Annotated in this window: 52 protein-coding genes (1 of these 52 running past the window's edge); 26 read left to right on the forward strand and 26 right to left on the reverse strand. The window is 59.8% G+C overall.

The annotated features are described in order from the left end of the window. Together EJD88_RS05065 and EJD88_RS05070 are read left to right on the forward strand one after the other, a co-directional pair. Window positions 1–352, forward strand: the 3' portion of a protein-coding gene (locus EJD88_RS05065) for a LuxR family transcriptional regulator (RefSeq protein ID WP_112194134.1). It extends 413 nt beyond the left edge of the window; the window shows 352 of its 765 coding nt (coding positions 414–765); its start codon lies beyond the left edge, outside the window; it ends in the stop codon at window positions 350–352. A gap of 93 nt (window positions 353–445) precedes the next feature. Beyond that, complete coding sequence (locus EJD88_RS05070; protein WP_158877052.1) at window positions 446–1,372, forward strand: proline iminopeptidase-family hydrolase; 927 nt, start codon at window positions 446–448, stop codon at window positions 1,370–1,372. 185 nt (window positions 1,373–1,557) lie between these two features. Here the strand turns inward: EJD88_RS05070 and EJD88_RS05075 are convergent, their stop codons facing one another. Continuing rightward, window positions 1,558–3,060, reverse strand: a complete 1,503-nt coding sequence (locus tag EJD88_RS05075; RefSeq protein ID WP_158877054.1) for a nucleobase:cation symporter-2 family protein — start codon at window positions 3,058–3,060, stop codon at window positions 1,558–1,560. A 157-nt stretch (window positions 3,061–3,217) separates the two neighbouring features. On the opposite strand from EJD88_RS05075, the gene EJD88_RS05080 reads away from it, so the two are divergent. Further along, a complete protein-coding gene (locus EJD88_RS05080; protein WP_112194128.1) occupies window positions 3,218–4,051 on the forward strand; it encodes a nucleoside-binding protein in 834 nt (277 codons plus the stop codon). Here EJD88_RS05080 and punC read toward each other — a convergent pair. Further along, a complete protein-coding gene (punC, locus tag EJD88_RS05085) occupies window positions 4,048–5,226 on the reverse strand; it encodes a purine nucleoside transporter PunC (RefSeq protein WP_158877056.1) in 1,179 nt (392 codons plus the stop codon). The two genes, EJD88_RS05080 and punC, sit on opposite strands and share 4 nt — an antisense overlap. A 122-nt stretch (window positions 5,227–5,348) precedes the next feature. On the opposite strand from punC, the gene punR reads away from it, so the two are divergent. Continuing rightward, complete coding sequence (gene punR / locus EJD88_RS05090) at window positions 5,349–6,272, forward strand: DNA-binding transcriptional activator PunR (RefSeq protein WP_158877058.1); 924 nt, start codon at window positions 5,349–5,351, stop codon at window positions 6,270–6,272. Here punR and EJD88_RS05095 read toward each other — a convergent pair. Then, on the reverse strand, window positions 6,244–7,422 hold the full coding sequence (locus tag EJD88_RS05095; RefSeq protein WP_158877059.1) for an acetylornithine transaminase: 1,179 nt from the start codon (window positions 7,420–7,422) through the stop codon (window positions 6,244–6,246). The two genes, punR and EJD88_RS05095, sit on opposite strands and share 29 nt — an antisense overlap. Window positions 7,423–7,518: 96 nt before the next feature. On the opposite strand from EJD88_RS05095, the gene EJD88_RS05100 reads away from it, so the two are divergent. Next, a complete protein-coding gene (locus EJD88_RS05100) occupies window positions 7,519–8,424 on the forward strand; it encodes a LysR family transcriptional regulator (RefSeq protein WP_158877061.1) in 906 nt (301 codons plus the stop codon). On the opposite strand, the gene EJD88_RS05105 is transcribed toward EJD88_RS05100, so the two are convergent. Continuing rightward, a complete protein-coding gene (locus EJD88_RS05105) occupies window positions 8,421–9,044 on the reverse strand; it encodes an HAD family phosphatase (protein ID WP_158877063.1) in 624 nt (207 codons plus the stop codon). The two genes, EJD88_RS05100 and EJD88_RS05105, sit on opposite strands and share 4 nt — an antisense overlap. A 154-nt stretch (window positions 9,045–9,198) precedes the next feature. Next, complete coding sequence (gene fabV / locus EJD88_RS05110; protein WP_112196924.1) at window positions 9,199–10,395, reverse strand: enoyl-ACP reductase FabV; 1,197 nt, start codon at window positions 10,393–10,395, stop codon at window positions 9,199–9,201. Window positions 10,396–10,705: 310 nt separating this feature from the next. Between fabV and EJD88_RS05115 the strand changes: the two genes are divergently transcribed. The 4 genes from EJD88_RS05115 to EJD88_RS05130 all read left to right on the forward strand — a co-directional run bounded on the left by EJD88_RS05115 (window position 10,706) and on the right by EJD88_RS05130 (window position 13,881). Then, on the forward strand, window positions 10,706–11,530 hold the full coding sequence (locus EJD88_RS05115) for an aspartyl/asparaginyl beta-hydroxylase domain-containing protein (RefSeq protein WP_099587359.1): 825 nt from the start codon (window positions 10,706–10,708) through the stop codon (window positions 11,528–11,530). A 148-nt stretch (window positions 11,531–11,678) separates the two neighbouring features. Next, window positions 11,679–13,052 (forward strand): nucleotide 5'-monophosphate nucleosidase PpnN, encoded by a 1,374-nt coding sequence (ppnN, locus tag EJD88_RS05120; protein WP_099587360.1) that lies wholly within the window; start codon window positions 11,679–11,681, stop codon window positions 13,050–13,052. Window positions 13,053–13,174: 122 nt separating this feature from the next. After that, window positions 13,175–13,489: an AbrB/MazE/SpoVT family DNA-binding domain-containing protein gene (locus EJD88_RS05125; protein ID WP_178117217.1), complete on the forward strand. Its 315-nt coding sequence runs from the start codon at window positions 13,175–13,177 to the stop codon at window positions 13,487–13,489. Then, entirely contained in the window at window positions 13,486–13,881 is a 396-nt protein-coding gene (locus EJD88_RS05130; RefSeq protein ID WP_158877065.1) for a PIN domain-containing protein, read from the forward strand. Before EJD88_RS05125 ends, EJD88_RS05130 begins: the two co-directional genes overlap by 4 nt. A 43-nt stretch (window positions 13,882–13,924) precedes the next feature. Here the strand turns inward: EJD88_RS05130 and EJD88_RS05135 are convergent, their stop codons facing one another. Then, a complete protein-coding gene (locus EJD88_RS05135; protein ID WP_099587362.1) occupies window positions 13,925–14,254 on the reverse strand; it encodes a YXWGXW repeat-containing protein in 330 nt (109 codons plus the stop codon). Window positions 14,255–14,697: 443 nt separating this feature from the next. Beyond that, complete coding sequence (gene mqo / locus EJD88_RS05140) at window positions 14,698–16,344, reverse strand: malate dehydrogenase (quinone) (protein WP_158877067.1); 1,647 nt, start codon at window positions 16,342–16,344, stop codon at window positions 14,698–14,700. A 480-nt stretch (window positions 16,345–16,824) separates the two neighbouring features. Between mqo and EJD88_RS05145 the strand changes: the two genes are divergently transcribed. Continuing rightward, complete coding sequence (locus EJD88_RS05145; protein WP_099587364.1) at window positions 16,825–18,012, forward strand: MFS transporter; 1,188 nt, start codon at window positions 16,825–16,827, stop codon at window positions 18,010–18,012. A 103-nt stretch (window positions 18,013–18,115) separates the two neighbouring features. On the opposite strand, the gene EJD88_RS27150 is transcribed toward EJD88_RS05145, so the two are convergent. Next, window positions 18,116–18,334: a hypothetical protein gene (locus tag EJD88_RS27150; protein ID WP_256673676.1), complete on the reverse strand. Its 219-nt coding sequence runs from the start codon at window positions 18,332–18,334 to the stop codon at window positions 18,116–18,118. A 198-nt stretch (window positions 18,335–18,532) separates the two neighbouring features. Between EJD88_RS27150 and EJD88_RS05150 the strand changes: the two genes are divergently transcribed. The 3 genes from EJD88_RS05150 (at window position 18,533) to tal (ending at window position 21,985) form a co-directional block, all read left to right on the forward strand. Next, entirely contained in the window at window positions 18,533–19,282 is a 750-nt protein-coding gene (locus EJD88_RS05150; protein ID WP_158877069.1) for a metallophosphoesterase, read from the forward strand. A gap of 503 nt (window positions 19,283–19,785) precedes the next feature. Then, window positions 19,786–20,772, forward strand: a complete 987-nt coding sequence (gene dusA / locus EJD88_RS05155; protein WP_158877071.1) for a tRNA dihydrouridine(20/20a) synthase DusA — start codon at window positions 19,786–19,788, stop codon at window positions 20,770–20,772. A 286-nt stretch (window positions 20,773–21,058) separates the two neighbouring features. After that, complete coding sequence (gene tal / locus EJD88_RS05160) at window positions 21,059–21,985, forward strand: transaldolase (protein ID WP_099587410.1); 927 nt, start codon at window positions 21,059–21,061, stop codon at window positions 21,983–21,985. A 191-nt stretch (window positions 21,986–22,176) separates the two neighbouring features. Here tal and rssC read toward each other — a convergent pair whose 3' ends face one another. Then, window positions 22,177–22,659, reverse strand: coding sequence for an anti-sigma factor antagonist RssC (rssC, locus tag EJD88_RS05165; protein WP_003172602.1), 483 nt, complete (start codon window positions 22,657–22,659; stop codon window positions 22,177–22,179). Further along, the gene (rssB, locus tag EJD88_RS05170; RefSeq protein WP_099587411.1) at window positions 22,659–23,840 is read right to left on the reverse strand and encodes a two-component system response regulator RssB; all 1,182 of its coding nucleotides are present in this window, start codon (window positions 23,838–23,840) and stop codon (window positions 22,659–22,661) included. Before rssB ends, rssC begins: the two co-directional genes overlap by 1 nt. A 277-nt stretch (window positions 23,841–24,117) precedes the next feature. Here rssB and EJD88_RS05175 point away from each other — a divergent pair, with 277 nt between their 5' ends. After that, entirely contained in the window at window positions 24,118–24,414 is a 297-nt protein-coding gene (locus EJD88_RS05175) for a PilZ domain-containing protein (protein WP_158877072.1), read from the forward strand. 64 nt (window positions 24,415–24,478) lie between these two features. Here EJD88_RS05175 and EJD88_RS05180 read toward each other — a convergent pair whose 3' ends face one another. Then, window positions 24,479–25,168 carry a VacJ family lipoprotein gene (locus EJD88_RS05180; protein ID WP_099587413.1) on the reverse strand — a complete coding sequence of 230 codons (690 nt, stop codon included), beginning with the start codon at window positions 25,166–25,168 and terminating at the stop codon, window positions 24,479–24,481. 195 nt (window positions 25,169–25,363) lie between these two features. Between EJD88_RS05180 and EJD88_RS05185 the strand changes: the two genes are divergently transcribed. Continuing rightward, the gene (locus EJD88_RS05185) at window positions 25,364–25,972 is read left to right on the forward strand and encodes an HAD family phosphatase (RefSeq protein WP_158877074.1); all 609 of its coding nucleotides are present in this window, start codon (window positions 25,364–25,366) and stop codon (window positions 25,970–25,972) included. A gap of 110 nt (window positions 25,973–26,082) precedes the next feature. Beyond that, window positions 26,083–26,349 (forward strand): DUF4404 family protein, encoded by a 267-nt coding sequence (locus EJD88_RS05190; RefSeq protein WP_158877076.1) that lies wholly within the window; start codon window positions 26,083–26,085, stop codon window positions 26,347–26,349. Window positions 26,350–26,408: 59 nt separating this feature from the next. Here EJD88_RS05190 and queF read toward each other — a convergent pair whose 3' ends face one another. Then, window positions 26,409–27,239, reverse strand: coding sequence for an NADPH-dependent 7-cyano-7-deazaguanine reductase QueF (gene queF, locus EJD88_RS05195; protein ID WP_158877078.1), 831 nt, complete (start codon window positions 27,237–27,239; stop codon window positions 26,409–26,411). Window positions 27,240–27,364: 125 nt separating this feature from the next. Continuing rightward, entirely contained in the window at window positions 27,365–27,877 is a 513-nt protein-coding gene (locus EJD88_RS05200) for a plastocyanin/azurin family copper-binding protein (RefSeq protein WP_099587417.1), read from the reverse strand. A 156-nt stretch (window positions 27,878–28,033) separates the two neighbouring features. Here EJD88_RS05200 and EJD88_RS05205 point away from each other — a divergent pair, with 156 nt between their 5' ends. Both EJD88_RS05205 and EJD88_RS05210 read left to right on the forward strand, forming a co-directional pair. Then, window positions 28,034–28,714, forward strand: coding sequence for a heavy metal response regulator transcription factor (locus EJD88_RS05205; protein WP_099587418.1), 681 nt, complete (start codon window positions 28,034–28,036; stop codon window positions 28,712–28,714). Then, the gene (locus tag EJD88_RS05210) at window positions 28,711–30,066 is read left to right on the forward strand and encodes a heavy metal sensor histidine kinase (protein ID WP_158877136.1); all 1,356 of its coding nucleotides are present in this window, start codon (window positions 28,711–28,713) and stop codon (window positions 30,064–30,066) included. The genes EJD88_RS05205 and EJD88_RS05210 overlap by 4 nt, the downstream gene beginning before the upstream one ends. Before the next feature lie 52 nt (window positions 30,067–30,118). On the opposite strand, the gene EJD88_RS05215 is transcribed toward EJD88_RS05210, so the two are convergent. Genes EJD88_RS05215 through EJD88_RS05225 form a run of 3 tightly spaced genes read right to left on the reverse strand, consistent with a single transcriptional unit; the run spans window position 30,119 to window position 33,365 of the window. Then, the gene (locus EJD88_RS05215; protein WP_099587419.1) at window positions 30,119–31,363 is read right to left on the reverse strand and encodes a lipoprotein-releasing ABC transporter permease subunit; all 1,245 of its coding nucleotides are present in this window, start codon (window positions 31,361–31,363) and stop codon (window positions 30,119–30,121) included. A gap of 60 nt (window positions 31,364–31,423) precedes the next feature. Then, window positions 31,424–32,107: a lipoprotein-releasing ABC transporter ATP-binding protein LolD gene (lolD, locus tag EJD88_RS05220; RefSeq protein WP_024074097.1), complete on the reverse strand. Its 684-nt coding sequence runs from the start codon at window positions 32,105–32,107 to the stop codon at window positions 31,424–31,426. 7 nt (window positions 32,108–32,114) lie between these two features. After that, on the reverse strand, window positions 32,115–33,365 hold the full coding sequence (locus EJD88_RS05225; protein ID WP_158877080.1) for a lipoprotein-releasing ABC transporter permease subunit: 1,251 nt from the start codon (window positions 33,363–33,365) through the stop codon (window positions 32,115–32,117). 94 nt (window positions 33,366–33,459) lie between these two features. On the opposite strand from EJD88_RS05225, the gene EJD88_RS05230 reads away from it, so the two are divergent. Further along, complete coding sequence (locus EJD88_RS05230) at window positions 33,460–34,038, forward strand: PilZ domain-containing protein (RefSeq protein WP_158877082.1); 579 nt, start codon at window positions 33,460–33,462, stop codon at window positions 34,036–34,038. A gap of 44 nt (window positions 34,039–34,082) precedes the next feature. After that, window positions 34,083–34,805 (forward strand): glycerophosphodiester phosphodiesterase family protein, encoded by a 723-nt coding sequence (locus tag EJD88_RS05235; RefSeq protein ID WP_099587422.1) that lies wholly within the window; start codon window positions 34,083–34,085, stop codon window positions 34,803–34,805. 42 nt (window positions 34,806–34,847) lie between these two features. Here the strand turns inward: EJD88_RS05235 and sthA are convergent, their stop codons facing one another. Then, window positions 34,848–36,242 (reverse strand): Si-specific NAD(P)(+) transhydrogenase, encoded by a 1,395-nt coding sequence (sthA, locus tag EJD88_RS05240; RefSeq protein WP_003189670.1) that lies wholly within the window; start codon window positions 36,240–36,242, stop codon window positions 34,848–34,850. A gap of 214 nt (window positions 36,243–36,456) precedes the next feature. Here sthA and EJD88_RS05245 point away from each other — a divergent pair, with 214 nt between their 5' ends. Beyond that, the gene (locus tag EJD88_RS05245) at window positions 36,457–36,990 is read left to right on the forward strand and encodes a chalcone isomerase family protein (RefSeq protein ID WP_158877084.1); all 534 of its coding nucleotides are present in this window, start codon (window positions 36,457–36,459) and stop codon (window positions 36,988–36,990) included. Window positions 36,991–37,164: 174 nt separating this feature from the next. Here the strand turns inward: EJD88_RS05245 and EJD88_RS05250 are convergent, their stop codons facing one another. Beyond that, entirely contained in the window at window positions 37,165–38,628 is a 1,464-nt protein-coding gene (locus EJD88_RS05250; RefSeq protein WP_099587424.1) for a glyceraldehyde-3-phosphate dehydrogenase, read from the reverse strand. 340 nt (window positions 38,629–38,968) lie between these two features. Here EJD88_RS05250 and mfd point away from each other — a divergent pair, with 340 nt between their 5' ends. Genes mfd through EJD88_RS05265 form a run of 3 tightly spaced genes read left to right on the forward strand, consistent with a single transcriptional unit; the run spans window position 38,969 to window position 45,696 of the window. After that, the gene (gene mfd, locus EJD88_RS05255) at window positions 38,969–42,418 is read left to right on the forward strand and encodes a transcription-repair coupling factor (RefSeq protein WP_158877086.1); all 3,450 of its coding nucleotides are present in this window, start codon (window positions 38,969–38,971) and stop codon (window positions 42,416–42,418) included. Window positions 42,419–42,429: 11 nt separating this feature from the next. Next, entirely contained in the window at window positions 42,430–42,996 is a 567-nt protein-coding gene (locus EJD88_RS05260; RefSeq protein ID WP_099587426.1) for a CsiV family protein, read from the forward strand. 9 nt (window positions 42,997–43,005) lie between these two features. Next, window positions 43,006–45,696 carry a DEAD/DEAH box helicase gene (locus tag EJD88_RS05265; protein ID WP_158877088.1) on the forward strand — a complete coding sequence of 897 codons (2,691 nt, stop codon included), beginning with the start codon at window positions 43,006–43,008 and terminating at the stop codon, window positions 45,694–45,696. A gap of 80 nt (window positions 45,697–45,776) precedes the next feature. Here EJD88_RS05265 and nagZ read toward each other — a convergent pair whose 3' ends face one another. After that, complete coding sequence (nagZ, locus tag EJD88_RS05270; protein ID WP_099587428.1) at window positions 45,777–46,787, reverse strand: beta-N-acetylhexosaminidase; 1,011 nt, start codon at window positions 46,785–46,787, stop codon at window positions 45,777–45,779. Window positions 46,788–46,931: 144 nt separating this feature from the next. Next, window positions 46,932–47,639: a TetR/AcrR family transcriptional regulator gene (locus EJD88_RS05275; RefSeq protein ID WP_099587429.1), complete on the reverse strand. Its 708-nt coding sequence runs from the start codon at window positions 47,637–47,639 to the stop codon at window positions 46,932–46,934. A gap of 263 nt (window positions 47,640–47,902) precedes the next feature. Here EJD88_RS05275 and lexA point away from each other — a divergent pair, with 263 nt between their 5' ends. Continuing rightward, window positions 47,903–48,511, forward strand: coding sequence for a transcriptional repressor LexA (lexA, locus tag EJD88_RS05280; RefSeq protein ID WP_003172575.1), 609 nt, complete (start codon window positions 47,903–47,905; stop codon window positions 48,509–48,511). 10 nt (window positions 48,512–48,521) lie between these two features. Continuing rightward, the gene (gene sulA / locus EJD88_RS05285; protein ID WP_099587430.1) at window positions 48,522–48,995 is read left to right on the forward strand and encodes an SOS-induced cell division inhibitor SulA; all 474 of its coding nucleotides are present in this window, start codon (window positions 48,522–48,524) and stop codon (window positions 48,993–48,995) included. A gap of 107 nt (window positions 48,996–49,102) precedes the next feature. Here sulA and EJD88_RS05290 read toward each other — a convergent pair whose 3' ends face one another. The 6 genes from EJD88_RS05290 to fadB form a co-directional block, all read right to left on the reverse strand. Then, entirely contained in the window at window positions 49,103–49,336 is a 234-nt protein-coding gene (locus EJD88_RS05290) for a hypothetical protein (protein WP_032889274.1), read from the reverse strand. A gap of 118 nt (window positions 49,337–49,454) precedes the next feature. Further along, on the reverse strand, window positions 49,455–49,976 hold the full coding sequence (locus EJD88_RS05295) for a DUF6586 family protein (RefSeq protein ID WP_099587431.1): 522 nt from the start codon (window positions 49,974–49,976) through the stop codon (window positions 49,455–49,457). A gap of 248 nt (window positions 49,977–50,224) precedes the next feature. Further along, on the reverse strand, window positions 50,225–52,846 hold the full coding sequence (gene topA / locus EJD88_RS05300; RefSeq protein WP_158877090.1) for a type I DNA topoisomerase: 2,622 nt from the start codon (window positions 52,844–52,846) through the stop codon (window positions 50,225–50,227). A 114-nt stretch (window positions 52,847–52,960) separates the two neighbouring features. Further along, a complete protein-coding gene (locus EJD88_RS05305; RefSeq protein ID WP_112194093.1) occupies window positions 52,961–53,197 on the reverse strand; it encodes a DUF1653 domain-containing protein in 237 nt (78 codons plus the stop codon). A gap of 97 nt (window positions 53,198–53,294) precedes the next feature. Beyond that, the gene (gene fadA, locus EJD88_RS05310; RefSeq protein WP_112194091.1) at window positions 53,295–54,470 is read right to left on the reverse strand and encodes an acetyl-CoA C-acyltransferase FadA; all 1,176 of its coding nucleotides are present in this window, start codon (window positions 54,468–54,470) and stop codon (window positions 53,295–53,297) included. Window positions 54,471–54,499: 29 nt separating this feature from the next. Further along, window positions 54,500–56,647: a fatty acid oxidation complex subunit alpha FadB gene (gene fadB / locus EJD88_RS05315; RefSeq protein WP_099587434.1), complete on the reverse strand. Its 2,148-nt coding sequence runs from the start codon at window positions 56,645–56,647 to the stop codon at window positions 54,500–54,502. Window positions 56,648–56,992 lie beyond the last annotated feature (345 nt).

Raw genomic sequence — 56,992 nt, forward strand, 5'->3', positions numbered from 1 at the left:
CGGTTTTGCTTCGCTGACCGGCCTGCGCATCGGTAGCGCCGGCACAGTACTGCAGGAGGCACAGCAGACCCTGTCGGACTTCAGTGTGATTTCCCATGCATTGCAGGAAGCGGCCTACCCGCTGTTCAGCAAGGAACTGCGCACCTACCCCCATATCCACCTGACCAAACGCGAGCGCGAGTGCCTGAAATGGGCCGCCGACGGCCTGACGGCGGCCGAGATCGCCACTCAGTTGAGCCGCTCGCTGGCGGTGGTCACCCTGCATCTGGCCTCGGCAATGCATAAGCTGGGGGCAAAGAACCGCGTCCAGGCGGTGGTTCGTGCCACCCATTACCGCCTGCTGGAAGATTGATCCATCGGCAAAACCTAGCTGTTTTGCTAGTTACCTAAATTTCACGTGCAGACTATCGTGTCCCTGATCCTTTTTTTCAGAGCAGGGTACGAAATGGAATTCATCGAACAAATCCGCGAAGGGTATGCCGCGTTTGGCGACTACCAGACCTGGTACCGCGTAACGGGCGACCTGGCCAGTGGCCGTACACCGCTGGTCGTCATCCACGGCGGCCCCGGCTGCACCCATGATTATGTTGACGCCTTCAAGGACGTCGCGGCCAGCGGCCACGCCGTCATCCACTACGACCAACTGGGCAACGGCCGCTCCACGCATTTGCCTGAAAAAGACCCGTCCTTCTGGACTGTCGATCTGTTCCTCAAAGAACTGGATAACCTGCTGGACCACCTGCAGATCAGCGACAACTACGCGATCCTCGGCCAATCCTGGGGCGGCATGCTCGGCAGTGAACATGCGATCCTGCAACCCAAGGGCCTGCGCGCGTTTATCCCGGCCAACTCACCGACCTGCATGCGCACCTGGGTCAGCGAAGCCAATCGCCTGCGCCAATTGCTGCCGCAAGGCGTGCACGAAACCCTGCTCAAGCACGAAGCCGCCGGCACCTACCAGGATCCGGAATACCTCGCCGCGTCGCGGGTGTTCTATGACCAGCACGTGTGCCGCGTGAACCCTTGGCCGGAAGAAGTGGCGCGCACCTTCGCCCAGGTCGACTCAGACCCTACGGTGTATCACGCCATGAGCGGCCCGACCGAGTTCCATGTGATCGGCAGTTTGAAGGACTGGAAATCCATTGGCCGCCTGTCCGCGATCAAGGTGCCGACCCTGGTAATCTCCGGCCGACATGACGAGGCGACGCCACTGGTGGTCAAGCCGTTTCTGGATGAGATCGCGGATGTGCGCTGGGCGCTGTTCGAAGACTCCAGCCACATGCCCCATGTGGAAGAACGCCAGGCGTGCATGGGGACGGTGGTGAAGTTTCTGGATGAGGCGTGTTCGAATAAAGTGCTTAAAATTGCGTAGATACCGTCTTGACGCTCACCGGGCAAGCGCCCGTTTCGCCCGGTAGCAGCTGTCGAGCGCAAGCGAGGCTGCGTTGGGCGCCCCGCAGATCGCGGAGTGTCAATACGCCCGCTACGCAGCCTCGCCAAGGCTCGACAGCTGCTACGGATGCCAAGGACTCCCGTCGTCGCGTAGCAGCTACCGGGTCAGGCCTGGCTGACCTCAGTTTTTACCGCTTTCTTCGGCACCTGCGCCACTAATGGAATCTCCTTGCCCTCGGCATCAAACAACTTGCCGCCCCTGAAGTAATCCCCGTCCCGCAGGCCTGCAACGTCGTGGAAACCCAAACTGCGCTCAGTCCCTGCCACGAACACCGACTGCTGGTCCGAGTTACCCGCCGTGAAGTGGTTGAACGCCAGATTCAGCAGGATCGCCATGATCGCCGACGAGCTGATGCCCGAGTGAAATATAGTCGCGAACCAGCTGGGGAATTGATCGTAGAAACTCGGCGCCGCGATGGGGATCATGCCAAAACCGATGGAGGTGGCGACGATGATCAGGTTCATGTTGTTGCGGTAATCCACCTTCGACAACGTGCGAATACCACTGGCCGCCACCGTGCCGAACAGCACAATCCCGGCACCGCCGAGCACCGAGGTCGGCACCGCCGCGATGACCCGGCCCATAAACGGCAGCAGGCCGAGGATCACCAGGAACAGGCCACCGGTGGCCACCACGAAGCGACTCTTCACCCCGGTCACCGCCACCAGGCCGACGTTCTGGGCGAATGCACTCTGAGTGAATGAGCCGAAGATCGGCGCGAACATGCTCGACAGCATGTCGGCGCGCAGGCCGTTACCCAGGCGTTTGGAGTCAACTTTGGTGTCGATGATTTCGCCCACGGCCAGGATGTCCGCCGAGGTTTCCACCAGGGTCACCATCACCACGATGCACATGGAAATAATCGCCGCGATGTGGAAGGTCGGCATGCCGAAATGGAAGGGCGTCGGGAAACCAAACATCGGGCCTTGGGTTACGCCGGAAAAGTCCGCCATGCCAAGGAACACCGCGATCACCGTGCCGATTACCATCGCCAGCAGGATCGACAGGCGCGAGATGGTCGCGCTGCCAATCTTGCTCAATAGCAGCACCAGCACCAGGGTCAACGCCGCCAGGCCGATATTGGACATGCTGCCGAAATCCGCCGCACGGCTGTTACCGCCCATGGCCCAGCGCGCTGCCACGGGCATCAAGGTCAGGCCGATGGTGGTGATCACAATGCCGGTCACCAAGGGTGGGAAGAACTTGGTGATCCGCGAGAACACCGGCGTGATCAGCAGCCCGATAAACGACGCGGCCATCACCGCCCCGAGAATCGCTGGCACCCCGCCAGCACCGTCGCTGCCGACAATCGCCACCATGGTGGCCACACCGGCAAACGACACGCCTTGCACCAGCGGCAACTGACAACCAAAAAACGGCAGGCCAAGGGTTTGCAACAGGGTCGCCAGGCCTCCGGCAAACAGCGAGGCGGCGATCAACAGACCAATATCGGCAGGTGACAACCCGGCCGCCTGGCCGACGATCAAGGGTACCGCGACGATGCCGCCGTACATGGTGAGCACATGCTGCAGGCCGTAAGCCATGTTGGCGGCGACGCCGAGATTCTCATCTTCTGGCCGCTGCGGTGACGCCTTCGGGATAGTCATGGTGAGGGGTTCTCTGTTTTTGTTGTGCGGCCACTGTATGCAATGTTAGGACTAGATGTCCATAGAGTTGTATACAATCAATCGAACAAGATACCCTCCGTCGGCGTTACAAAAACAATCCGGCCGTGATGAGCCAGAACGCCAAAGGACCACAACCATGAAAAAGGTATTACAGGGCGCCACCGTTGCACTCACCCTCCTCGGCGGCGGGGAGGCTGTCGCGGTGGAATGGATGAACAACAGCCTGGGCTTTCGCTATGGCCAGCAGTTCACCAACCCGAACAACCCCGACGACTTCAGCAAGCGCATCTACAGCTTCACCCACGCCAGCGGCTACCAATACGGCAGCAATTTCCTGAATCTGGATGTGTTCCTGTCCGACAGCAGCGACCCGCGCAAGGGCACCGATCACGGTGGCAGCGAGGTGTATGCCGTATACCGGCATCAGTTGTACGCCTCACGTGTATTGGATGTGCCGCTGGGCACCGGGCTGATCAAGGATTACGCGCTGACCCTGGGCTTTGATGCCAACCGCAACAACAACTTTGCCTCGGCGAAAAAACGCGCGCTGGTGATTGGCCCGACCTTGAAGTTCAACACCGTGGGCGTGCTGGATCTGAGCCTGATGTACTACAAGGAAAAGAACCACACCGGCATCCCCGGCGCGCAGGAATCGAACCACACCTTCGACGACACCTACCTGCTTAACCTGACCTGGATGCGTCCATTCGAGATCGCCAGCCACGCGGCGAAATTCCAGGGGTTTATCAATTACGTCGGGGAAAAAGGTGAGGACTACCATGGCCGCGACACGGCGCCGGAGGCCTTGATGCGCACAGCGTTGATGGTGGCGGTACGGCCGGGTAAAAGCGTGAAGCCGAACCTGTACCTCGGGGTGGGTTACGAGTACTGGCATAACAAGTTCGGTGTAGACGGCGGCCGGGGCAGCCGCACGTCGACGCCGACGGTGAATATGGAAATAACGTTCTAGGCAGCGGCCAACTCGGAGTCGTCCGCCTTCGGCCGCGCCAGCCAGTAGCCCAACACCGCCAGTGGCGCGGTCGCCAGCATCACGATCACGGTAATCAGCAGCGGTTGCTCGATCATCGACGACACCAGCAGGCTGCTGAGGAAACACAGGCCCAGTTGCAAGGTGTTTTGCAGCGCCGCCGCCTTGCCGGAGTTTTCCGCAAACGGCATCAGCGCATTCGCTACCACAATCGGATAACTCGCACCGTTGACCAACGCCATCAGGCAGAACGGAATCAGCAACGTGGTGAGGGTCGGCACGGTCAAGGTCGCAACCAGGTACAGCGCCAGCATGCTGATGCAATAGGCCACCAACAACCAGGGCAGCAGCGTTTTGCCCTGGAAACGCTGCAGGGCACTGCGACAACTGTAGCCACCTACCAGAAACGCCAGTGTCGGCAGTACGTAGCTCAGGCCGATGTCATTCGGGCTGTAGCCCATGTCGCCAAGGATGAAGGGCGAAGCGGTCAGCCAGGCAAAGAAACTCGCGGAGCAGGCAGCGAAGATCATTACGTTGCCGGTGAACACCCGAGACGTCAGCAACTGCGTATAACCCAGGCGCGATGGTGCTTCAGTCTGCAGCTTCGGCACGCTGCGCAGGAACAACGTCGGCAGCAGCAACAGCAGCGAAACGCCCAGCAGCACCCCGAAGATCGCCTGCCAACCGAAGTGATTCAGCACCATCGCGCCCAGCAGCGGCGCCAGGGCCGGCGACAGCGACATCAACGGCATGATGCTGGCGAACACCCGGTGAGCCTTGTCGGCCGGATAGCGATCAATCACCAGCGCCTGCCAGCTCACGGCAGCCGAGCACACGCCAATCGCCTGCATAAAACGCAAGGCCAGCAGTTGCGGTGCTGTCTCGACCCAGAACATCCCGGCGCAGCCCAGCACAAACAGGCTCAAGCCTGCGAGCAGAATGGGCTTGCGGCCCAGGCGGTCGGACAACGGCCCCCACAACAACTGTCCCAGGGCAAAGCCGGCGAGGAAAATGCTCAAGCTGGCACCCACCGCGCCCGCGCCAATCTGCAACTGCTCGCCCATGGCGCCGAACGCCGGCAAGTACATATCCATGGCCAGATAACCGAGCATGCTCAGCCCCGCCAGATACCAAGTGAAACCAAAAGAATTTTTCATTGAAGCCTTGTCGATGCTGCCATCAAACTATTTGCTGACTGGCGCCCATTATGAAGCTGACAGATTGCGTGTGAAGCGATAATAATTGGACACTCCTATCAATAATTTTGAAGACAAGCATTATGTGGTCTGAATACTCCCTGGATGTCGTCGATGCGGTGGCGCGCCACGGCAGCTTCAGCGCCGCCGCTCAAGAATTGCACCGCGTCCCATCGGCTATCAGCTACACGGTGCGCCAGCTTGAAGAATGGCTGGCGGTGCCGCTGTTTGTGCGGCGCCATCGCGACGTCGAGCTGACCCCCGCAGGCCGTCTGTTTATAGACGAAGCCCGAGGCGTGATGAAAAAAATGCTCGGCACGCGGCGATTGTGCCAGCAGGTGGCGAACGGTTGGAGCGGCCAGTTGAAGGTGGCCGTGGACTCCATCGTCAAACCTCTGCGCTGCCGGCAATTGGTGCTGGATTTCTATCGACAGTTTCCCGAGGTGGAATTGTTGCTGGAGTACGAGGTGTACAACGGCGTGTGGGATGCCCTGGCCGATGAGCGCACCGACATTGTGATCGGCGCCACCAGCGCGGTGCCGGTGGCCAGTCACTTCACTTTCCGCGACATGGGCTTGTTGAACTGGCTGTGTGTGGTCAGCGCCAGGCATCCATTGGCGGCCGTGCAAGGCCTGCTCAGTGATGACCAACTGCGCCCGTTCGCCTCGCTGTGCATGACCGACACCTCACGTAACCTGCCCAAGCGTGATACCTGGACGCTGGATAACCAACGGCGGCTGGTGGTGCCGAACTGGGCATCCGCCATCGATTGCCTGCGCGATGGCCTGTGCGTCGGCATGGCGCCGGCGCATCAGGTGTTGCCATGGATCGAACGCGGTGAACTGGTGGCGCTGCAATTGACCCGGCCCTTCCCTGCCAGCCCGTCGTGCGTGGCCTGGGCACAGAACAAACTGTCCCCGGCCATGGCGTGGTTGCTCGAATACCTGGGCGATAAAGAAACCATGAACCAGGAATGGCTCAATGGACCTGATCCAATAACCGGGTGATGGCCCGCACGATCATCTCGACCTCTTTGGCATCCAGGGTCAGCGGCGGCAACAGGCGAATGACCTTGCCCCGCGTCACGTTGATCAATAGCCCATGTTCCTGGGCGGCGCGCTGGGCAAGGTCGCGGCAGGGGCTGGCCAATTCGATACCGATCATCAAGCCCTGCCCGCGAATCGCCAGCACCTGCGGGTGCTCGTCCAATTCCATGCGTAACCGCGCCAGCAAGCGTTCGCCTTGTTGCGCAGCGTTCTGCAACAGGCCCTGCTCGTCGATGATGTCCAGCACGGTACAGCCCACCCGACACGCCAGCGGGTTGCCGCCGAAGGTGCTGCCATGGCTGCCCGGCGTGAACAACTGAGCGACCGCCGTCCGGGCCAGGCAGGCGCCAATGGGCACGCCGTTGCCGAGGCCTTTGGCCAGGGTCATGACGTCCGGCACGATGCCTTCGTGCTGGAACGCAAACCACGCGCCGGTACGGCCGATGCCCGTCTGGATTTCATCGAGCATCATCAACCAGCCATGGCGCGTGCAGTGGTCGCGCAAGGCTTGCAGGTAACCCGGTGGGGCTGGCAACACGCCACTTTCGCCCTGGATCGGCTCCAGCAAGACCGCCGCGATCCGCGTACCAAGGGTTTTGGTGAGCGCTTCGATGGCCGCCAGATCACCAAACCGGACTTTGAGAAAATCCCCAGGCAAGCGCTGAAAACCAAGACGCACCGATGGCCCATCACTGGCGGCCATGGTGCCGAGCGTGCGGCCATGGAAGGCGTTTTCCATCACCACCACCAACGGTTCTTCGATGCCTTTTTTCCAGCCGTGCAATCGCGCCAGTTTCAGTGCGGTCTCGTTGGCTTCGGCGCCGGAGTTGTTGAAGAAGGCACGGTCCAGGCCGGACAGTTGTGTCAGGCGCTGAGCCAGCCGCTGCTGCCAGTCGATGCTGTAGAGGTTGGAGGTGTGCAGCAACAGGCCGGCTTGCTCGCTGATGGCTGTCACCAGTTTCGGGTGGGAGTGACCGACGTTGGTTACTGCCACGCCCGCTACCGCGTCCAGATATTCTCGGCCCTGCTGGTCCCATAGGCGTGTGCCCAGGCCACGGGTAAAACTCAAGGCCAAAGGTTGGTAGGTGGTCATCAGGCAGGCGGCAGTCATGGTGGCAGGCTCCGGTTGGGGTGGTTGAAGTATCGTTAGCCACCTCAGCTGGATAAACTGCACTTTCCTGCAATGACTTTAAATCAGGGATTGATAATGGATCTGTTCCAAGCGATGTCGGTTTACGTGAAAGTGGTGGAGACCGGCAGCATGACCGCCGCCGCCCACGCGTGCGGGATGTCGACCACCATGGTCGGCAACCACCTGCGCGCCTTGGAGCAACGCCTGGGCGTCAGCCTGCTCAAGCGCACCACGCGCAAACAGAGCCTGACGGAGTTCGGTGGCCAGTATTACCAGCGTTGTCTGGAAGTGCTGGGGCTGGTGGCCGATTCCGAGCAATGGGCTGAACAAGCCCACAGTGAAGTTCCCAAAGGCACCCTGCGCATCACCGCCCCACCTGCCTTCGGCACCGAACGCCTGGCGCCCGCCTTGAGCGAATTCTCCCTACGCTACCCCCTGATCAAACTGTACGTGGTGCTCAGCAATCAGCGCATGGACATGGTCGACAGCGGCTTTGACGTCGCGATCCGCCTGGGGGAACTGGAGGCGTCGAGCCTGATCGCGCGGCCGATGCAGGACTACACCATCACCCTCTGCGCCTCACCGCACTACCTGGCACGGCGCGGCACGCCACAGACGCCCGAGGACCTGCAACACCACGACTGCCTGGCCTTCGCCTACCCGTCCACCGACGACTGGCGCAATGCAGACAAGCTCTGGCGCATGACCGGCGCAGAGGGCGAAGTGGAAATCCCGGTGTCCGGCTCGCTCACCATCAACAGCTCCCAGGCCCTGCGCCAGGCGGCGGTGCAAGGCATGGGCATCGTCATGCTGCCCGACGCCCTGGTACAACCCGACCTGCAGACCGGCAAGCTGGTGGCATTGCTGACCACCTACCAACTGCCCAGCCGCCCCATGCACTTGTTGTACGGCCAGGACCGTTATCGCCTGCCAAAGCTGCGCGCCTTTGTCGATTTCGCCCTGGAGAAGTGGGCGCGCTAGAACCCCACGCCCAACTCACGCAGCCGAGCCGCCGTGTGTTCAGCCGACACATGGTGAATGCCTCGCCAGCCGAGCGCGACGGCAGCGTCGACATTGTCGGCAACATCGTCGATAAACACGACTTCCCCTGGCTGGATATCGGGCAAATAGGCACGAACCTGACTGAGGCTGGCGTCGTAGATCGCCGGATTGGGCTTGATCAGCTTCAATTCGCCAGACACCACTATGTCGCGAAAACACTTCAGGAATGGGTAGTTGGCCCGGGCATAGGGAAAGGTTTCGGCAGACCAGTTGGTGAGCCCGAATAACGGCATGTTGGCCGTATGCAGCGCCTTGAGAATCGCCACACCGTCAGGCAACGGACCACGCAGCATCTCGTGCCAACGGTCGTAGTACGCGGTGATCAAGGCTTTATGGTGCGGGAATTGATCGACCAGCACTTGCGTGGCTTCGGCCAACGGCCGGCCAGCGTCCTGCTCGGTGTTCCAGGCCTGGGTGCAGATGGTATCGAGGAACCATTGCCGCTCGTGTTCGTCGGCAATCAGCTTGCGGTACAGGTGTTGCGGGTTCCAATCGAACAAAACACCGCCGAAATCAAAAACTACTGCACGAATCGTCATCAGATCCTCCGTTAGCGTGGCCGATAGCGGGGGAAGTCTGGCAGATTGAGGCGGGAATGGGAGCGCAACGGCGTGTAGGAATGTTCCCATAAGGAAGCATCTACACCAATCAAATGTGGGAGAGGATTGCTCCCTCCCACAGTTTCAACCGCGTTTAGGCCTGGACCAGACCGTTGATCTTGACGGTCGGGTTCACATCAGCCTCGTAATCCACGCCATCGATTTCAAAGCCGAACAAGCGCAGGAACTCTGCCTTGTAGCCGGCAAAATCGCTGATCTCGTTGACGTTTTCGTCGGTAACCTGATTCCACAGTGCCGCAACGGCGTCCTGGACCTTTGGCTCCAACTCAGCCAGGTCGGCACGCAAACGACCGTCGGCGTCGAGTTTCGGCTCGCTGCCGTACAGGCTGTCTTTGAACAGGCCGTAGACTTGCTCGATGCAGCCCTCGTGAGTGCCCTGCTCTTTCATCACGCGGAACAGCAACGACAGGTACAACGGCATGATCGGGATCGCCGAGCTAGCCTGGGTAACCACCGCCTTGAGTACCGACACACGGGCGTCGCCTTTCAGTGCGGCCAGGTTGTCGCGCAGGGTCAGGACTTTCTTGTCGAGGTCTTTCTTGGCTTCGCCGATGGAGCCGTTCCAGTAGATGTCCTGGGTCAGCTTCTCGCCGAGGTAGGTGAACGCAGTGGTCTTGGCGCCTTCGGCCAGGACGTCGGCGTCACGCAGGGCGTCGATCCACAATTGCCAGTCAGCGCCACCCATGACATTCACGGTGCCGTCGATTTCTTCCTGGGTCGCAGGCTCAAGGGTGGTGTCGACCACAACGCCTTTGTCGGTATTGATACCGCGCAGGGTCACGGCTTTGCCGATCGGCTTGAGGGTGGAGTTATACACTTCACCGGTTTTAGGATCGGTACGGCGTGGCGCGGCCAGGCTGTAGACCACCAGATCGATCTTGCCCAGGTCTTTCTTGATGGTTTCGATGGTCAGGCGCTTGATGTCGTCGGAGAAAGCGTCGCCGTTGATGCTCTTGGCGTACAGACCTTTTTCGACGGCAAACTTCTCGAACGCAGCACTGTTGTACCAGCCGGCGGAGCTGAGCTTGCCTTCTTCGCCTTCTTTCTCAAAAAACACGCCCAGGGTATCGGCGCCGCAGCCAAACGCAGCACTGATGCGCGCGGCCAGGCCGTAGCCGGTGGAAGCGCCGAGGACCAGCACCTTCTTGGGGCCGCCTTCGATGACGCCGTTTTCAGTTACGTAGTTGATCTGCTCTTTGACGTTCGCTTCACAGCCAACAGGGTGAGCGGTCACACAGATAAAGCCACGAACCCGCGGTTTGATGATCATAAAAATTTCTGCCTCTTCCAAGGTGCCGAAGGCCAATGGTGGCCATTCAACTTCAATCGTACCGGTCTATGACGCCCGAAAAACCGAAGCGTCACGATAGACGTAAATCTTCCGTTTACAAAATCCAATCCACACACGGCTGGCAAGGCTTGAAAACGGTGCAAAGCCTTCACAAATTCGCACTATTTAATACGCCCTTGCGTCGCAGAACGTCTTATCATGACGCAGTTGTTTCAATATGTTTCAAAAACCCCACCACTCGCGGCCACGGATCCGACTGTCGAATGGCGTCCTCCTGGAGCTGAGTTGCATGAACAAGCCTGCTTTGCGTAAAAAAGCGGTATCGGTCGCCTGGGTACTCGGCGTGCTGCTGATTATCGATGTATTCCCCGAAACCACACTGGTGTTCCTCTGCCTGGTACTGGTGTGCGGTATTTACGACTTCCTGCGTAACGGCCTGTATGACAAGAGCACCATCAAGAAATACTTTATTGGCAGTGGCCGCAACACCTGGCTGTTGGCGCCGTTCAACACGCTGTTCGACCTGCTGAGTTCGCGTAACCGCCACGTTTACACGATGCATGACCTGCCACTCGCCTGGCGACAGGACCTGCAACAGGTGATCGACGACGCTATGGCGCACAAGGATGAAATCATCGGGTACCTGGACGAACGCATGGCCGAGAAGAAGCGCGGCATGTTGTTTTTCCAATGGTACGGTCGGCCGATCGAGACCACCCTGGACATCCCGAAACTGCGGGAGAAACTGCCGTTCGTGAAGACCATCGGTGTGTCCGTCTTCAACGAAAACCGCTCGACCTCCTTTCACTTCGGCCCGCTGCGCATGATGTTTCGCGTGCTCTACAACATGGCGCCGGCGCCCCATCACGAGGGCGTCTACATCCAGGTGGGCAAGCACAAGCATTACTGGCATGACGACCCGCTGTTTATCTTCGATGACACGCTGATGCACGCGTCCTTCAACAAAAATGACGCCAAACGTTACTGTCTGTTTATCGATATCGTACGGCCGACGCCGTTGCCGTCCGTGCTCAACGCCGTGATCGCTGGGTTTTCGGGGATGGTCTTTACCCTGCGTCGGGTTTTCTACAAAAACTGGAAGCTGATTCAGTAAGTTCTGCGGCATGATGGGGGTGGACGGTATTTGCGCTGGGCCCTGCGCCTGAGGTAAATATCCGGATCGTGCGACCGTTTACGGCGCCCACCATTCTCAAGCCATCGCGCCTCCACGGCTGCGGTGGCTGTGCTTTCAAGGAATCAGAATGCTCCAACGCCAAGTCATCAATGCCTCCGTCAGCCCCAAGGGCAGCCTCGAAACCCTGTCCCAACGTGAAGTCCAGCAACTGAGCGAAGCCGGTACCGGCAGCATCTATACCCTGTTCCGCCAGTGCGCCCTGGCGATCCTCAACACCGGCGCGCACATCGACAACGCCAAGACCATCCTCGACGCCTACAAAGACTTTGAAGTGCGCATCCATCAGCAGGATCGTGGCGTGCGCCTGGAACTGCTGAACGCGCCAGCCGACGCGTTTGTCGATGGTGAAATGATCGCCAGTACCCGTGAGATGTTGTTCAGCGCCCTGCGCGACATCGTCTACACCGAGAACGAACTCGACAGCCAGCGCATCGACCTGAGCAACTCCCAGGGCATCACCGACTACGTGTTCCACCTGCTGCGCAACGCCCGCACGCTGCGTCCGGGCGTGGAGCCGAAGATCGTGGTGTGCTGGGGCGGGCACTCGATCAATACCGAAGAATACAAATACACCAAGAAAGTCGGCCACGAACTGGGGCTGCGCAGCCTCGACGTGTGCACCGGTTGCGGCCCCGGCGTGATGAAAGGCCCGATGAAGGGCGCAACCATTTCCCACGCCAAGCAACGCATCACCGGCGGGCGCTACCTGGGCCTGACCGAGCCGGGCATCATCGCCGCCGAAGCGCCGAACCCGATCGTCAACGAGCTGGTGATTCTGCCGGACATCGAAAAACGCCTGGAAGCCTTTGTGCGTGTCGGTCACGGCATCATCATCTTCCCGGGCGGTGCCGGCACGGCTGAAGAGTTCCTGTACCTGCTCGGCATCCTGATGCACCCGGACAACCGCGACGTGCCCTTCCCGGTCATTCTCACCGGGCCGAAACAGGCCGCGCCGTACCTGCAACAGCTGCACGCCTTCGTCGGCGCCACCCTCGGCGAAGCGGCGCAGGCGCACTACCAGATCATCATCGACGACCCGGCCGAAGTGGCCCGCCAGATGACCGCCGGCCTCAAGGCGGTGAAACAGTTCCGCCGCGAGCGCAACGATGCGTTCCATTTCAACTGGCTGCTGAAAATCGACGAAGGCTTCCAGCGCCCCTTCGACCCGACGCACGAGAACATGGCCAGCCTGCAACTGAGCCACACGCTGCCACCCCACGAACTGGCGGCCAACCTGCGCCGGGCCTTCTCGGGGATCGTGGCGGGCAACGTGAAGGACAAGGGCATCCGCCTGATCGAAGAGCATGGCCCGTACGAGATCCATGGCGACCCGGCCATCATGAAGCCGCTGGATGAGCTGCTGCAGGCGTTTGTTGCCCAGCACCGCATGAAGTTACCGGGCGGCGCGGCGTATGTGCCTTGTTATCGCGTGGTGCAATAAGGCAACAGGGCTGGCGGTAGGTCATAGTTTGTATCGCTTTGGCCCATGGCCAAGGGTGTGAGTACGGGGAATCCGGACTAGGGTTTGACTATTGCGACTCACTCACACCTGCGAGCCACCCTATGGACCAACGGATATTGTCCTCCATCATTCCTTACCCTAAGGTAAGGAGCATCATGTTGGAGATACTCACTATGGCCACCGCCACACTCACCTCGAAAGGGCAAATCACCATCCCCGTACAAGTCAGGACCGCACTCGGCCTCGAAACAGGAGACCGCGTCGAGTTTGTCGAAATGGAAGACGGCAAATTTTCGATCATTGCAGCGAGCAAAACGGTGCAGGACCTCAAGGGGCTGATCCGCAAGCCTGCAGAAGCGGTGTCCATTGACGATATGAACCGTGCCATCGCTGCGCGGGGAGCGAATGGCGGATGATCGGGCTGGATACCAACGTACTGGTGCGCTACGTCACCCAGGATGATCCGGTGCAGTCCCCCAAGGCATCCGCGCTGATCGAATCCCTCACCACCCTTGCGCCAGGCTTTGTCAGCCTGGTGTCCGTGGTGGAGTTGGTCTGGGTGTTACAAAGCTGTTACCCGTGCACGAAGAGTGACGTGGTCACCGTTCTGGAAACGTTGCTGCGCACCCGTGAGCTGACCATCGAACACGCTGAAGTCATCTGGCAGGCGCTTCGGCGATTCGCGGCGAACAACGCTGATTTTGCCGACTGCCTGATAGAACGCTGCGCCCACGCAGCCGGGTGTGAATACACCGCGACCTTTGATCTCAAGGCCGCCAAGACGGCGGCTATGAAACGACTGACCTGAGTCACGGCGTTGCGGCACCGGGCAGGTTTTGTTGATACGAGGCTCAGCGAACCCAACCCCCTACCTGCCAGTGATACCCGTCATTGCGCGGCACCCAGTGCGGATGCACATAGCGATAGCCTTCGCGCACCGGCTCCCAGTGGCCGTGTACCGCCACGTATCGTCCGCCTTCCCAGCGCCAGTAACCGCGCGACCATATGTAACCTTCGCGCACAGGTGGCTCGACTTCAATCACCTGCACCGGCGGCGGTTGCGGCGCAACCACCTCGACATATTCACGTTGCGGCGGCCGGCGCTCATGCACCACACGCTCTTGCACACACCCGGATGCCGCGACGACCACCGCCGCCAATGCCGCATAACGTAGCAACATAGAAAACCCTCGGGCGCTGACGCCCAACACCTGCACCAGTAAAAAAATCCTCCTGTGTTGCAGCCGCGCTCCTGCGTGGCATGGGTACTTTTTTAACAGGCAGTATCTGTCAGGTTGCTGAACCCAAGGGCATCAAGAGGCACATGCGACAGTCGGTCGTTTCGACCGTACCAGCACCAGGCCTGCGATCACTACGGCAATACCGGCAGCGCAAACCATTTGGCGCTGCATCTGCATGAGCAACTGAAAAAAGGCTTCAATATTTGAATACTGATCTTCAAGAACCGCTGAACGTTAGCGGTTAAACGTGCAGACCAAATTCCCAGGCTGGCTTGAATGAAGCGCTTGCGCACTTAACACGCACAAAAAAACCCGCTGACCGTTATCGGTTCAGCGGGCTTTTTGTTACCGGTAGGGTCCTGATTCAGCCCCCCACGAGCGATTTACAGCGCCAGGTCAGACGCCGGCTTGCTCGGCTCAGCCGCAGGCTTGGCAGCCTCGGTCGCCTTGGGAGCAGCCTTCGCCGGGATTACCGGCGGTGTAGGCAGTTGCAGGATATTGGCGGTGTAAGCCCATTCCTTCGCAACAGCTTCAGGGCTGTCATTCAGCTTGGTGCCGTAGCTTGGCACGATCTGGTGCAGTTTTTCCTGCCAGGCCGGGGTAGCGACCTTGTCCTTGAACACTTTCTGCAGCACGGTCAGCATGATCGGAGCCGCGGTGGACGCGCCTGGCGATGCACCCAACAGGCCTGCAATGGTGTTGTCGGCGGAGCTGACCACTTCGGTACCGAGTTTCAGGACGCCGCCCTGCTCTTCGTCACGCTTGATGATCTGCACGCGCTGACCGGCTTGCCACAGGCGCCAGTCGGATTGCTTGGCGTTCGGGAAGTACTCTTGCAGCGCCTTGAAGCGGTCGTCATCGGACAGCATCAGTTGACCGGCGAGGTACTCGACCAGTGGGTATTCACGAATACCAACCTTGGTCATCGGCCAGATGTTGTGGGTGGTGGTGCTGGTCAGCAGGTCCAGATACGAGCCTTCTTTCAGGAACTTGGTCGAGAAGGTCGCGAATGGGCCAAACAGGATCACGCGCTTGCCATCCAGCACGCGGGTGTCGAGGTGCGGAACCGACATCGGTGGCGCGCCAACCGAAGCCTTACCGTAGGCCTTGGCCAGGTGCTGCTCGGCAATGGTCGGGTTATCGGTCACCAGGAACGAACCACCCACTGGGAAGCCAGCGTATTCCTTGGCTTCAGGAATGCCCGACTTTTGCAGCAGGTGCAGTGCACCGCCGCCAGCGCCGATGAACACGAACTTGGCGTCGGTTTCAGTCTTGGTGCCGTCTTTCAGGTTTTTGTAGCTGACACGCCACGAACCGTCGGCGTTCTTGGTGATGTCCTGCACTTCGCTCGACAGCTTCAGGTCGAACTTAGGCGTGGTTTGCAGGTGAGCAACGAACTGGCGGGTGATCTCGCCGAAGTTCATGTCGGTACCCAGCGGGCTCCAGGTGGCCGCGATTTTCTGGTTCGGGTCACGCCCTTCCATCATCAGCGGAACCCACTTGGCGATCTGCGCCGGGTCTTCGGAGTACTGCATGCCGGCGAACAACGGGCTCGCTTGCAGGGCTTCGTAGCGCTTCTTGAGGAACTTGATGTTGTCATCGCCCCACACAAAGCTCATGTGCGGAGTGGTGTTGATGAACGAACGCGGGTTCTTCAGCACGCCCTGCTGGACCTGCCAGGACCAGAACTGACGGGAGATCTGGAACGCTTCGTTGATCTCGACCGCTTTCGGGATCTCAACGTTGCCGTTCTTGTCTTCCGGGGTGTAGTTCAGCTCAGCCAGGGCCGAGTGACCGGTACCGGCGTTGTTCCAGCCGTTGGAGCTTTCTTCGGCCACGCCATCGAGGCGCTCGACCATTTCCATCGACCATTCCGGTTCCAGCTCGTTAAGCCAGACACCCAGGGTCGCACTCATGATGCCGCCGCCGATCAGCAGCACATCGACTTTCTTTGCCTCTTCCGCGTGAACGGACGTGATCCCCATCGACAAAGCCAGCCCCAGCAGGGCAGTGTTTACTTTCTTAAACATCAGTAGCACCTATGATAAAACGCCATCCGCCCCGCTACCCCGGAGAACGGGCAACCCTCGATCACGCTACGCCAGGCAACGTACCGCGGGGTTTGCACATTCACACGAGGGCCGCAGGGTGGGCACACAAGGCCGACGTATCGACCTCACTTTTATGTCCCTTCTGCGCTGACTTCTTATCATTATTGGCTTCAGCTACCTGGGCGACAGCCAATCGCTGGGACGTATACGGGTGTACGCACCAGGAAAGACTAGACCAGGACGGCGCGCAGAATATCACGGCAAACAGCGTTTATGCGCCGTTTGGCCAATTGACAGCTCTAAATCGCGGCTTTTATCGGGCCGGTGTCAAGTATGGTAGGCGCGACGTGGGGTCACAGGCACGGAACTCTGCCTGAATCAGCGGTTCTAGACACCTTCGCCGCAGCTTGCGTAGCATCGGCGGCTCTCCTTTATGCACTCCTTCCAAACAGGCGATCCATGTCTATCCACCAAACACCCGGGCACGTGCTGCCCGCGCGCAGTGCCGCCAAAATGGAAGCGGCCATGGCTGTGGGCGCTTTCGCAATCGGCACCGGCGAATTCGCCATCATGGGCCTGATGCCCGACATCGCCCAGAACCTGGGTTTAAGCGAACCCCAGGTCGGCCACGCCATCAGCGCCTACGCGCTGGGTGTGATGGTCGGCGCGCCCCTGCTGGCCATCCTCGGCGCCAAGCTGCTGCGCAAACACATGCTGTTGTTGTTGATGGGCCTGTATGCACTGGGCAACTTCGCCACAGCCTTCACCCCGACCTTCGGCTCGCTGGTGGCGTTCCGCTTTATCAGCGGCCTGCCCCATGGCGCCTACTTCGGCATCGCCGCCGTGGTCGCCTCCAGCATGGTGCCCAACGACAAACGTGCCGGCGCCGTCGCCCGGGTAATGCTCGGCCTGACGCTGGCCATGTTGCTGGGCAACCCCATCGCCACCTTCCTCGGCCAACACCTGGGCTGGCGCTCGGCGTTTGCGCTGGTCAGCGTCATCGCCCTGTGCACCATTGCGCTGGTCTGGCAATTCGTACCCCACCGCCACGACGAACAACGCAGCGACCCGCGCAAGGAACTGCGCGCCTTCACCAAGCCCCAGGTGTGGATGGCCCTGTCCATCGGCGCGATTGGCTTTGCCGGCATGTTCTGCGTGTTCAGCTACCTGGCGCCGACCATGCTCGAAGTGACCAAAGTGTCACCGCAGTGGATCCCCTTCGGCCTCGCCGCGTTTGGCGTCGGCGGCATCATTGGCAACATCGCCGGCGGCAAGCTGTTTGACCGCATGCAATTTCGCGCGGTGGGTTGGATTCTGGTGTGGTCGATGGCCGTGCTGGTGTTCTTCCACTTTGCAGCGAGTTCGCTATGGGGCGTGCTAGTGGGCATCGCATTGGTCGGCACCATGATCGCCCTGGCCGCACCGTTGCAAATCCGCCTGATGGACATCGCCCATGAAGCACCGAGCCTCGCGGCGGCATCCAACCACGCGGCCTTCAACCTGGCGAACGCGCTGGGACCATGGTTTGGCGGGATGGCGATTACGGCGGGGTTGGGCTGGACCAGTACCGGCTATATAGGTGCCGCTACGGCGCTGGTCGGGCTGGGCATTTACGTGATCGCGCGGCGCATGAAGGGCGGCCACTGACATTTCCCGCCCCAATCTCAGTTCCAATGTGGGAGGGGGCTTGCCCCCGATAGCAATGGGTCAGTCACCACCCCAGTGACTGCCCCACTGCCCCACCACCCCATCAATCATCATGCAACAACCCCGACCCATACTCCCCATAACTACTCCCCAGCCCACTGCCACCAGCATTCATCTTGGTGGCTTTGTTGGGACTGCGGTCGCCAAATGCCTGGCATCCACCTGAAAAGCACGGGTCACTGCTCACGGCTGGGGAAGATGAACAAGCGCTCAACAACAACGTGCCGGTGATCATTGTGATTTTGACGAGGTTTGAAATCATGGTTTCAGTTCCCTGTGGGCTGGAGGCGCTGGGGTCCTCTCTTGCAGGGAATCGTAGACCTCAACGGCGCAGGGAATTATGAAGCTTTGCTGGGCGACAGGTAGGGTTCAGGTTGCCTGATTTGGGGATGACGCCAGGTTTTCGCAGGCATTGGCAATGATATAGTCCGTTAATGTCCACCCCATCGAAGCCTTGAACATGTCCACCATCAAAGTATTTGAATCCAACCCAAAGGGCCGCGACTTTGTGGTGGGTGATATTCACGGGCATTTCAAGCTACTCGCGTCACTCCTGGAAAAAGTAAACTTCAACACCCAACAAGATCGCTTGTTTTGTGTGGGCGATCTTATTGATAGAGGCCCTGACTCTATTGACGTGTTGAAGTGGCTCAGCGAACCATGGTTTTACGGCGTACGTGGCAACCACGAGCAGATGCTTATTGATTGCCTATCCGGTCGCGGCGACATCAACAGGCACACCCGAAACGGCGGAGCGTGGCTTTACGCGCTGTCGCCCAGCGTCCAGAACGAGATCTACAACCTACTGCAAACGCTCCCAGTCATGATCGAGGTCAACTTATCGGATGGTCGAAAAATCGGCATTGTCCATGCTGAAGCCTTTCTTTCATGTGCTACCCAAAGTTGGCAAGACGCCAAAGACGCTATCAGTGGCATGCGCGGGGAATCCGCCCAACAACAAGCGTTGAACACCGCACTCTATGCCAGGGAAAGAATAGAACAGCAAAACCAGGCACCGATCATAGGTCTGGATAAGTTATATGTGGGCCACTCGACAGTCCCCCATGTGCATACATTGGGCAATGTCGTTTATATCGATACTGGTTGCTCTTTTTCGGACGGTACATTGAGCGTGATAGACATTGATACTGGAGAGGTTAGCCATGTAAGCATGCGTTTATTGCATGACTCTCTTGGCGCCGGGTCGTGATAACTGACTCTGCTTTATGCCGACTACCCTAGGTGAAGGGCTTGGGTTCTACCCGCGTCACCGTGAGTGGCGCGGGATATCGGGGTCAGACCACGATACCCGGCTTTGCGTTGGCAGAGGAAAAGCAACGATTCACTCCCAAACACACCTCACACTTGAGTGGCTTAAAAAAGCACTCAAAAACCCGGAAGACGAAGCCAACTAATTTTCCTTGAAAATCAATAGGTTGCTGATTATTTCTTCGGCGCTATTTGCGCCAGCGTCGACAAACCGGCTCAGTTTCCCTCCATGGGCCGTGAAGGCAGGGTCAAAAACACCCGCGAATGGGCAGTACCCAACTGGTCTTATCTAATCCCGTACCGGGTAGGCGGTGATAGCCTGCAATTCTCGGCGTGCTTCATACACGGTAACGTCCCCGTACGAGGTGAACTGCACACCACCGACACCCAATACCCATCCCTGATAAACTGCACCCCATTCGCCTCGCTGACTCAGATTCCCCCATGCCCCTACAAACCGCCCCACTCTCCCGCCGCTTCTCCGTCGCCCCGATGATGGACTGGACCGACCGCCACTGCCGGTTCTTCCTACGTCTACTCTCCAAACACACCCTGCTCTACACCGAGATGGTCACCACCGGCGCGATCCTCCACGGCGACCACGACCGCTTTCTGCGCCACAACGAAGCCGAACACCCGCTGGCGTTGCAGTTGGGCGGCAGTGTCCCAGCTGATCTGGCCGCCTGCGCCCGCATGGCCGAAGCCGCTGGTTACGACGAAGTGAACCTGAACGTCGGCTGCCCAAGCGACCGCGTTCAGAACAACATGATCGGCGCGATCCTGATGGCTCACCCTGCGCTGGTGGCCGATTGTGTGAAGGCGATGCGCGATGCGGTTTCGATTCCGGTGACGGTGAAGCACCGTATCGGGATCAACGGTCGGGACAGTTATGCCGAGCTGTGTGATTTCGTCGGGACGGTGAAGGATGCGGGTTGCACCAGTTTCACCGTGCATGCGCGGATTGCAATTCTGGAAGGGTTGTCGCCGAAGGAGAATCGGGACATTCCGCCGTTGCGCTATGACGTGGCGGCGCAGTTGAAGCAGGACTTTCCGGAGTTGGAGATTGTGCTCAACGGGGGCATCAAGACGCTGGGGCAGTGCCACGAGCATTTGCAGACGTTTGATGGGGTGATGCTGGGCCGGGAGGCTTATCACAATCCGTATCTGCTGGCGGAGGTGGATCAGCAGTTGTTTGGGAGTGAGGCGCCGGTGATCAGCCGGGCTGAGGCGTTGGCGCAATTGCGGCCTTATATTGCTGAGCATTTGGCCGGTGGCGGGACGATGCATCATATTACGCGGCATGTGCTGGGACTCGGTACCGGGTTCCCTGGGGCGCGCAAGTTCAGGCAGTTGTTGTCGGTGGATATTCATAAGGCTGCGGATCCGTTGGCATTGCTGGATCAGGCTGGGGCTTTGTTGGAAGGGCGTTGATTGGTTGGCTTGCAGCGGGTCAGTGGATATGGACCGACTGATACAGTGCTATCGGGGGCAAACCCCCTTCCACATTTTTAACAGTGTGCATCACGGGACCGCGTTGCCCACATGGCAGTTGGGTTGAACCTGCGGTCAGTTTTGCCCTCCTATTGAGCAGTATGGCCGAGCATTCAACCGGCTGTTTTCAGGTTGTTGCCCTCGCAAACGATCGAACGCATTTGCGCCCTTGAGCACCTGTCGGCGCTCGGGTAATGTCATCAGACCCATAGGACAGAGCACGCCCATGACTTCCAAGCTGGAACAACTCAAGCAATTCACCACTGTCGTAGCCGATACCGGCGATTTTTCTACCCTCGCCAAGCTCAAGCCGCAGGATGCGACTACCAACCCTTCCCTTCTGCTCAAGGCCGCGTCGATTCCGGGCTATGCCAAGCTGCTCGATGAGTGCGTGCAAGATTGCAACGGTGATGTGGGCCTGGCCAGTGACCGTTTCGCAGTAGCGGTAGGTCAAGAGATTCTGAAAGTGGTTCCGGGCCGTATTTCCACTGAGGTGGATGCGCGCTTGTCCTTCGACGAAGGCGCGATTCTCAAGCGTGCGCACCGTCTGATCGACCTGTACGACAAAGCCGGCGTTGGCCGTGACCGCGTGCTGATCAAGATCGCTTCCACCTGGGAAGGCATCCGCGCGGCGGAGAAGCTGGAAAAAGAAGGCATCCAGACCAACCTGACGCTGCTGTTCTCCTTTGCCCAGGCCGTGGCGTGTGCCGAGGCTGGGGTCTTCCTGATTTCGCCGTTCGTGGGTCGTATTTACGATTGGTACAAGAAGGCCAATGGCAACGACTACACCGGTTCCGATGATCCGGGCGTACAGTCGGTGACGCGCATCTACAACTACTACAAGGCCAATGGCTACAAGACCGTGGTGATGGGTGCGAGCTTCCGTAATCTGAGCCAGATTGAAGAGCTGGCCGGGTGTGACCGCCTGACCATCAGCCCGGACCTGCTGGAAAAGCTGGCGGCGGATGAAGGCAAGCTGGAACGCAAGTTGTCGCCAGGGCATGCCGGTGAAGCGCGGGTGCATATGACTGAAGCGCAGTTCCGCTGGGAATCCAACGAGGATGCGATGGCGACTGAGAAGCTGGCGGAGGGGATTCGTCAGTTCGCGCGGGACCAGGAGAAGCTGGAGGCGTTGTTGTCGGCCAAGCTGTAAAGGCGGATAGCGGCAAAAAGGGCGGTACCTTTGGGGTACCGCCCTTTTTTGTGCGCCAGTCTCAAGCCAGTCGCAAACTAAATGTGGGAGGGGGCTCGCGATAGCAGGGGGTCAGTCAACTTATTTGTAACTGACAGTCCGCCATCGGGGGGCAAGCCCCCTCCCACTGTTTGATAGCGTTTGAATTGGGATCAGTGACGTTCCAGGGCATTCACGAGGTCGTGGAACGCTTCGCGATTGGACTCGTTGAGGCCCATCAGGATTTTGTGCGCTTCCAGCACCTTCACCCGCACGACTTCCTCGGACTGGTCCTGGGAAGGCAGGTCGGTCAGGCATTCCGGGCACGGGATCGGGCGATCAACGATGTTGAACACCTGGTCGAAGCCCATGGATTGCAGCAGCCGGGTGATGTCTTCGTGGGTGGTGACGACTGTCGGCAAGAGGCCGACCTTCTGCCGAGACAGAATGGACAACTTGGCCAGCAGGCCAAGGGTGGTGCTGTCGATGCTGCGGGTTTCGGTCAGATCGATCACGATCGCCGAGAAATTCAGCGCAGTGAAGATCCGCTCAATCGTCGCATCCAGCGCCGAACACAAGGTCAGGCGCACTTCACCGACAAATTTCAGGACGAAGGTCCCGTCTTGCTCAGCGAATTGGATTCTTCCGGTACTCATCAAAGATTCCTGCTCAACACCAATAGGGCGATATCATCCGGCATCTCCCCTAGCGTGGCCAATCCAAAAACCTGCCGCAGGCCATCCAGGCTGCCGCCCGCTGCCTTGACCCGTTGGGGCAAGGCGGCTTCTTTCTCTTTGAGTGTAGGCTCTGGAAGAAGGTCCAGGATGCCATCGGACATCAGCGTCAGGCTGAAGGTCGGCGGCAGTTCCAGGATGTGGTCTTCGTAGGTGGCTTCATTGAACAAGCCGACGGGCAGACCACGCCCTTCCAGGTAACGCACACTGTCGGGAGTGTATAAAACAGGCATCGGCAGGTGACCGCCAATACTGTAGGTCAAAAGACCGGTTTCTTCATCGATAACGCCGCCGACCATCGTCACGTGCTTGCCCAGCTTGCAGCTGATCAGGCCTCGGTTGATGTGGCCCAGCACCTCGGACGGGGTGAACTCCGGCAAGGTGCCATTGCGCTTGGATTCAAACAACAGCCGCGTGGTCATGAACTTCAACAACACGGTGACAAAAGCAGAAGACGCGCCGTGGCCCGAAACGTCGGCCAGGTAAAACGCCACACGTCGCTCATCCACACGGAAATAGTCGACAAAATCACCCGACAGGTACAGCGAGGGGATGATCTGGTGCGCAAACTTGAACTCGTCGATAGTCCAGGGGCTGACCGGCAGCATGTTCATCTGCACCTGGCGACCGGCGTTCTGGTCTTCCTGGAGCAGGTTGAGGCTGGCTTCGAGTTCGCGGTTGGCGGTTTCGAGCTTTTCGCGGTAACGCTGGTTCTCGACCAGCAAACGTGCACGATCCAAGGCGCGGCGCACCGAGTGCTCCAGCACCGCCAGGTCTTCCAGGGGTTTGATCAGGTAGTCGGCCGCCCCCAGGCGCAAAGCCTCGACAGCATCGTTCATCACGCCAGCGCCGGACACGACAATCACCGGCGTCTGCGGGGCAATCTCGGTCACCTGGCGAATCAGCTCCAAGCCGCCCATCTGGGGCATGCGCAGATCGCAGATCACGAGGTCGGGCTGGTCGCGCTCGAATACCTGGAGACCCTGTTGGCCATTGCTGGCCTGCAGGACGCTGAAGCCACTGTCTTCCAAATAGGCCGCGAGGCTCGCGCGCACTACTTCGTCGTCATCGATTATCAGCAGCGTGGCACTGGTTTTTTGCATGTGGGCAAACGGCGCCAGAATTAGGTTGGCGTAGGCGACTCGGCAATGGCCGGGATCACACTACTGGATTCGCTTTCTAGCCTCTCTGTCCTACAAAGCATAGGCGTATTGCCCACGCACAACTGTAAAGCAGAGGTGCCCTTCTAAGGCGCAGACGGTACTCCCATCCGCCAGGTGTTTCAAGCTCATGCCGATGGTCGCCGGGCGTCTTTACATCGCAAATCACCGGGAGTTATAAGAATAGCCACGACCACAACACAAAGTAAGGATGGAACCCATGAGCGAACACGAGCGCGACTACGCCGAGAAACGCGATTTCATCCGCATGCGAGTGGATGCCGAGGTGTCTTTGATCCACGCCGGGCAGGAGATTGCCGGGGTTTGCGTGGACCTTTCCAGCTCTGGGATGCAGGTGCAGGCACCCCGCCAGTTCAACGTGGGCGATAAACTGACCGTACGCATCGATTCGGAGCATGCAGCCCTTGCCGGCCTGGAAGCAGATACCGAAGTGGTATGGGCCAAGAACGAGGGCGAAAACCAGCACCTAGGCCTCAAGATCCTGAAAATGCGCTGAAACCCGCGCATAAAAAAGGCGACCGCCAAGCGTCGCCTTTTTTTTCATTTCAAAACATCACAGCTTAAAAGTCGTCGACGACCTTGCCATCCTTGACCTTGAATTCGCGGTTCTGCAGGTAGGCGTTACGAATGAAGGTGTACTTGTCGCCGGTGATCAGCTTCTCACTGTCGAGCAAGCTGGCACGGGTATCGACAATGTTCAGGCCCATGGTGCTGTTGCGCCAGCCAATATCGTTCATGTAGCGATACGGTTGAGTATAGCTGTCGACGTATTTGGACGGTGCATCACGCAGTGTGCTCGGGCCCAGCAAAGGCAGCATCACGTAGGGACCGCTGCCCACGCCCCAGTAACCCAGGGTCTGACCGAAGTCTTCATCGCTGCGTTGCAGCCCCATTTTGGTGCCGACATCAATGAAGCCCAGCACGCCGAAGGTGGTGTTGACCAGCAAACGCGCCGTATCAACGCCTGCGTTATGCGGCTTGAGTTGCAGCACATTGTTGGCCAGGTTGCCGACATCGCCGATATTGCGGAAGAAGTTGTGGATACCGTCTTCGACAAATTGCGGCGTGATCCACTCATACCCCTGGGCCAAAGGCTTGAGGGCATAGGTATCAACGGTGTCGTTGAAGGTAAAGATCGGGCGGTTGACGCTTTCCCATGGATCATCTTCCGTCGCAGCCTGGGCAGCGAACGGGGCCAGCATGACGGTGGCACACACCGACAGCTGAGCGAAGTAATGGCTCCAGCGCATAGCTTTTGCTCCTTGAATGGTCTGTCATGGGCGCTATGCCCTGAATGAGGCCGTCAGTATATGACGGAAGCGTCCATTTAGGCAGTCGTCAGGAAACGACACACAGAAAATGGACAAAATTCCTACAATTAACCTCCCTGTCATCGGCTTGTCATCCGGCCCCGATAGCGTCACAGCTATTTCAGGGATGTCGACATGCCTCACGCCGAGATAGCCATCGCCAGCGCACCCGCCTTGACTGCTGTTCTGTTTGGCCTGAGTGGTTGCCTGGTGGACTTTGGTTCCCAGGCGCGTACCGATTCACCCTTCCAGGACTCCCAAGCCACGCCCGGTGCCCTGAAAATCCTGCGCAGCCTCAAGGAACAAGGTGTCCCCTGCGCCTGGCTGGATGAGCTGCCGCCTTCGGTGACCACACCATTGGCCGCCGTATTACCTGGTTGGCTCAAGGCCGCCTCTCCCTCTTCCATCCGCTGGCCCGCGCCCCATGCCTGTTGGGAAGCCTTGATGGAACTGAACATTCAACGCCTTGAAGGCTGCGTACTGGTCAGTGGCGAACCGCGTTTGCTGCAATCGGGGCTCAACGCCGGGCTGTGGACCATCGGCCTCGCCTCCTGCGGCTCGCTATGCGGACTGCCACCCGCGCAATGGCAAGCGTTGAGCGAACCGGAACGCGAGCGCAAGCGTGGTAAAGCCACCGTGGCGCTGTATGGGCTGGGCGTACATTCGGTGATCGACCACCTCGGCGAACTCGGCACCTGCCTGGCGGACATCAGCCTGCGCCAGCTCAAAGGCGAAAAGCCCTGATCGAGATCATGCACAGTCGGCGCCGGTGGATTAATCTGCAGGTCAGCCCGTAGACCTTTCTCGGCGTGCCGCGGTCTATGCCAGTGCCTATCGATAAAAGGAAGAACGTCATGCCTGATCGCAAAAAACTGGAAGAACAGGTCAATATCCTGCGCGGGCAGTTGGAACAGGAACCGCCACTGCCGGAAGAAAAACGTGAAGCGCTGGAAGCCCTGATTGCCAAGTTTGAATTACAACTTGATCTTGAGCCGGCCACTCAAACACCCAGCATTTCCGACGATGTGAATAAAGCGGCCATAGAGTTCGATGAGGAGCACCCGGTGATTTCCGGGACGCTGCGCAATATCATGATCACCTTGGGCAATATGGGCATCTAACCCGAACCCAAGCCAAGGACAACACTAAAATGTGGGAGGGGGCACCCTCCCACATTTACTTACTGACGAGCCAGGCGCACATTCTGGAACGGCACATCCTCCGTACTGCGATACGGGTTTATATCCAACCCGCCGCGTCGCACATACCGCGCATACACCGTCAATTTCTCCGGCTTCAGCAGGCGCTGCAAGTCCAGGAAGATGCGCTCCACACACTGCTCATGGAAGTCTGAGTGCTGGCGAAAACTCACGATGTACTCCAGCAGGCTGGCATGATCCAGCGCGTGACCACGGTACTCCACCACCACGCTGCCCCAGTCCGGCTGGCTGGTGACTGGGCAGTTGGACTTGAGCAGATGGCTGTGCACGCTCTCCTCGACGATCCGCGAGTCATCGCAACGCAGCAGTTCCGGCAGCGGGTGCTCGTAGTTGCTGACACTGATGTCGAGGTCGTCAATGCACACACCCGGCAACGCCATCACCCCTTCGGCCTCGATCTCGGCCAGACGGCGGATGCGCACGGTCACCGGCTTGCCGGCGGCGGCGCTCAGGTCGTCGCGCAGTGTGGCTTCCAGGCTTTGGGTATCGGCAAAGGCCGTCTGGTTCAGCGAGTTGAGGTACAGCTTGAAGGACTTGGATTCGATGATATTCGGCGAGTCTGCCGGGATACTGAATTCACCGATGGCCACCACCGGCTTGCCCGACGGCAATAACCAGGACAGTTCGAAGCAGTTCCAGAAGTCCACGCCCTTGTAAGGCAGGGTCGCGGCACTCAGGCCCAGCTCGGCCCACTTGGCGGCGCGCGGAATCGGGAACAGCAATGAAGGCGTGTAGGTGCTGATGTATTCACTGGACTTGCCCAGCGGCGAATGTTCGGCTGCGGGATGCATGGCGGAAACCTGGCTAAATAAACCGCGCCAGTCTACCAGCCTTTGCGCTGCCTCAAAAACCGCACCACTACCCACACCCTCCGTAGATACCGCCTTGAAGCTCGCAGGGCAACTGCACGTTGCGGTCATTCGACGTTAAGCTTTCCGACCATGCCAGCCTGGTAATGCCCGGGCAGGTTGCAGGCGAACTCCAGGCCGGTGGCCTTGCTGAACGTCCAGGTCAGCTCAGCGGTTTTACCGGGCTCCACCAACACGCTGTTCGGGTCATCGTGCTTCATCGCACCATGGCCCATGGCGCTGTGGTCCATCTTGCCCATGCCGGTGGACGTGAGCATGCCGCTGGCCTGCATCTGCAACATTTCTTTCTGATGCGCCGCATGCATCGCCGCGTCGCCGAGGTTGAATTCATGCAGCAACTGGCCTTTGTTGACCAATACGAAGCGCACCGTCTCACCGGCTTTTACATCCAGGGACTTGGGCGCAAAGGCAATGTCCTGCAGCGTCACTTCCACGGTGCGCGTGGCCTTGTCAGCCGCAGCGGGTTGACCAAACGCGTAGGTATGGGCGGCATCCGCCATCGCATTGAAACTCAACGCCAACAGGCAACCCGCCAACAACAGGGGTGTACGCAACGTCATCTTTGTTCTCCAAAAATATAAAACCAGCCTGCGCGGCACTTTAAGATTACGCCGCTGCCAGCCAGCTGACTGCTAGATTACAACTTTGTCAGGTTGCGCCCTTGCCCTCGCCTCCACGGTATAAAGCCCCTCGTCACCCGCTGCCAAGAGTTGCCCATGAAACTGCTGATCGTCGAAGACCAACCGAAAACCGGCCATTACCTGCGCCAGGGCTTGGCCGAGGCGGGATTTACCACCGAACTGGTGGCCGACGGCACCAGCGGCCAGCACCTCGCGCTGACTGGCGACTACGACCTGCTGATCCTCGATGTGATGCTGCCTGGCCGCGATGGTTGGCAGATCCTGCAAGCCGTGCGCAGCGCGGGCCTGGATATCCCGGTGCTGTTCCTCACCGCCCGCGACGCGGTAGAAGACCGCGTGCATGGCCTTGAGCTGGGCGCCGATGATTACCTGGTCAAGCCGTTTGCCTTCTCCGAACTGCTCGCGCGGGTGCGCAGCCTGTTGCGGCGCGGCAGCAGCGCACCGCAGGAAACCGCCCTGCAACTGGCCGACCTGCGTCTGGACCTGATTCGCCGCCGGGTCGAACGGGACGGCCAACGCATCGACCTGACCGCCAAGGAGTTCGCCCTGCTGGAACTGCTGCTGCGCCGCCAGGGCGAAGTGCTGCCCAAGTCGCTGATCGCCTCCCAGGTGTGGGACATGAACTTCGACAGCGACACCAACATCATCGAAGTGGCGATCCGCCGCCTGCGCCTCAAGGTCGATGACAGCTTCCCTACTAAACTGATCCACACCGTGCGCGGCATGGGCTATGTGCTGGAGGAACGTTGCAATTGATCAAGCACCTGTCCCTCGCCAGCCGCCTGGCGCTGTTGTTTGCCGCCTGCACGGCGGTGGTCTCGCTGATTGCAGGGGTGCTGTTCAATCAAGCCAGTGAGGCGCACTTTATCGAGTTGGACCAGCAGCAACTCGACAGCAAACTGGTGGCGTTGCGCAGCACTTTGCAGGGCGTAGACTCGCTGCAAGGTTTCAGCCAACGTGAGGCGCAACTGCGCGCTGAGCTCAACCGACAGCCCGACCTTGCACTGCGCATTACCTACGCCGACCAGCGCTGGCTGGACGATGCGCCGAGCGTCACCCTGCCCTCCGCGCCTGGCCTGCATAACCTGCAAAACGCCGGCACCGACTACCGCGTCTACAACGCGCCCCTCAACGCTGGCCAAGCCGACTCACCGCAACTGAGCCTGATGCTCGACATCACTCACCATCAACATTTCTTGCAACGCATGCAGCATTTGATCTGGCTCACGGTCGGACTCTGCGCCCTGGCCACCGCGCTCCTCGGCGCCTGGGCTGCACGCAGCGGGTTACGGCCGTTGCGGCGCATGGGTGAAGTGGCCGCCAGTGTGTCGGCCCACTCCCTCACCCAACGCCTGCCTCAGCAGCATATGCCGGTGGAACTGGCTGAGCTGGCCCAGGCCTTCAACGCCATGCTGGGTCGACTGGACGATGCGTTCCAGCGCCTGTCGGCGTTCTCTGCCGATATCGCCCATGAACTGCGCACGCCGCTGTCGAACCTGCTGACCCAGACCCAGGTCATCCTCACCCAGCCGCGGCCGCTGGAGGACTACCGCGAGGCGCTGCACAGCAACCTCGAAGAGCTGCAATGGATGGCGCAACTGGTCAACGACATGCTGTACCTGGCCAAGGCGGATCATGGTTTGTTGGTGCCCAAGCGCGAACCTTTGGCACTGGCTGATGAAGTGGAGGCGTTGTTGGAGTTTTTTGCGTTGCTGGCGGAGGACGCGCAGGTCTCGCTGGTGCGCGAAGGCACTGCCCACACAGCGGGGGATCGCGGCATGTTGCGCCGGGCCTTGTCGAACTTGCTGGATAACGCGCTGCGGTTTACCCCGGCAAGCGGCGAGGTGCGTGTGCGCATGAGCGACGATGAACGGGGTGCGAAACTGACCGTGGAGAATACCGGCGCAGGCATCCCGGCGAATGTGCTGCCGAGGCTGTTTGATCGGTTCTACCGGGCCGATCCGGCACGACATGAAGGCAGCAGCGAGCACGCGGGGCTGGGGCTGGCGATTACCCAGTCGATTGTGCGGGCGCATGGGGGGAGGATTTTTTGTGAGTCCGAGGCGGGGGTTACCCGGTTTGTGATTGAGTTGCCCAACCAGGATTGATGCAAGCTGGGCGGGCGCTATCGGGGTAAGCCCCCGATAGCGGTCTAAAACACTAGGAGTATCTCAAGGCATGCGCCGGCTCAATCTTCGCCGCCCGATACGCCGGATACAACGTCGCCAAAAAGCTCAACACAAAGCCCGCCGTGCAGATCAGCAGCACATCCCCACCCTGCAGCTCCGAAGGCAGGTTGCTGACGAAATACACATCCGAACTGAAGATATGCTGCCCGCTCACCCGCTCGACCCAGCCCACCAGTTCGCTCACGTTCAGCGCTGCAATCACGCCCAACACGCCGCCGATCAAGGTGCCGACAATGCCAATCACAGTGCCCTGCACCATGAAGATCGCCATGATCTGCCGGGGCGTGGCGCCGATGGTGCGCAGGATCGCGATGTCCGCGCCTTTGTCGTTTACCACCATGATCAACGTAGCGATGATGTTGAACGCCGCCACGGCAACGATCATCAGCAACAACAGGCCGATCATGGTCTTTTCCATCTTCATCGCGCTGAACAGGCTGCCTTGGGTGTGGGTCCAGTCATCCGCCTTGTAGGCCGCGCCGAGGCCGGTGGCAATGTCCGTCGACACCTTGGGCGCCGCGTACAAATCCTTCACGGCCAGACGCACGCTCTGCACCTGGTTCGGCTGCCAATGCTGGATTTCCGCCGCGTCAGCCATGTGGATCAACGCCATGGAGCCGTCCAGCTCGGCGCCGACCTTGAAGATCCCGACCACGTTCAAGCGCTGCATACGCGGGGTGATACCCCCTGGCGCGGTACTGATTTCCGGCACGATCAGGGTGAGCTTGTCGCCCACATTCAAGCGAAAACGCCGTGCAGTGATTTCGCCGACCACCACGCCGAACTCGCCGGGCTTCAGGTCTTCGAGTTTGCCCTGCACGATGTGCTGGGCCACGATCGACACCTTGCCTTCCTGGGCCGGGTCAACGCCGCTGATCTCGATCGGCTGCATGGCGCCCTTGTAGGAGAACATGCCGTCCATCTGCGTGAATGGCACCGCAGCGGTGACTTGTGGATTCTTCATCGCGGCGGCGGCCACCGGCTGCCAATCATCAATCGGGTTCACACCGACGATAGTGGCGTGGGGCACCATGCCGAGGATGCGCGAGCTCATTTCGCGCTGGAAGCCGTTCATCACCGACAGCACCACGATCATCGCCAACACGCCCAGGGCGAGGCCGATCATCGAGGTCATCGAGATAAATGAAACAAAACGATTGCGGCGCTTGGCGCGGGTATAGCGCGTGCCGATGAAAATCGATAACGGTCTGAACATTCGCGGGCACCGCCTGAAAAATTGAAAAAGCCCGACGCCAGGCGTCGGGCTTGAAACGGGTCAGATGGCGACCAGATGACCTTCCTGCAGGTGCAGCACGCGGTCCATCTGGCGGGCCATGCTCATGTCATGGGTCACCACCAGGAACGCGGTGCGCATCTGGGTGCTCAGTTCCAGCATCAAGTCCTTGATGCCTTGGGCGGTATGGGAGTCGAGGTTGCCGGTGGGCTCGTCGAGCATTACCAGGCCCGGGTTGTTCACCAGGGCGCGGGCAATTGCCACACGCTGGCGCTCGCCGCCGGACAGCTCGGCCGGTTTGTGCTCCAGGCGATGGCCGAGGCCGACGCGCTCCAGCAGCGCCTTGGCACGCTGACGGGCTTCCGGGATCGCAGTCTTGCCGATCAGCAGCGGCATGCACACGTTTTCCAGGGCGGTGAATTCCGGCAGCAGGTGGTGGAACTGATACACAAAACCCAACGAACGATTGCGCAGTTGGCCTCGGGCCTTTTCATTCAAGGCCGACAACTCTTCGCCGGCCAGCCACACGCTGCCCTGGGACGGCGTATCAAGGCCGCCCAACAGGTTCAGCAAGGTACTTTTGCCGGAGCCGGAACTGCCGACGATCGCCACGCGCTCGCCCGGATGCAGTTCCAGTTGCAGGTTGGACAGCACCACCACCGACTCCGGGCCTTCCTCGTAGGATTTGCCCAGGTTGCGGCAGCTCAGGATTGCTTTTTCACTCATGCCCAATTCACTCATAACGTAAGGCCTGTGCTGGCTGGGTACGTGCCGCGCGCCAGGCTGGATACAGGGTGGCAAGGAAACTCAGGACCAACGCAGCGCCGCCCACCATCAACACGTCCTGGGCCTGAACCTGGGACGGCAAGTAGTCGATGAAGTAGACGTCGGCGTTGAGGAACTTGTGGCCGATCACTTTCTCTAGCAACGCGATGGCGGCGCTGACGTTCAGCGCGGCCAGAATGCCCACCGCGGTGCCGATCAAGGTGCCGACCACGCCGATCACGGTGCCTTGCACCATAAAGATCGCCATGATCTGCCCCGGCGTGGCGCCAAGGGTACGCAGGATGGCGATATCGCCTTTCTTGTCGTTCACCACCATCACCAGCGTGGAGATGATATTGAACGCGGCGACAGCGACGATCAGCAGCAGCAGTAGGCCGATCATGGCTTTTTCCATGCGGATGGCCTGGTACAGGTTGCCGTGGGTACGGGTCCAGTCACGGGCGTAATACTGGGTTTCACCCAAGTTCTGGGCAATGTCCCAGGCGCCGCGCGGGGCGTCGAACAGGTCGCTGAACTTGAGGCGCAGGCCCTGCACCTGGTCCGGCTGCCAGCGCTGCAGGCGGGCCAGGTCGGTGAGGTTGGTCAGGCCGAGGTAGCCGTCGATTTCGCCAGCGCCCACATGGAAGGTACCGATCACGGTAAAGCGCTTCATGCGCGGGAACATGCCGGCCGGGGTCACGGTGACTTCCGGCGCGACGAAGGTCAGCTTGTCGCCAAGGCCCACGCCGAGCTTGGCCGCCGCCTTGTCGCCGATCACGATGCCGAAGCTGCCGGGGGCCAGGTCGTCGAGTTTGCCCTGCAACATGAACTTGTCGATGATCGACACGTTGCGTTCCTGGGCCGGGTCGATGCCATTGAGCAGGATCTTCTGCACCTTGCCATCATGGGTCAGCAGCCCCTGCATCTGGGTAAACGGCGCAACGGCGACGACCTTGGGGTTCTGCTTGACCTTGGCGGCCAGGCTTTGCCAGTCGTTAATCGGCTCACCGGACTCGATGGTCGCGTGGGGCACCATGCCCAGCACGCGGGTGCGCATCTCATGATCGAAGCCGTTCATCACCGACAGCACCACAATCATCACGACCACGCCCAAGGCGAGCCCGATCATCGAGGTCAAGGAAATGAACGACACAAAATGATTGCGGCGCTTTGCACGGGTATAACGCGTGCCAATAAATACGAAGAGAGGTCTGAACATGTCGGGGCTTGTTCGGAGGAAAAGAAGACGTCCCGGTGGCGGGGTCTGGTAAGCAGCTTTACACTCTGACCATTACCGTTACCTGGGGTTCGCCATGTCGACATTAGATGAAGAAGAGCGCCGCGAATACTACCGTATCGACGACATGATCGCACTCCAAATCAAAAGCCTGTCGGCCCCCGAAGCGGCGAGCAAGGAAGTGTTGCTGGATGATTCACCGCTGTTCAACCTGCTCAGTGAGCTGCACCTGAGCGAGTTCGAAGCCCAGCACCTGCTGCGCCAACTGAGCGAAAAGGACCGCACCCTCGCCGCCTTCCTGCGTGTGCAGAACAAACGCGTGGACCTGCTCAGCCAGATCATGGCGCGCGGCCTGCTGGACGAGGTGGGCGCACCGCAGCCGGTGATCCTCTCCGAAGGCGGCATCGACTTCCAGCACCCTGCCCCCCTGGCCACCGGCGTCCATCTGGCGGTCAAGCTGGTACTGATGCCCCAGGCGCTCGGCCTGCTGCTGCGGGCGCGGGTCACCCATTGCGATCCCAAGGGCGATGGCTTTGACGTGGGCACGGAATTCGAGTCCATGACCGATGCCCAGCGCCAATTGCTGGCCCGCTACATCCTGCAGAAACAGGCCCAGGAACGCCGCCTGGCGCGGGAACAAAGCGACGACCTCTGAAATCGTATTCACTCCGCCAGCCAGCCTGGCGCATAGGAGCAACTGTGACCCTGATTTACGGCCACCGCGGTGCCAAAGGCGAAGCACCGGAAAACACCCTGACCAGCTTCCAGGAATGCCTCAAGCACGGCGTACGCCGTTGCGAACTGGATCTGCACCTGTCTATGGACGGCGAGCTGATGGTCATCCACGACCCGACCCTCAAGCGCACCACCGACCGGCGCGGCAAGGTCGTCGAGTATTCGGCGGCAGACCTGGTGAAGATGGACGCCCGCAAAGGCGGCCCAGGCTGGGTCAAACCCTGCCCGATCCCACGTCTGGAAGAGCTGTTCGAACAATGCGACTTCGATCACTGGCAACTGGAAGTCAAAAGCGCCTCGCGCACCCGCGCCGCAACTACGGTGCTGGCAATCCGCGAGATGGCGGTACGTTTCGGCTTGATGGACAAGGTCACCGTGACCTCAAGCTCGCGGGAAGTGTTGAAAGCGGCGGTTGATCTCACCCCGGACCTGTCACGTGGACTGGTGGCCGAATACGCCTGGCTCGACCCGCTGAAGGTCGCGCAGAACTATGGCTGTGAGTATCTGGCGTTGAACTGGACGCTGTGCACCCCTGAACGTCTGGAGAAAGCCCAGCGCCAGGGTCTGCATGTGTCGGTGTGGACGGTCAACGAACCTGCGCTGATGCGCAGGCTCGCCGACTTCGGCGTAGATAGCCTGATTACAGACTTTCCCGGTTTGGCCACTGCCACTCTCGGGAATTACTGAAATCGGTCTCCCCGGCCGGCTCAGGCCACCGGCCGGAGCCGCTCAAAAAAGCCGGTTGAGGCCATCGTAGGCCGCTACCCGATAGGCTTCAGCCATGGTCGGGTAGTTGAACGTGGTGTTCACAAAATACTTGAGGGTATTTTGCTCGCCCGGCTGGTTCATGATGGCCTGGCCGATGTGCACGATCTCCGAAGCCTGGTAGCCGAAGCAATGCACGCCGAGCACTTCCAGGGTCTCGCGATGGAACAGGATCTTCAGCATGCCCTGGGGCTCGCCGGCGATCTGTGCACGCGCCATGCTCTTGAAGAACGCCTTGCCCACTTCGTAAGGCACCTTGGCCTTGGTCAGCTCGTGCTCGTTCTTGCCGATCGAGCTGATCTCGGGAATCGTGTAGATCCCGGTCGGCACGTCGTTCACGTAGCGCCAGCTGCCATTATCGACAATGCTGCCAGCGGCCGAACGGCCCTGGTCATGTGCCGCACTGGCCAGGCTTGGCCAGCCGATCACGTCACCGGCGCCGTAGATGTTCGGCACGCAGGTGCGGTAGTTCTCATCCACTTCGATCTGGCCACGGCTGTTGACCTTGACCCCGATGTTTTCCATGCCCAGCTTGTCGGTGTTGCCGGTACGACCGTTGCACCACAGCAAGGCGTCGGCCTTGATCTTCTTGCCGGATTTGAGATGCAGAATCACGCCGTTATCCAGGCCTTCGACCCGCTCGTACTCTTCGTTGTGGCGCACGGTGATGTTGTTGTTGCTGAAGTGGTAGCTCAACGCCTGGGAAATTTCCGAGTCGAGGAAGCTCAGCAACTGATCGCGGTTATCCACCAGCTCCACCAATACACCCAGGCCGCTGAAGATCGAGGCGTATTCACAGCCAATCACGCCGGCGCCGTAGATGATCAGTTTGCGCGGGGTGTGACCCAGGCTCAGGATGGTGTCGCTATCGTAGATACGCGGGTGGTGGAAATCGATGTCCGCCGGACGATACGGACGCGACCCGGTGGCAATGATGATGTGCTTGGCCACCAGCTTCTCGACCACACCGTTGGCGCAGACCACTTCGACGGTTTGCTCGTCGGCAAAACTGCCGGTGCCGAAGAACAGGTCGACGCGGTTACGCGCGTAGTAGCCAGTGCGCGAGGCCACTTGTTTGGAGATGACTTTCTCGGCGCTCTTGAGCACGTCCGGGAAAGAGAACCAGCGCGGCTCACCAATGGCCCGGAACATCGGGTTGGTGTTGAACTGCATGATCTGGCGGACCGAGTGACGCAAGGCCTTGGACGGGATGGTACCCAGGTGGGTGCAGTTACCGCCGACCTGGCGACGGCTATCGACCATCGCCACCTTGCGCCCTGCCTTCGCGGCGTTCATCGCCGCACCTTCTCCAGCCGGGCCGGAACCCAGTACCACCACGTCGTAGTTGTAGACAGCCATGCGTACTCCTCAGAACAGGCCAGGCGTACGGTTGGACGCCTGGCTAAATCATGCCGCGGCCAGCGGTCATGAAGGACAATTTGGCTCAAGTGTGTGAACCGGGGCACAGTCTATATAAGGGTCAACGCCGCGCACATTAACCCTTGGTCGCGTCGTAGGCCAGTCTTGCCATACTACATGACGCAAATCAGCGCCAATTTCGGGATGAACCATTATGCGACAACTCTTTATCTGTTTGATGCTGATGATGTCGATCACGGCTCACGCCAATGACGCCGACCGACTCAAGCAGGCTGATTTCCCCGCACAGTTCGAGGGCCTGGCCCGCAAAAACCAGGCGGTGCTCACCTACCTGTGGGCCGATGTGTACGCTGCCGCGTTGTATGCTTCTGCGGATGTGAGCGCCAGACAGGCCTGGGCACAACAACAGGACCTGCGCCTTGTGCTGTATTACTTTCGCGACATCGACCGCAACGATGTGATAAAGGCCGCCACCGCGACGTTGGAGCGCCAGCAAGCCAGTGCTCGTTTGAAGCCTGAGCTGGATCAACTGCATGCGCGCTTTCGCAATATCCGCAGCGGGGATCGTTACGCCCTGGATTTTCGGTCGGGGCGCGGTTTGAACTTGGAGATCAATGGCCAGGTGGTGTTCAGCAGTCGAGATACTGAATTGGCGAAAGCCTATATGGGTATCTGGCTGGCGCCGAAGGGGTTGTCGGACAGCTTGCGCGGGCAGTTGCTCAATTGATGCGTCGGCTGAACGACCGCTATCGGGGGCAAGCCACCTCGCACATTTGAATATATTCACAAATCAAACTGTGGGAGGGGGCTTGCCCCCGATGAGGCCCTCACAGGCAGCCCGAAACCCACAGCCATAAAAAAGCCCCGAACCAGTCGGGGCTTTTTCATCTACTGCTGATGCTTAGCGCGGAAACGCAGGCGGGTTGACCCCGGCCATGTCTTCCATCACACGAACCACCTGGCAGCTGTAGCCGAACTCGTTGTCGTACCACACGTACAGCACAACACGGTTGTCCTGGCTGATGGTCGCTTCGGCATCCACCACACCGGCGTGGCGCGAACCGACGAAGTCGGTGGATACCACTTCCTGGGAATTGACGAAGTCGATTTGCTTATGCAGATCGGAGTGCAGCGCCATGTAGCGCAGGTACTCGTTCATCTCTTCACGGCTGGCGGCAGTCTCAAGGTTCAGGTTGAGAATGGCCATCGACACGTTTGGCGTAGGAACGCGGATCGCGTTACCGGTCAACTTGCCGGCCAGCTCAGGCAGCGCCTTGGCAGCAGCGGTAGCAGCACCGGTCTCGGTGATGACCATGTTCAGCGCGGCGCTACGGCCACGGCGATCGCCTTTGTGGAAGTTGTCGATCAGGTTCTGGTCGTTGGTGTACGAGTGAACGGTTTCGACGTGACCGTTGACGATGCCGAACTTGTCGTTCACAGCCTTGAGCACCGGCACGATGGCGTTGGTGGTGCAGGAAGCGGCGGAGACGATTTTGTCGTCAGCGGTGATTTCACCGTGGTTGATGCCGTGCACGATGTTCTTCAGCTTGCCCTTGCCAGGCGCGGTCAGAACAACGCGATCAACACCAGGGCAAGCCAGGTGCTGGCCCAGGCCTTCGGCATCACGCCATACGCCGGTGTTGTCCACCAGCAGGGCGTCCTTGATGCCGTACTGGGTGTAATCCACCTCGGACGGGTTCTTCGCGTAGATCACCTGGATCAGGTTACCGTTGGCGGTGATGGTGTTGTTTTCTTCGTCAATGACGATGGTGCCGTTGAACGGACCGTGTACCGAGTCGCGGCGCAGCAGGCTGGCGCGTTTGGTCAGGTCGTTGTCGGCGCCTTTGCGCACAACAATGGCACGCAGGCGCAGGCCGTCGCCGCCACCGGTTTTTTCGATCAGGATGCGCGCCAGCAGGCGGCCGATACGACCGAAGCCGTACAGCACAACGTCAGTGCCTTTGCGGGCTGCTGCGTTTTGCTGGCCAACCACATCGGCCATTTCTTCACGCACGAACTGCTCGGCGGTGCGGCCGGCGCCTTCCTTGCGGAATTTGTACGCCAACTTGCCCAGGTCTACCGAGGCCGCGCCGAGCTTGAGCTCGCTCATGGCCTTGAGCAGTGGGAATGTTTCGTGGACGGAGAGTTCGCTGTCGTCGGCAGAGCGATGGCGCGCAAAGCGGTGCGCCTTGAGAATCGCGATGACGGACTGGTTGATCAGGCTGCGGCCATAGATCGAGCTCACCACATTGTTATTGCGGTACAGCTGACCGATAAGCGGGATCATCGCTTCTGCGAGTGCTTCACGGTCGATCCATTCACCAAGACACTGGTCGGGCTTCTGAGTCACGGGAACCTTCCACATGTAGGGGCTGAAAAAAGGGGCTACATTATGCCGCCCGACCGCCCTCGTCGCAATGCGCGCCAGCCAACAAAAAGTCCTTGCTAAAAAATACCGCCCCGCTGCAGCCCAGTAAATACGCGGGTTCCAGAAGGCCACTAGTTGGACGAGTCGTCCGACTTGTCCGTAACCCTCCTAAACATTCGCGCTTTTTGGCACTACATATTGAGTCAAAACACGCCATTGTTTGTCTTAGCCACTACATTTCCTACAAACCGTAATAGGCACAGTCAGCAACTGACAGGCGGCACCTTGGCCCGTTACAATTACCGACTTTGTCGCAACGCTTGGAGCTCAACCTTCCGTGCCCGTTCTGCGTCTACCGCTACTCCCTGCCGCGGCAGGTAAACAGCACTGGGGCAATCTGCCCGGTGCCGCCCTGAGCCTGGCCATTGCTGAGGCTGCCAGCGCAGCCAAGCGCTTTACCCTGCTGCTCACCGCCGACAGCCAAAGTGCCGAACGGTTGGAGCAGGAGCTGAGCTTCTTCGCCCCCGATTTGCCGGTGCTGCATTTTCCCGACTGGGAAACCCTGCCCTACGACCTGTTCTCGCCGCACCAGGACATCATCTCCCAGCGCATCGCCAGCCTGTACCGTCTGCCGGAACTGGCCCACGGCGTGCTGGTGGTGCCGATTACCACGGCGCTGCATCGCCTGGCCCCGACCAAGTTCCTGCTGGGCAGCAGCCTGGTGCTGGATATCGGCCAGAAGCTCGACGTGGAACAGATGCGCACGCGCCTCGAAGCCAGCGGCTACCGCTGCGTGGACACGGTGTACGAGCACGGTGAGTTCGCGGTGCGCGGTGCGCTGATCGACCTGTTCCCGATGGGCAGCAAGTTGCCGTACCGCATCGACCTGTTCGATGACGAAATCGAGACCCTGCGCACCTTCGATCCGGAAAACCAACGCTCCATCGACAAGGTCGACTCGGTCAAGCTGCTGCCCGCACGGGAATTCCCGCTGCAAAAAGACGCGGTCACCCGCTTCAAGGCGCGCTTTCGTGAACGCTTCGATGTCGACTTCCGTCGCTGCCCGATCTTCCAGGACTTGAGCAGCGGGATTACCCCGGCCGGTATCGAGTACTACCTGCCGTTGTTCTTCGACGAAACCTCGACCCTGTTCGACTACCTGCCCCAGGACACCCAAGTGTTCTCGCTGCCGGGCATCGAGCAAGCCGCGGAAAACTTCTGGAATGACGTGCGCAACCGTTACGAAGAGCGCCGCGTCGACCCGTCCCGTCCATTATTGCCGCCGGCCGAGCTGTTCCTGCCCGTGGAAGACTGCTTCGCCCGCCTGAAAAACTGGCCGCGCGTGGTGGCCAGCCAGCAGGATGTGGAAGCCGGAAGCGGCCGTGAGCGCTTCCCGGCGGCCACGCTGCCGGACTTGGCGATTCAATCCAAAGCCACGCAGCCCCTGGAGGCCTTGTCCAACTTCATCAGTGACTTCCCCGGCCGCGTGCTGTTTACCGCCGAGTCCGCCGGCCGCCGTGAGGTGCTGCTGGAGTTGTTGGAGCGCCTGAAGCTGCGGCCAAAAACCGTCGACAGCTGGCCGGATTTTGTAAAAGGCAAAGAGCGCCTGGCGATCACCATCGCCCCACTCGACGAGGGCCTGCTGCTGGATGACCCGGCCCTGGCGTTGATTGCCGAGAGCCCACTGTTCGGCCAGCGCGTGATGCAGCGTCGCCGTCGCGAAAAACGTGCCGACGCCAACAACGACGCAGTCATCAAAAACCTCACCGAACTGCGCGAAGGCGCGCCGGTGGTGCACATCGACCACGGCGTGGGTCGCTACCTCGGCTTGCAGACCCTGGAGATCGATAACCAGGCCGCCGAATTCCTCACCATGGAATACGCCGAGGGCGCCAAGCTCTACGTGCCGGTCGCCAGCCTGCACCTGATTGCCCGCTACACCGGCAGCGACGACGCCCTGGCGCCGTTGCACCGCCTGGGCTCCGAGACCTGGCAGAAGGCCAAGCGCAAGGCTGCCGAGCAGGTTCGCGATGTTGCCGCCGAGCTGCTCGACATCTATGCCCGCCGCGCCGCCCGCGAAGGCTATGCCTTCGCCGACCCGAAAGCCGACTACGCCACCTTCAGCGCCGGCTTCGCGTTCGAAGAAACTCCGGACCAGCAAACCACCATCGAAGCCGTGCGCGCCGACATGCTCGCGCCCAAGCCGATGGACCGCCTGGTGTGTGGCGACGTGGGTTTCGGCAAGACCGAAGTGGCCATGCGCGCCGCCTTTATCGCCGTACACGGTGGCCGCCAGGTCGCGATCCTGGTGCCGACCACCCTGCTCGCCCAGCAGCACTACAACAGCTTCCGCGACCGCTTTGCCGACTGGCCGGTGACCGTCGAAGTGATGAGCCGCTTCAAGTCGGCCAAGGAAGTGAACGCTGCCGTCGCCGATTTGGCCGAAGGCAAGATCGACATCGTGATCGGCACGCACAAACTGCTGTCGGACGACGTAAAGATCAAGAACCTGGGCCTGGTGATCATCGACGAAGAACACCGCTTCGGCGTGCGCCAGAAAGAGCAGCTCAAAGCCCTGCGCAGTGAAGTCGATATTCTTACGCTCACAGCAACGCCGATCCCACGCACGCTGAACATGGCGGTGTCGGGCATGCGCGACCTGTCGATCATCGCCACGCCGCCGGCGCGCCGCCTCTCGGTGCGCACCTTCGTCATGGAGCAGAACAAAAGCACGGTAAAAGAAGCCCTGCTGCGGGAATTGCTGCGCGGCGGCCAGGTGTATTACCTGCACAACGACGTGAAAACCATCGAGAAATGCGCCGCCGACCTCGCCGAACTGGTGCCGGAAGCGCGGATCGCCATCGGCCACGGGCAGATGCGCGAACGTGAACTCGAACAGGTGATGAGCGACTTCTATCACAAGCGCTTCAACGTGTTGATCGCCTCGACCATCATCGAGACCGGCATCGACGTGCCGAGCGCCAACACCATCATCATCGAGCGCGCCGATAAATTCGGCCTGGCGCAGTTGCACCAACTGCGTGGCCGCGTCGGTCGCAGTCACCACCAGGCCTACGCCTACCTGCTGACGCCGCCGCGCCAACAGATCACGTCCGACGCCGAAAAGCGCCTGGAAGCGATCGCCAACACCCAGGACCTCGGCGCCGGTTTTGTACTGGCCACCAACGACCTGGAAATCCGTGGCGCCGGCGAACTGCTGGGCGACGGCCAGAGCGGGCAGATCCAGGCAGTGGGTTTCACCCTCTATATGGAGATGCTTGAACGTGCGGTGAAGGCCATCCGCAAGGGCGAGCAACCCAACCTCGACCAACCCTTGGGCGGCGGTCCGGAAATCAACCTGCGCTTGCCGGCGTTGATTCCCGAAGACTACCTGCCGGACGTGCACGCACGGCTGATCCTGTACAAGCGCATCGCTTCGGCCACCGACGAAGAAGGCCTCAAGGACTTGCAGGTTGAGATGATCGACCGCTTCGGCCTGCTGCCGGAACCGACCAAGAACCTGGTGCGCCTGACCCTGCTTAAATTGCAGGCCGAGCAGCTCGGTATAAAGAAAGTCGACGCTGGGCCGCAGGGCGGGCGTATTGAGTTCGAAGCGCAGACGCCGGTAGACCCGTTGGTGCTGATCAAGCTGATCCAGGGCCAGCCCAACCGCTACAAGTTCGAAGGGGCTACGCTGTTCAAGTTCATGGTGCCGATGGAACGTGCCGAAGAACGCTTTAATACCCTGGAGGCGCTGTTTGAGCGTCTCATCTCGAAATCTGTTTGAAGGACGCCCCAATGCGCCTGTTCCGCATGCTGAGCTTGTTGTTGGTGGTATTGGCGCCTTCGGCATTTGCCGACAGCCCGTACCAGGTAGAAATGATCCTGGTGCGCCAAAATGCGGAACCGGTGATCAACAGCCGCGCCGCGCCGGAAAACTGGGATGCCGGGGCCGTGCGCCTGGGCGATAAAATGAGCCCGCCGCGCCTGAACAACATCGTCGACAAGCTCAGCGCCGATAACAGCTACACCGTGCTGGCGCACAAGGCCTGGGAACAGAACCTCGGCGAACAACCGGTCAAAATCGCGATCACCGACGGCCAGGAACAGTTCGGCCAGTTCCCTATCGAGGGCACGCTGAACCTGCAACTGGGGCGTTTTACCGATATCGACGCGCAATTCTGGGTCAATCAGTTCGACAGCAACGGCAGTGTGATTGCCAGCGAGCACCTGAACCAGACCGACGTGCGCACCAAGAACAACCAACTCAACTACCTCGATGGTGGTCACCTCGCACTGCTGATCAAGATCACTTCGCTGACCGCCAAGCCGCCCAGCGCACCCCCGCCTGACATTCAGGACTGATCCAGCGCCATGCCCCAGACGTCGTCGTTGACCAAACCCCTGGCCCCTTCGTGGGCCAATCGCTTCAAAGAGCAGAGCCTGGAGCGCGGGCGACGTTATGCGCTGGAGAATCGGGTACGCATCGTCGAATCCGGTGACAGCACCATCATCGCCAACTGCGAAGGCTCGGGCGGCAACGTTTACCGACAGACCATCTCGCTGCGCGAATCGGCCAAGGGCTCGCTGATCCTGGTGGACAGCCGCTGCACCTGCCCGGTGCATACCAATTGCAAACATATCGCCGCCGTCTTGCTCAAGGTCCAGGAAACCCTGGCCTACCCGGCCGCCGCCCAGGATGCCGAGCTGCTGGAGAAGCTCCAGGCTGTGCTGGACAACCGCGTGGTGTTACCGCAGGTGGTAATGGAAGACGTGCTGCCGATCCCGCGCCTGTGGCTGGCGAGTGTCGAGTTCAGTGCGTTCGAACCGCGCAACGGCAGGATGCAGCGCTATATCCAGCACCGTGCGGCGCTGTCGTTCAACTACTTGGGCCACTATGTCAGCGGGCAAAAGAACGCCGACATTATCGTACGCCAGGAAACCCAGAGCCTGCGCATCAAGCGCCACCCGGGGCTGGAACAACCCTATCGCGAACAACTGCGCCTGCTGGGCTTCAAGATCGCCACACGCCAGAGCAAGGCACTGCCGGAAAGCGCTGGCGAGCTGTTCGAGATGGTCAATGACAGTGCCTGGCTGAACTTCACCCTCAACGTTTCGCCCACTTTGCGCACCGAAGGTTGGGAGTTGCAGATTGATGAGGATTTCGGTTTCGACCTGAGCACGGTGGACGACTGGTACGCCACCGTCGACGAAGGGCCGGAGCGCGACTGGTTTGACCTGGAACTGGGGATCATCGTCAACGGTGAACGGCTGAGCCTGTTGCCGATTCTGCTGAACCTGATGCGCTCTCACACCGAGATTCTCAACCCGGAGAAACTCGCACGCCGTCGCGATGACGAACTGATCCTGGTGAACATCCCTGGCCTGCCCAACGGCCACGGCCCACTGCAAGTGGCATTGCCTTACGGACGCCTGAAGCCAGTACTGGCAACCCTTGGCGAGTTTTACCTACAGGAAGCCGGCACCACCACGCTGCGCCTGGCCAAGGCCGATGCGATTCGGTTGAACCCGCTGGAAGACCTGCCGCTGCAATGGGAAGGCGGTGAGAAGATCCGCAACTTTGCCCAACGTCTGCGGGATATCAAGGACTTCACCTGCGTCGCGCCCGAAGGCTTGAACGCGACTTTGCGCCCATACCAGCTGGAAGGCCTGAGCTGGATGCAGTCGCTGCGCCAGCTGGACGTCGGCGGTATTCTTGCGGATGACATGGGCCTTGGCAAAACCCTACAGACCTTGGCGCATATCCTCAGCGAAAAGATCGCCGGGCGCCTGGATCGACCGTGCATGGTGGTGATGCCCACCAGCCTGATTCCTAACTGGCTCGACGAGGCAGCCCACTTCACTCCGCAACTCAGGGTGCAAGCCCTGTACGGCGCGACACGTAAGAAACATTTCGCCAATCTGCAGGATTATGACCTGCTTCTTACCACGTACGCGCTGCTGCCAAAGGACATCGACACCCTCGCTGCCCTGCCCTTGCATGTGCTGATCCTCGACGAAGCCCAATACATCAAGAACCCGTCGAGCAAAGCGGCCCAGGCAGCGCGTGAGTTGAATGCACGACAGCGCCTGTGCCTGAGTGGCACGCCGCTGGAAAATCATCTGGGCGAGCTGTGGTCGCTGTTCCACTTCCTGCTGCCGGGCTGGCTGGGCGACGTAAAAAGCTTCAACCGTGACTACCGCGTGCCCATCGAAAAGCGCGCCAGCGAAGTGCGATTGCAGCACCTCAACGGTCGGATAAAACCCTTCCTGCTGCGCCGCACCAAGGAACAAGTGGCGACAGAATTGCCGCCCAAGACCGAAATCATCCACTGGGTCGACCTTAACGAAGCCCAGCGCGATCTGTACGAAACCATGCGCCTGGCCATGGACAAGAAGGTCCGCGACGAGATCACCCGCAAAGGTGTGGCGCGCAGCCAGATCATCATCCTTGAAGCGCTGCTCAAGCTGCGCCAGGTGTGCTGCGACTTGCGCCTGGTCAACGACGCCACCCTGCCCGCCCGTGGCAGCAGCTCGGGCAAGCTCGACAGCCTGCTGGACATGCTCGACGAGCTGTTTGCCGAAGGCCGGCGGATCCTGCTGTTTTCCCAGTTCACCTCGATGCTGAGCCTGATCGAAGTCGAACTGAAAAAGCGCGGCATTACCTACGCACTGCTCACCGGCCAAACCCGGGATCGGCGCACGCCGGTGAAGGACTTCCAGAGCGGCAAGTTGCAGATTTTTCTGATCAGTTTGAAGGCCGGCGGTGTAGGCCTGAACCTCACAGAAGCAGACACGGTGATCCACTACGACCCGTGGTGGAACCCCGCAACGGAAAACCAGGCGACCGACCGTGCGTATCGCATCGGGCAAGAGAAGCCGGTGTTCGTCTACAAGATGATTGCCCGAGGCACGGTGGAGGAGAAAATCCAGCACCTGCAAAAAGAAAAGTCCGACCTGGCGGCGGGTGTGCTGGATGGACGAACCACCGGGGATTGGCAGTTGGCCAACGAGGATATTGAAGCGTTGTTTGCGCCGCTGCCCAATAAGCAAGAGAAGCGCTGACTGGCGGATCGCCATCGGGGGCAAGCCCCCCACATACAAATGTGGGAGGGGGCTTGCCCCCGATAGAAGCGACTCAGTCTTCAGTCGATCAGCTGAGCATCCCGCAACGCCCTAAGCGCTGCCAACCAGCGCGGATCCTGCTTGTACTCCGCCGAAGCAATCCCTTGCCCGCGCATCCGCGCAATACGGGCAGACGGTGTGACCTTCATCCGCTGCGCCGCAGTCAGAGCAAGCTCGGCTGCTGCACGATCATTGCACACCAGCCCCATGTCACAACCGGCCGTCAATGCCGCTTCGATACGACTGGCCGCATCGCCGACCACATGGGCACCGGCCATGGACAGGTCATCGCTGAAAATCACGCCGTCAAATTGCAACTCGCCGCGCAGGATGTCCTGCAACCATCGGCGGGAGAAGCCGGCGGGCTGGGCGTCAACCTGTGGGTAGATGACGTGCGCCGGCATCACTGCTGCCAATTGCTTGCTCAGGCGTGCGAAAGGCACCAGGTCATTGGCGCGAATCTGTTCCAGGCTGCGTTCGTCATTGGGAATGGCGACGTGGGAATCGGCCTCAGCCCAACCATGACCCGGAAAGTGCTTGCCCGTGGCGGCCATACCGGCGCTGTTCATGCCACGAATAAAGGCGCCCGCGAGCACGGCGGCACGCTCGGGGTCGCCCTCGAAGGAACGGGTGCCGACCACGGCGCTGCGCTGGTAGTCCAGGTCGAGTACCGGGGCGAAACTCAGGTCCAGGCCGACGGCAAGCACTTCCGTGGCCATGACCCAGCCGCACTGCTCGGCCAGGTATTCAGCGTTGGAGTTGTCCGCCAGTGCGCGCATGGCCGGCAGGCGCACAAATCCCTGACGCAGGCGCTGTACACGACCGCCTTCCTGATCGACGGCCAGCAGCAGGTCTGGGCGCACGGCACGAATCGCCGCACTTAACTCCCGCACCTGGCGCGGGTGCTCGATATTGCGCGCAAAAATGATCAGGCCGCCCACTTCAGGCTGGCGCAACAAGTGGCGATCCTCGGCCGTCAGCCAGGTACCGGCGACGTCGACCATCAAAGAACCTTGCAGGGCAGCAGTCATAAACCTTCCTTAAATAACGCAAACAACCCGTTGCCCTTGCTTCACGCGATAAGCGCAGCAAGCACAACGGGTTGCGAGTAAATAGCTGAATTCGACATGGCGGCTAGCTTAGCGGATGCAAGGTGCCGCGCACACCCGGCACCGTCAAACCTTGGCGGGGGCTGGTGCAGATTTGCTGCGTGGGCGCAGTTGCGCGGCGGCCATGCCAGGGTCGGTCACGCCGGTCTCGGCGCGCATGCCTGCGGCGAGAAACGGCACCATCAGGCGCATGACCTGTTCGATGGAGGTGTTAACGCCGAAATCGGTCTCGGCAATCGCACGCAATGCCTTGATCCCGGACATGCTGAACGCTGCCGCACCGAGCATGAAGTGCACGCGCCAGAACAGTTCGATAGGAGGAATACGCGGCGCCGCTTCGTTGACCAGCAACATGTAGCGACGGAAAACCTTGCCGTACATGTCTTCCAGGTAGCGCCGCAAGTGGCCTTGGCTCTGGCTGAACGCCAGGCCTAGAAGCCGCATGAAGATCGACAGGTCGTTACCGCTGCGAGGCTGAACCACCAGGGCCTGCTCGACGAGGATCTCCAGCAGCTCTTCGAGGCTGGGTTTGTGGTCGGCCTTGGCTTGGCGACGCTCAAGTTCACGATCGAGACTGGCGCAGAACGGCCCCAGGAAGCGCGAGAACACCGCCTGGATCAGGGCTTTTTTCGAGCCGAAATGGTAGTTAACGGCAGCGAGGTTGACCCCGGCCTTGCTGGTGATCAGCCGCAATGAAGTTTCAGCAAATCCTTTTTCCGCGAACAATTGCTCGGCAGCATCGAGAATGCGTTCAACGGTTTCCGACTGGGCCATGACTACTCCGCCTGACAAACACTTGTTTGAAACATACGTTTCAGGGTGTGTCTTGTCAAGCCTGCGGGTTCGCTTTCCGGCCGGGTAGTCATCTATTTCATCACTATTTAATCACATCCTTACGGGTCTGTAGGCAGCGCTATCTCTGCGCTGTAGGAAGGATGGCGAACGACCGTCCAGCGGAGGCGAACAAAAGGATGATTGCCAAGCGCAGTCCACTGTATATAATCCCAGTCACTGTATAAAAAGACAGAGCGATCAACATGCTAAAACTGACGCCACGCCAAGCTGAGATTCTGGCTTTTATCAAGCGCTGCCTCGATGACAACGGCTACCCGCCGACACGAGCCGAAATTGCGCTGGAACTGGGGTTCAAGTCCCCCAACGCCGCTGAAGAACACCTCAAGGCCCTCGCTCGCAAAGGCGCGATCGAGATGACGCCCGGTGCCTCGCGCGGTATTCGTATCCCTGGCTTCGAAGCCAAGGCCGACGAATCGACACTCCCGATCATCGGCCGTGTTGCCGCTGGTGCGCCGATCCTGGCACAGCAGCACGTCGAGGAGTCCTGCAACATCAACCCCACCTTCTTCCATCCGCGTGCCGACTACCTGTTGCGGGTACACGGCATGAGCATGAAAGACGTGGGCATCTTTGATGGCGACCTGCTGGCCGTCCACACCACCCGCGAAGCCCGTAATGGCCAGATCGTCGTCGCTCGCATCGGCGATGAAGTCACCGTTAAACGCTTCAAGCGCGAAGGCAGCAAGGTCTGGCTCCTGGCTGAGAACCCTGAGTTCGCTCCAATTGAAGTGAACCTGAAAGATCAGGACCTGGTGATCGAAGGCTTGAGCGTCGGCGTCATTCGCCGCTAGAGGAGGCACCATGCAGCTCATACACACCCCACAACACACTCAACTGTCGCTGTTCGAGGCCTTTATGGCCCAACCCCTTTCGCCCATTCTCAAGGAAACGGTCGAGGCGCCCTGGAGCGCCGAACCCGAGGCGTTCAGTGAACTGTCGTTGCGCGGTGCGGCTGGGAGCTGCCTGAGCCTATTGGCGCCGATTCTTCGTGATCTGAGCGAAGAGCAGGATGCACGCTGGCTGACCCTGATCGCCCCACCCGCCAGCCTGACCCAGGCCTGGCTACGGGACGCCGGTCTTAACCGTGAGCGTATCCTGCTGCTACAACCGCGTGGTGCGCAAAGTGCGCAGCAGCTGACATGTGAGGCGTTGCGCCTGGGTCGTAGCCATACTGTGGTGAGCTGGCTGAACCCGCTGAATGCGGCAGCCAAGCAGCAATTGGTCAGCGCAGCACGCACGGGCGATGCACAGAGTTTGAATATTCGATTGGGATAAAAGGCCAGGCCTTATAAGGGAACGGAGCGGGCTTCTGTGGTGAGCATGCTCATTATGGTGAGCCCGCTCACCACAGAAGCCCGATCACCACAACAGCGAATCCACATTCAGTGGAGAACCCGCGAACCATCCTCTTTTTCCGGTTCGCCTTCCGCCAGGCGGCCAGCCATCTGCACGCCCACGCTCAACATGGCTTTTGCCACTTCCACGTGTTGGCCTTGCAGGAACGCTTTTGCGTCCTCGGAAAAATCCAGGATAACCAGAGAACCCTCGTCCTCAGCCCGGCGCAGCTCGATTCGGCCGTCAGGCAACTCAACAATTTCCAGAAAGGACGTCGGCATAAAAGTCTGTTCTCCACCAAAGGCCGGGATTATATCAGTCATCCTCCCAGCCTCGTTGAGGTTCTGGCGAGGTTTCTTTACAGCTTGATGAACGGTGCTTTCTGCGCACGCCCAAGCTTCAACACTCGTTCAGGCCTTCACGAAAGCGCAGCGCCATCTTTTTCAGCTCCTGACGCCAGCCTTCCAACTCTTCCCGGCTCAGCGGCTTCGGCTCGTCCTCTTCCAGCGCAATTGCCACGATCAACGGCTGAGTCACATCCCCCTTAGGTACGTGGGGAACACGCGGCGGCTGGAACATATCGGCATGGGCCTTGAGCAGGCGCGCCACCCAGCTGTCAGGGCTCTGGGCCATTTCTACCAGTTCCGACAGCTCAGGAATCGCCATGCTCTCCAGCACTTCACGGTTCATGATCATTTCCGCACGGGGCGAACCGGCCTGTGGCAAACGGTAGAAGCCGGCGATTTCATGACACAGCCCCAGCAACGCGCCGTACAGGTGAAATAAAGCTGCTTCACGCCCCGCCTGGACCAACGCGATAGCATTCATCTCCTTCCCTTCCTCGGCACGGCCAAGGGCTTCCAGGGACAAACCCGCGAAGTAAATTTTCTGATTGGTACGGGTATAGAGTTCGTTGGCCATGACGGCAAATCTCCACAACGAATAGGCGTGATGCTGGCTGAACAGTGTCACGGATCAGCCGAGTCGACTGCAAGTGCCATGTACGGCTGCTTACGTGAGAAGGAACTTCACTTACACAAACACGCCGATGCAAATGTGGGAGGGGGCTTGCTCCCGATAGAGGTCTATCAGCCGACATGTGTATGACTGATGCACCGCTATCGGGGGCAAGCCCCCTCCCACATTGGATCTTCGGCGTATTCGGCGGATCAAGCGCCCTGGCGCTTGTCTTCGACCTTCCACTTGCCGCCGTCGTAGAACGCTTTCCAGCCGGTAGGCTTGCCGTCCACTTCGGTCTGCACGTACTGCTCCTTGGTCTTGCGGCTGTAGCGGATCACGGCTGGACGACCATCCGGGTCCTTCTTCGGCGCTTCACACAGGAAGTGGTACTTAGGATCGATCTCGTCCTTGTGCGGCACGATCTCCAGCACCAACGGCGCACGGGTCTCGCGGTTTTTCGGGAACTGGCTCGCCGCCAGGAACAACCCCGAGGCGCCGTCACGCAGGATATAAGTGTCGTTGACCTTCTCGCACTTGAGTTCAGGCATCTTCACCGGGTCCATCTTCGGCGGCGCTGCGTCACCGCTTTTCAGCAGTTTGCGGGTGTTCTTGCAGGTCGGATTGGTGCAGCCGAAGAACTTGCCGAAACGACCGGTCTTGAGCTGCATCTCGCTGCCGCACTTGTCGCACTCCAGGCTCGGACCTTCGTAGCCCTTGATGCGGTAAGTGCCCTCTTCGATCTCGTAGCCGTTGCAATCCGGGTTGTTACCGCAGATGTGCAACTTGTGCTTCTCGTCCAGCAGGTAGGCGTCCATCGCCGTGCTGCAGATCGGGCAACGGTGCTTGCCACGCAATACCAGCGACTCCGACTCACCCTCGTCGTCGGCCGCGATTTCATCACCAGGGACCAGGTTGACCGTGGCCTTGCAGCGCTCTTTCGGCGGCAGGCTGTAGCCCGAGCAACCGAGGAACACGCCGGTGGACGCGGTACGAATCTGCATCGGGCGGCCACAGGTCTGGCACGGGATGTCAGTCATCACCGGCTGGTTGGCACGCATGCCGCTCTCAGGGCTTTCAGCTACCTCAAGTTTCTTCTTGAAGTCGCCGTAGAACTCGTCGAGTACGTTTTTCCAGTCGCGTTCGCCCTGGGCCACGTCATCGAGGTTCTCTTCCATGCCGGCGGTAAAGCCGTAGTCCATCAGGTTGGAGAAGCTCTCGGACAGGCGCTCAGTCACGATGTCGCCCATCTTTTCCGAATAGAAACGACGGTTATGCAGCGCCACATAGCCACGGTCCTGGATGGTCGAGATGATCGCCGCATAGGTCGAAGGACGGCCGATACCGCGCTTTTCCATCTCCTTGACCAGGCTGGCTTCCGAATAACGCGCCGGCGGCTTGGTGAAGTGCTGGGACGGGTCGAGCTTGATCAGCTTCAACGTGTCGCCCTGGGCCATGTCCGGCAACACATCGTCGTCACCCGGCTTGGCGATTTGCGGCATTACGCGGGTGTAACCGTCGAACTTGAGGATACGGCCCTTGGCACGCAGCTCGAAGTCACCAGCACCCACGCTGACGGTCGTCGACAGGTATTGCGCCGGCAGCATCTGGCAGGCCAGGAACTGGCGCCAGATCAGCTCGTAGAGGCGCTCAGCGTCGCGCTCCATGCCGCTCAGCTTGCTTGGCTCGGTGTTGGCGTCGGACGGACGAATCGCTTCGTGAGCCTCCTGGGCGCCTTCCTTGCTGCTGTAGACGTTCGGCTTTTCCGGCAGGTACTTCTTGCCGAACTCGCTTTCAATATACGTACGCGCCATCGCCACCGCGTCTTGCGACAGGTTGGTGGAGTCAGTACGCATATAAGTGATGTAGCCGGCTTCGTACAGACGCTGGGCCATCATCATGGTTTTCTTCACACCAAAGCCCAGGCGGTTGCTCGCGGCCTGTTGCAGGGTGGAAGTAATGAATGGTGCAGACGGCTTGCTGCTGGTCGGTTTGTCTTCGCGCTTGACGATGCTGTAGCTGGACGCCTTGAGCTTTTCCAGCGCAGCCATGGCCTGGGCTTCGTTCAGCGGCTTGAAGGCTTCGCCTTTCTCGCGGGCCACTTCAAAACGGACGTTGTTGCCCTTGGCAGTACCGAGGTCGGTGTGGACTTCCCAATATTCCTCAGGGTTGAACGCACGGATCTCGCGCTCACGCTCCACCACCAGCTTGACCGCTACCGATTGCACACGGCCGGCGGACAGGCCACGGGCGATCTTCGCCCACAGCAGCGGCGAGACCATGTAACCCACGACGCGGTCGAGGAAACGACGGGCCTGTTGGGCGTTGACGCGGTCAATGTCCAGCTCACCTGGCTTGGAGAAGGCTTCCTGGATGGCTTTCTTGGTGATTTCGTTGAACACCACACGCTTGTAGCGGCTGTCGTCACCGCCAATGGCTTCCCGCAGGTGCCAGGCAATGGCTTCCCCTTCGCGGTCCAAGTCCGTTGCGAGATAGATGGTGTCAGCATCCTTGGCGAGCCGGCGCAGCTCTTCGATGACCTTTTCCTTGCCCGGAAGGATTTCGTACTTGGCCTTCCAGCCATGATCCGGGTCCACACCCATGCGCGAGACCAGCTGCTTGCGCGCTTTCTCTTTTGGCGTGAGCACCGGGCCTTCGCCCGCAGCCGCCTTGCCGCGCTTGGCGGCAGGCTCCTTGCTGGCGCTAGCCGAACCGCTGGTGGGCAGGTCTCGGATATGGCCGATACTCGACTTCACCACGTACTCGTTACCCAAGTACTTGTTGATGGTCTTGGCCTTAGCCGGGGATTCCACAATGACCAGCGATTTGCCCATGGATCGGAAAATTCCTGAATTCGAGAAGTGAAAGGCAGTTGGCGCCTGACGCGGCAACGCTATATATAGTGGCAACAAGGTGAGGTCAAGCGCAGCATTCTGCGCGGCCTGCCGTTATTGCCCTGAAAAAAGACTGGGTTCGGCCTGGACCAAAGCAAAGCGCGGGACCTGTTCGCCGTCAACTTCGACGGTCTCCAGGAACATGCTCAAGGGGCGCACCCAAAAGCCGTATTCACCATACAGCGCTTGGTAGAACACCACTTCTTCTTCAGTTTCAGAGTGCCGTGCCACATTAAAAACGCGGTACTGCGGCCCCTTATAATGTTGGTAGAGCCCTGGTTCAACTTTCATGCTCTGGCCCTCTTACAAAATTTGTTAAAAAAAAAATACAAGACCACCCAAAAACAAAAACCGGGGCACTGGGCCCCGGCTTCCGTCAACTCAACGCTTAGACGCGTTCGAAGACGGTGGAAATGCCTTGGCCGAGACCAATGCACATGGTGGCAACCCCAAGGTTGCCGCCATTTTGCTTCATCACGTTAAGCAAAGTGCCGGAAATACGTGCACCGGAGCAACCGAATGGGTGGCCCAGGGCAATCGCACCGCCGTGCAGGTTAACCTTCTCATTCATCTTGTCGAGTACTTTCAAATCTTTCAGCACTGGCAGGGCCTGTGCGGCGAAAGCTTCGTTGAGCTCGAAGAAGTCGATATCAGAGATGGTCAGCCCCGCGCGCTTCAAGGCTTTTTGTGTGGCCGGTACTGGACCATAGCCCATGATTGCCGGGTCCACACCCGCCACGGCCATCGAACGGATCACCGCCAGTGGCTGGATGCCCAGGTCCTGGGCACGCTGCGCCGACATCACGATCATGCACGAAGCACCATCGGTGATTTGCGACGAAGTGCCGGCTGTCACGGTGCCGCCCTTTGGATTGAAGGCAGGTTTCAAGGCTGCCAGGCTTTCCAGGGTGGTATCCGGACGAATGGTTTCGTCGTAGTCGAACAGTTTCAGGAAACCGTTCTCGTCGTAGCCGTTCATCGGGATGATTTCATCCTTGAACTTGCCTTCCACCGTCGCCTTGTGGGCGAGTTGGTGGGAGCGTACGCCGAACGCGTCCTGAGCTTCGCGGGTGATGCCGTGCATTTTGCCGAGCATTTCCGCGGTGAGGCCCATCATGCCCGAGGCTTTCGCCGCGTAGAGGGACATGTGCGGGTTAGGATCAACGCCGTGCATCATGCTGACGTGGCCCATGTGCTCCACACCACCGACCACGAACACATCACCGTTGCCGGTCATGATCGCCTGGGCGGCGGTGTGCAGCGCGCTCATCGACGAACCGCACAGGCGGCTGACGGTCTGGCCCGCCGCAGTGTGCGGGATCTGGGTCATCAAGGAGGCCATGCGCGCGATGTTCCAGCCCTGCTCCAGGGTCTGGTTGACGCAGCCCCAGATCACGTCCTCGACTTCGTTCGGGTCGACCTTGACGTTGCGTTCCAGCACTTTGCTGATCAGGTGCGCGGACATGTCTTCAGCGCGGGTGTTGCGGTGCATGCCGCCCTTGGAGCGGCCCATCGGCGTGCGACCGAAGTCGACAATCACCACGTCTCTTGGATTCAAGCTCATAAATATTCTCGCTCTAGTCGTCTGGGCGCTTAACCGAAGAAGCTCTGGCCATTCTTGGCCATTTCACGCAGCTTCGCGGTCGGGTGGTACAGCGGGCCCAGATCAGCGTATTGATCAGCCAGGGCAACGAATTCAGCCACACCGATCGAGTCGATGTAACGCAGCGCACCGCCACGGAATGGAGGGAAGCCAATACCGTACACCAGGCCCATATCGGCTTCGGCGGCGGTCTCGACGATGCCGTCTTCCAGGCAGCGCACGGTTTCCAGGCACAGGGCGATCATCATCCAGTTGATGATGTCCTCGTCGGACACCTCACGCTGTTCGTAGATGACCGGCGCGAGCACTTCGTGCACCGATGGATCGGCGACTTTCTTCTGCTTGCCCTTCTTGTCCGCCTCGTAGGCGTAGAAGCCCTTGCCATTCTTCTGGCCCAGGCGCTTGGCCTCGTACAGCGCGTCGATCGCCGAGCGGCGGTCGTCTTTCATGCGGTCCGGGAAGCCTTCAGCCATTACGTCGCGACCGTGGTGGCCGGTGTCGATGCCGACCACGTCCATCAGGTACGCCGGGCCCATTGGCCAGCCGAATTTTTCCATGACTTTGTCGATGCGCACGAAGTCCACACCGGCGCTGACCAGCTTGGCGAAACCGCCGAAGTACGGGAACAGCACGCGGTTGACCAGGAAGCCCGGGCAGTCGTTGACCACAATCGGGTTCTTGCCCATTTTCTTGGCGTAGGCCACGGTGGTGGCAACGGCCAGTTCGCTGGACTTCTCGCCACGGATCACTTCCACCAGCGGCATCATGTGCACCGGGTTGAAGAAGTGCATCCCGACGAAGTTTTCCGGACGCTTGAGGGCCTTGGCCAGCAGCGAGATGGAAATGGTCGAGGTGTTCGACGCCAGGATCGTGTCGTCTTTGACGTGGCTTTCAACTTCAGCCAGTACCGCCTGCTTGACCTTCGGGTTCTCGACAACGGCCTCGACGACCAAGTCGACATGGCCGAAATCGCCGTAGGACAGCGTAGGACGAATGCCGTTAAGCACTTCGGCCATTTTTGCAGCGGTCATGCGACCTTTATCAACGCGACCTACCAGCAGCTTGGCCGCTTCGGCCAGGCCTTGCTCGATACCGTGCTCGTTGATGTCCTTCATCAGGATCGGCGTGCCTTTGGACGCCGACTGATAGGCGATACCGCCGCCCATGATACCGGCGCCGAGCACGGCGGCCTGTTTCACGTCCTTGGCGATTTCGTCGTAGGCCTTGGCCTTTTTCTTCAGTTCCTGATCGTTCAGGAACAGGCCGATCAGGCTCTGGGCCGCCGAGGTTTTCGCCAGTTTGACGAAGCCTGCCGCTTCTACTTCCAGGGCCTTGTCGCGACCGAAGTTCGCGGCTTTCTGGATGGTCTTGATCGCTTCAACCGGCGCCGGGTAGTTCGGGCCGGCCTGGCCAGCCACGAAACCTTTGGCGGTTTCGAACGACATCATTTGTTCGATGGCGTTGAGCTTGAGTTTTTCCAGCTTCGGCTGACGCTTGGCCTTGTAGTCAAATTCGCCGCTGATGGCGCCCTTGATCAGGTTAAGTGCAGCTTCGGCCAGTTTGTCCGGCGCAACCACGGCGTCGACAGCGCCGACTTTCAGCGCGTCCTCAGCACGGTTTTCCTTGCCTGCGGCAATCCATTCGATGGCGTTGTCGGCCCCGATCAGGCGCGGCAGACGTACGGTGCCGCCGAAACCTGGGTAGATGCCCAGCTTGACTTCAGGCAAGCCGATCTTGGCAGTGGCCGACATGACGCGGAAGTCTGCGGCCAGGCACATTTCGAAGCCGCCGCCCAGCGCGATGCCATTGATCGCGGCAACGGTCGGTACGTTGAGGTCTTCGAAATCGCTGAAAATCTTGTTGGCTTCGAGGTTGCCAGCCACCAGCTCGGCATCGGGCAGCTTGAAGTTGTCGACGAATTCGGTGATGTCAGCGCCGACGATAAACACGTCCTTGCCGCTGGAAACGATCACGCCCTTGACCGAAGCATCTGCTTTGATGGTGTCTACAGCCTGACGCAGCTCGTTCAGGGTTAGACGGTTGAACTTGTTGACGGACTCACCCTTGAGGTCGAATTTCAATTCGACGATGCCACTTTCAAGAGCCTTAACCGTGATGGCTTTACCTTCGTAAATCATCAACTGATCTCCACGATATGGAAGCTGAACAGTACACATTGGACGCTGGCCTCTGGTTGGACACTGGCCGCTAGGTCAATGCTCACTCCAATCCGCCAGGCACACCCGCCAATGCGATAGTCGGGATGCATGTATGAGCGGTCTGACAGACAAACGCTCAATTCATACGCCCGTTTGATTTGGGTACGCCACCTTCATCCAATTCCAGGCAATTGTCAATCGCTCGAAAGGCTAGGAAAAACGCGACTTTCCAGTCATTTCAGAACCCCAACCATAGGCCCACGCTTCGCCAATATTCAAATATTCACGAAATCAATTATAGGAAAGATGTGGGAAAAGACTGTA

Origin of the sequence: Pseudomonas sp. PB105 (genome assembly GCF_009764655.1) — a bacterium.
Classification (GTDB): Bacteria; Pseudomonadota; Gammaproteobacteria; order Pseudomonadales; family Pseudomonadaceae; genus Aquipseudomonas; species Aquipseudomonas cyclaminis.

Bases quoted from the DNA above. Each gene is read 5' to 3' on its own strand.
- EJD88_RS05070 (WP_158877052.1), top strand. From the start codon at position 446: ATGGAATTCATCGAACAAATCCGCGAAGGGTATGCCGCGTTTGGCGAC.
- EJD88_RS05075 (WP_158877054.1), bottom strand. From the start codon at position 3,060: ATGACTATCCCGAAGGCGTCACCGCAGCGGCCAGAAGATGAGAATCTC.
- EJD88_RS05080 (WP_112194128.1), top strand. From the start codon at position 3,218: ATGAAAAAGGTATTACAGGGCGCCACCGTTGCACTCACCCTCCTCGGC.
- punC (WP_158877056.1), bottom strand. From the start codon at position 5,226: ATGAAAAATTCTTTTGGTTTCACTTGGTATCTGGCGGGGCTGAGCATG.
- punR (WP_158877058.1), top strand. From the start codon at position 5,349: ATGTGGTCTGAATACTCCCTGGATGTCGTCGATGCGGTGGCGCGCCAC.
- EJD88_RS05095 (WP_158877059.1), bottom strand. From the start codon at position 7,422: ATGACTGCCGCCTGCCTGATGACCACCTACCAACCTTTGGCCTTGAGT.
- EJD88_RS05100 (WP_158877061.1), top strand. From the start codon at position 7,519: ATGGATCTGTTCCAAGCGATGTCGGTTTACGTGAAAGTGGTGGAGACC.
- EJD88_RS05105 (WP_158877063.1), bottom strand. From the start codon at position 9,044: ATGACGATTCGTGCAGTAGTTTTTGATTTCGGCGGTGTTTTGTTCGAT.
- fabV (WP_112196924.1), bottom strand. From the start codon at position 10,395: ATGATCATCAAACCGCGGGTTCGTGGCTTTATCTGTGTGACCGCTCAC.
- EJD88_RS05115 (WP_099587359.1), top strand. From the start codon at position 10,706: ATGAACAAGCCTGCTTTGCGTAAAAAAGCGGTATCGGTCGCCTGGGTA.
- ppnN (WP_099587360.1), top strand. From the start codon at position 11,679: ATGCTCCAACGCCAAGTCATCAATGCCTCCGTCAGCCCCAAGGGCAGC.
- EJD88_RS05125 (WP_178117217.1), top strand. From the start codon at position 13,175: ATGGACCAACGGATATTGTCCTCCATCATTCCTTACCCTAAGGTAAGG.
- EJD88_RS05130 (WP_158877065.1), top strand. From the start codon at position 13,486: ATGATCGGGCTGGATACCAACGTACTGGTGCGCTACGTCACCCAGGAT.
- EJD88_RS05135 (WP_099587362.1), bottom strand. From the start codon at position 14,254: ATGTTGCTACGTTATGCGGCATTGGCGGCGGTGGTCGTCGCGGCATCC.
- mqo (WP_158877067.1), bottom strand. From the start codon at position 16,344: ATGTTTAAGAAAGTAAACACTGCCCTGCTGGGGCTGGCTTTGTCGATG.
- EJD88_RS05145 (WP_099587364.1), top strand. From the start codon at position 16,825: ATGTCTATCCACCAAACACCCGGGCACGTGCTGCCCGCGCGCAGTGCC.
- EJD88_RS27150 (WP_256673676.1), bottom strand. From the start codon at position 18,334: ATGATTTCAAACCTCGTCAAAATCACAATGATCACCGGCACGTTGTTG.
- EJD88_RS05150 (WP_158877069.1), top strand. From the start codon at position 18,533: ATGTCCACCATCAAAGTATTTGAATCCAACCCAAAGGGCCGCGACTTT.
- dusA (WP_158877071.1), top strand. From the start codon at position 19,786: ATGCCCCTACAAACCGCCCCACTCTCCCGCCGCTTCTCCGTCGCCCCG.
- tal (WP_099587410.1), top strand. From the start codon at position 21,059: ATGACTTCCAAGCTGGAACAACTCAAGCAATTCACCACTGTCGTAGCC.
- rssC (WP_003172602.1), bottom strand. From the start codon at position 22,659: ATGAGTACCGGAAGAATCCAATTCGCTGAGCAAGACGGGACCTTCGTC.
- rssB (WP_099587411.1), bottom strand. From the start codon at position 23,840: ATGCAAAAAACCAGTGCCACGCTGCTGATAATCGATGACGACGAAGTA.
- EJD88_RS05175 (WP_158877072.1), top strand. From the start codon at position 24,118: ATGAGCGAACACGAGCGCGACTACGCCGAGAAACGCGATTTCATCCGC.
- EJD88_RS05180 (WP_099587413.1), bottom strand. From the start codon at position 25,168: ATGCGCTGGAGCCATTACTTCGCTCAGCTGTCGGTGTGTGCCACCGTC.
- EJD88_RS05185 (WP_158877074.1), top strand. From the start codon at position 25,364: ATGCCTCACGCCGAGATAGCCATCGCCAGCGCACCCGCCTTGACTGCT.
- EJD88_RS05190 (WP_158877076.1), top strand. From the start codon at position 26,083: ATGCCTGATCGCAAAAAACTGGAAGAACAGGTCAATATCCTGCGCGGG.
- queF (WP_158877078.1), bottom strand. From the start codon at position 27,239: ATGCATCCCGCAGCCGAACATTCGCCGCTGGGCAAGTCCAGTGAATAC.
- EJD88_RS05200 (WP_099587417.1), bottom strand. From the start codon at position 27,877: ATGACGTTGCGTACACCCCTGTTGTTGGCGGGTTGCCTGTTGGCGTTG.
- EJD88_RS05205 (WP_099587418.1), top strand. From the start codon at position 28,034: ATGAAACTGCTGATCGTCGAAGACCAACCGAAAACCGGCCATTACCTG.
- EJD88_RS05215 (WP_099587419.1), bottom strand. From the start codon at position 31,363: ATGTTCAGACCGTTATCGATTTTCATCGGCACGCGCTATACCCGCGCC.
- lolD (WP_024074097.1), bottom strand. From the start codon at position 32,107: ATGAGTGAAAAAGCAATCCTGAGCTGCCGCAACCTGGGCAAATCCTAC.
- EJD88_RS05225 (WP_158877080.1), bottom strand. From the start codon at position 33,365: ATGTTCAGACCTCTCTTCGTATTTATTGGCACGCGTTATACCCGTGCA.
- EJD88_RS05230 (WP_158877082.1), top strand. From the start codon at position 33,460: ATGTCGACATTAGATGAAGAAGAGCGCCGCGAATACTACCGTATCGAC.
- sthA (WP_003189670.1), bottom strand. From the start codon at position 36,242: ATGGCTGTCTACAACTACGACGTGGTGGTACTGGGTTCCGGCCCGGCT.
- EJD88_RS05245 (WP_158877084.1), top strand. From the start codon at position 36,457: ATGCGACAACTCTTTATCTGTTTGATGCTGATGATGTCGATCACGGCT.
- EJD88_RS05250 (WP_099587424.1), bottom strand. From the start codon at position 38,628: ATGTGGAAGGTTCCCGTGACTCAGAAGCCCGACCAGTGTCTTGGTGAA.
- EJD88_RS05260 (WP_099587426.1), top strand. From the start codon at position 42,430: ATGCGCCTGTTCCGCATGCTGAGCTTGTTGTTGGTGGTATTGGCGCCT.
- EJD88_RS05265 (WP_158877088.1), top strand. From the start codon at position 43,006: ATGCCCCAGACGTCGTCGTTGACCAAACCCCTGGCCCCTTCGTGGGCC.
- nagZ (WP_099587428.1), bottom strand. From the start codon at position 46,787: ATGACTGCTGCCCTGCAAGGTTCTTTGATGGTCGACGTCGCCGGTACC.
- EJD88_RS05275 (WP_099587429.1), bottom strand. From the start codon at position 47,639: ATGGCCCAGTCGGAAACCGTTGAACGCATTCTCGATGCTGCCGAGCAA.
- lexA (WP_003172575.1), top strand. From the start codon at position 47,903: ATGCTAAAACTGACGCCACGCCAAGCTGAGATTCTGGCTTTTATCAAG.
- sulA (WP_099587430.1), top strand. From the start codon at position 48,522: ATGCAGCTCATACACACCCCACAACACACTCAACTGTCGCTGTTCGAG.
- EJD88_RS05290 (WP_032889274.1), bottom strand. From the start codon at position 49,336: ATGCCGACGTCCTTTCTGGAAATTGTTGAGTTGCCTGACGGCCGAATC.
- EJD88_RS05295 (WP_099587431.1), bottom strand. From the start codon at position 49,976: ATGGCCAACGAACTCTATACCCGTACCAATCAGAAAATTTACTTCGCG.
- topA (WP_158877090.1), bottom strand. From the start codon at position 52,846: ATGGGCAAATCGCTGGTCATTGTGGAATCCCCGGCTAAGGCCAAGACC.
- EJD88_RS05305 (WP_112194093.1), bottom strand. From the start codon at position 53,197: ATGAAAGTTGAACCAGGGCTCTACCAACATTATAAGGGGCCGCAGTAC.
- fadA (WP_112194091.1), bottom strand. From the start codon at position 54,470: ATGAGCTTGAATCCAAGAGACGTGGTGATTGTCGACTTCGGTCGCACG.
- fadB (WP_099587434.1), bottom strand. From the start codon at position 56,647: ATGATTTACGAAGGTAAAGCCATCACGGTTAAGGCTCTTGAAAGTGGC.